Below are 57026 nucleotides of genomic sequence, written 5' to 3' on the forward strand. Positions count from 1 at the left end.
GTGGCGCTCGTTGTCCTACTTGTGTTGATGTCCTTGCTCTTTCGCAAGACGAGAGTCGGTCTGCACATGCGTGCCGTCGCGGACAATGCCGAATCTGCCACTCTCGCCGGAGTTCCGACCAGCCGGATACTCGCAATCGGTTGGGGAGTAGCAGCTGCCATCGGTGCCCTGGCCGGTGTCCTGGTCACTCCGCTCTCGCCGCAACAACTCGGTCTCACGACCATGTTCCCGATCTTCATCGCAGCATCCGCCGCAGCGCTGTTCGGCGGCCTGGACAGTCTCGTCGGCGCCGTGGTCGGCGGGTTGACGATCGGTGTCCTGGAATCGATGCTCAGCGGCTACATTTCGGTCATCGGCGGCTCGCTGCAGCAGACATCCGCCCTGTTGATCATCGTAGTGATCCTCTTCGTCAGACCCAATGGACTGTTCGGTACCAAGAAACTGGAGCGGGTATGACGACGCTTGCCGAGAGAAATGAACCCACCCTCGCCGAAAAGGCAGTCAGGCGACCGCGGGTAGTGGTCGCCGGATCGACGTCGTACCGGATACTCCAGTTGGTTCTGCTGTTGGCTGCCGTGTGTGCGTTGCTTCTCGCGTCACAGAGCGCGCCGTTTCGCGTGGGGCAGTTCACGAGCGTCTTCATCATCGCGATTGCCATTGCGGGACTCAATATCGTCAGCGGATACACCGGACTTCTGTCGATCGGCCATTCTGCCTTCTTCGGCCTGGGCGCGTACACGACCGGCGTTCTGATCGTCGATCGCGGATACTCGCCGTTGACCACGATCCCGATGGCGGTCGTATTGTGTTTTGTACTAGGGCTTCTCGTCGGTCTTCCCTCGTTGCGGATCAAGGGGCTGTATCTCGCTCTCGTGACACTCGCCGTCGCTGTTGCATTTCCCGAGGTGATCCGCAAGACCGGGGATCTGACCGGTGGTGCCGCCGGAATGGTGGTTCGCGCAAATCTGCTCGTTCCGCCGAAATGGACGGGTCTGACCCGAGCCGACACCTACCTCTGGACCTTTTGGGTGTCGGTGGTGACTCTGGCGATCGTCATGCTCCTGATTCGCAATCTCGTCAAGAGTCGATTCGGTCTGGCTATGGTCGCGGTGCGTGACAACGAGATCGCGGCGAGCGCAAATGGCATCAACGTCGCGCGGGTCAAGATTCTCGCTTTCGGGCTTTCCGGCGCGATCACGGGCCTGGCAGGTTCGCTGTTCACGATGTACATCGGCGCGCTCTCACCCGAATCCTTCTCGCTGATGAAGTCGATCGAGTTCATCACCGGACTGGTGTTGGGCGGAATCGCAACCCAATTCGGCCCGATCGTTGGGGCAACGGCAGTGGTGTTCTTGCCGTACTACACCGGAAGCGTCACCGACGGCCCCGTGTCGGGAGTGGTGTTCGGCGCGGTGCTGATCGCGATCGTGTTCTTGATGCCGGACGGAATCGTCGGACGGATCAACAGCGTGCTCCGACGGTTCGTCCTCGTGGTTCCCGCAGATCATCCCAAGTATCGCGAGGGTGAACCTCGCACCTGAGCGCCGTCTCCCTCGCCCACTCTCGTTTCCCTCAACTCACAGCAAGGAACTGGACGATATGAAAAGGCAGACCACGATTCCCGCAGTCATCGCCGCTGCGGCACTACTCCTTTCGGCCTGCGGAGGTAGCTCCGACGCAGAGAGCAACACGTCGACATCGGCCGGAGCAGTATCGGTCGACGACTGCAGTGATCCCAGCGGTGCCGCAGCGCCGATCACCGACAAACTCACGGTGGGATGGAGTGGGCCGACGTCAGGCCCGCTCGCCGATGCCGTCGGCAACGTGATCGAAGGAATGCGAGCACGGTTCGAGGTGGAGAACGCGGCCGGCGGCGTCGGCGGCGTCAAGCTCGACGTCGTGGTCAAGGACGATGCATTCTCCCCGGAGCGCGCCAAAGCCAACGTCGGAGAGTTCATTCAGAAGGACAAGGTCGACGTTCTGGGTACCTTCGGGGCCGGACAGTTGAACGCCATCGCGGACGATCAGACCACTGCCTGCGTGCCGCTGCTCTTCGCGCAGGCAGGCATGCCCGAGTTCCGGGTCATCGAAGACTTCCCGTGGACCACGGAGTATCTACCGGACCCGGGCGTCGAGATGGAGGTAGTGGTCGAGAGCTTGAAGAAGAAGTATCCGAACGGCGCCAAGGTCGCACTGGCCACGAACCAGACCGAGTCCGGACAGGGAATCGCCAACGGCTTCAAGTCCGCGATCGAAGGAACCAACTTCGAGATCGCGGCGGAGGAGGCGCTGACCGACCCCAAGACGGCGGCTTCGACTCTCAAGGCCAGCGGCGCCGAGGTTTTGGTGGTCGCCGGTGTCACTACCGACTGCCTCGCGATCACTCAGGCGATCGGACGTGTCGGATGGAAGCCCGACACCGTGATTCAGCCGTCGAACTGCGTCGACGGCGCGACCCTGTATGCACCCGCCGGTGATGCTGCCGACGGGCAGCAGGTGATGGTGTGGCTCAAGGATCCCAACAACGCTCTCTACAAGGACGACGCGGCGGTGCGCGACTATCTCGCCGGTGCAGCGGCTCACGGTGCAGATTCCCCGACCAACAGCTACACCGTGAACGGCTGGGCCATCGGTGACCTGTTGGTGGACAACTTCACTCGGGCCTCTCAGTCATCCGACGGACTCTCACGTGCCACCATCATGAGTGCCGCGCGAACGCAGGACTACCACCCGCCGATGTTCATCGACGGAATCAAGTTCACGATGACCGCGGACCATGCGTTGGGAATCCTGGCCTTTCAGCCGTTCGAGTGGAATGACGCTACTCAGGCGTTCGAGAAGCAGGGCGACGTGATCGACATTTCCGGCCGTTACGAGAACTGAATCGAGTGCGCGAATGAACAAGACACACAGGGGATTGCATCCTCGCGTCAAGGTGGACGAATACACCTCGAAAGGGTGGTGGTCCGACGAGACGATCGATCACGTGTTCCGGGTGCAGGTGCGGACCCGAGGGGACGAGCTTGCCGTAGTTGATCCGGCGAACCGCAGCGAGTTGTCCGGCGGAGATCCACGACGCCTCAGTTGGAACGAACTGGAGAGCGAAGTCATCTCGCTCGCTGCGCGCTTCACCGAGGCAGGCTTGGGCCGGGGAGACGTTCTGGGCGTTCAGATGCCTAACACCGTCGAACTGGTCGAGGTCTACCTTGCAGCGTGGTCGCTGGGGATCGTGGTCTCACCCTTGCCCATGCAGTACCGCGAACGTGAAGTGGAAGGAATGGCCAACCAGGCGGCGTTTGCAGCATTTGTCACCGTGCCCAGCTTCGGCGACAGATTCCCGGCTACGGAGATCGCTGCAATCAGATCCCGGATTGCCTCTCTGAGATCGGTATTCGTCTACGCTCCCGAATCAGAGCTTCCGGCTGAGCTTCCCACCGGCGTCGTGGGGCTGAGTCCTCGCGCAGCCACCGAATCGCAGCGAAGTGCTCTGGACAGACGAAACACCGAAGATCCGAACGACCCCAACGACGCGATGACGATCTGTTGGACCTCCGGAACCGAAAGCGAGCCGAAGGGGGTCCCACGTTCGCACTACGAGTGGCTGGCCATCTGCTGGGCCACGATCGATGCTCCCGACATCGTCGTCGACGACGTCCTGCTTAACCCGTTCCCGATGGTCAACATGGCCGGAATCAACGGAATGTTCCTGCCCTGGCTCCGCACGGGATGTGTACTGGTACAGCACCACCCGTTCGACCTTCGAGTGTTCCTCGGACAGATCGAGGCCGAGCGGGTGACATACACGGTAGCGCCGCCTGCTCTGTTGTGGATGCTGCTTGCCGACGAGTCGATGCTCGCGGCGGTCGATCTGTCGAGCTTGACGCGGATCGGTTCGGGTTCTGTGCCACTGCAACCTCCGATGGTGCGGGGATGGCAGGAGCGATATGGAATCGGAGTCATCAACTTCTTCGGATCCAACGAAGGCATCAGTCTGCTCTCCTCGCCTGCGGACATGCCGGATCCGGACGACCGCGCACGGTACTTCCCTCGTTTCGGTGTCGAGAACTTTCGCTGGAGCACCAGGATCTCGGACTGGATGGACGTTCGCTTGGTCGACGTGGTCACTGGCGAGGACATCACGGAAGTCGGGCACCCGGGTGAGTTGCGAATCAGCGGACCGACGGTCTTTGCCGGCTATCTCGGCGATCGGCCGTCACCGTTCGACGAACGCGGATTCCTGTGCACCGGAGATATCTTCGAGATTGCCGGTGATCACGGACAATTCCTCCGCTACCTGGATCGAGGCAAGGACCTGGTGATCCGCGGTGGAATGAACATCGCTCCAGCCGAATTGGAGGGGTTGATCGCCGAGCATCCGGCCGTCGCGGACGTGGCCGTCATCGGCGACCCCGACGAAGTGCTCGGTGAGCGCGTCGCAGCAGTGGTGACACTTCGACCCGAGACGGAACTCGAACTCGATGCTCTGGTTGCGTTCCTGAAGGACAAGCGCATCGCGTCGTACAAACTTCCCGAGCGGCTGGAGATTCGGAAAGAACTGCCGCGCAATTCGACCGGAAAGATCCTCAAGCGTGAGCTTCGACAGAAGAGTGTGGCATGAGTGTGATGAACGACAGTGACAAGCTTGCGTTGGCGCGTGAGATGTTCCAGGCGTGGGACGTCATGGACTGGGCACGCGTCGTCGACCTGTTCGCCGAAGACGGTGTGCTCCACAGCGTGATGCAGGAACCGCTTGTCGGCAAGGAGGCTGTAGCGGGCCGAATTGCATTGCTGGCAAGCAAGTGTGAACGGATCACCCTGAAGATCGAGTCGCTCGGCGTGATCGACGGCAGGGTTTTTGTACAGCGAGTGGACGATTTCCACTTCGACGGAACCCACGGCGTCGTTCCTGTTGTCGGAATCCTCAGCATGGCAGACGGGCTGGTCACAGAGTGGCTCGAATACTACGACCGTCCGACACTCTTGAAGGGAATGGGTCTTGTCTCCGATTTCGAATAGCCGACTGCCTACGATCGATATCTCCCTGGGCTTGTGGCAGGACCGTCCGCCGCGGGAGGTGACCACTACTGCACGCCTCGCCGACAAACTGGGGTTCGGCCGAGTGTGGGTGGGGGAGATGGCGACGTACGACGCCTTTGCTCTGGCGACGTCAGTCGGCGCCGGCTTCGAGCACTCCGAGTTGGTGGTCGGCCCGCTCGCGGTGACGGTTCGTGATCCGGCGATGATCGCGATCGGGGCGGCGTCGGTAGCCGACCTGACCGGGCGTCACGTGTCGATAGCGTTGGGCACGTCCAGCACTGTCGTGGTCGAAAAATGGCATGGGCGAAGCAGATCCGGGGCCGCACGTGCACTCGCGGAGTCAGCCTGCGCTGTGCGAGCGCTGATGAACGGCGAGCGGGGCGAAGTCGCCGGAACGGTGATGCGGACCAGTGGATACCGACTGCGACTTCAGCCGCCGGGTGGGCGGCTGATCGTTGCAGCTTTCGGAGACAAGGCCCTTCGCGCCGCGGTGGAGTTGGGCGACGAACTGGTGCTCAATCTGGTCAGCCCGGAGCAAGCGGGGCGCCTGATCGCACGGTGCAAGGAAATCGCGGCTGAAATGGAAACGCCAATGCCCCAGGTGTCGGTTTGGGCGCCGGCGGCCGTGGCAACCGAAGGCCCAACTCAGATGTCGATCGATCAGCTCAGACGTGGGCTTGTGCCGTATCTCGCTGCCCCCGGGTACTCGGACATGTTCGTACGAGCAGGGTTTGCATCCGTGATCGAGGCAGCCAGGGCCGGGACCGCGCCTCGAGAGATCTTGAGTCAGGTCTCGGACGCGATGGTCGCGACAGTGGGAATCGTGGGAACCGCGGCCGATGCGCGCGAGCAACTCGAGGCGTATCGAGCGGTCGGTGTGGACACCGTCGTGGCCGTGCCTTCATCCACTGATTCGGATCCGGCCGGGCAAGTGACGATGGAACTTCTTGCCGAGATGGTATGACGAATCCCCGACGAACTTACTCTCAGGTAAGTTCGTCGGGGATATGTCGAATCGGAGGAGTTGCCGTGAGTGATCGTGTTCGTGTCGAGGTAGTGCAGTCGGTGGCGTACGTGACGATGAACCGGCCGGAGAAACTCAACGGTCTCGATCTGGACATGCTCGACGCGCTGGTGGACGCGGCCCGAACGATCAGAACTGATCGTTCGATCCGGGGCGTGGTTCTGCAAGGCGCGGGCGACGCATTCTCGGCCGGATTGGACTTCGCTTCTGCCGGCAAGCAGCCGAGCCGGATGGCCAAGGCCTTTGCGAAATTTCCCGGTCAGAAGACCAACCTCTTTCAACGTGCGTGCTGGGTGTGGCGCGAATTGCCCGTGCCGGTCATCGCGGTCGTTCACGGCCACTGCTTCGGCGGGGGACTGCAATTGGCGCTCGCCGCAGACTTTCGATTCACCACCCCTGATTGCACGTTCTCGGTGATGGAGGCGAAGTGGGGATTGATCCCCGACATGACCGGAACGGTTACGATGCGCGAACTCGCGGCGATGGACGTCGTGAAACGCCTCGCCATGACTGCTGAACTGTTCGATGGAAATCAGGCTCTCGAGTGGGGGTTCGTGAGCGGAGTAAGTGACAATCCGATCAAACCGGCACAGGAACTGTTGTCGCAGATCATGACTCGCTCGCCGGACGCCGTCGCAGCGACGAAGACGTTGCTGCACAAGACCTGGAACCGATCGCCACGCGGTGCGTTCTGGATCGAATCGCGGATCCAACTGGCGCTGATGAGAGGCAAGAACCACAAGATCGTACGCTCCGCGAATACTGCGAAGACGTTGCCGGAGTTCGCCATTCGAAAGTTCGGCTGACAAACTCCGGCATCGCGTCGCCGTGGGGCGTTCTCATTCAGGCCGATTACACCATCAGATCTCGTCCAGATCGGTCCTTGATGAGCATCGTGGCGACGAACGACACTGCGGCCAACAGGGCGAGATAGATCGAGATGGCAAGAGTGCCACCGGTCTTGCCGAGGAGCCATTGGGCGACGGTGGGAGCAAAGGCGCCGCCGAAAATGGTGCCGACGGCGTAGGAGATCGACGCGCCGCTGTAGCGGATCGAAGCTGGGAACAGTTCGGCGAACAATGCCGGTTGAGGTCCGTACGACAGTCCGAGTCCGACCGAGAACAGGATCATTGCCACGTAGATCCAGCCGAGATTGCCGGTGTCGATGAGGAGGAAGAACGGCACCGCGAAGAGGATCATTGCGAGGTTGCCGACGTTCATCACCGTGGTGCGGCCGCGCCGATCCGACCAGTAAGCGCCGATCATGGTGAAAACGCCCCACGTGACTGCACTTGCGAGCGTGGCAATCAGTAGTTCGGTCTTACCCAGGCCGTAGGTCTTGGTTGCGTACGCGACGATGAATCCGCCGATCACCATGTAGCCGTTGCCGTTTGTGCCGATGAAGGAGAGGGCCGCGAGTACGACCTGCTTCGGGTGTTTCTTGAACAGAGTTCGGATAGGCGTGTTGCTCTCGGTGCGGCGTTCCTTGAGTTCGGCGAACACGGGTGACTCGCTGACCTTGCTTCGAATGTAGAAGCCGACGCCGATCAGCACGACGCTGAGCAGGAACGGCACTCGCCATCCCCAGGTGGTGAACTGTTCGTCCGTGAGGGTGAACGTGCACAGTGCCAAAACGCCGGTGGCGAGCAACATTCCGAGCGGTACGCCCATCTGGACGAACGCTCCGAAGAATCCTCGACGCTTGGTGGGTGCGTGTTCGACGGCAAGAAGAGCAGCCCCACCCCATTCGCCGCCCGTCGAGAATCCCTGCACGATTCTGAGAAGGATCAACAGGATCGGCGCCCAGATCCCGATCGAGGCATACGTCGGCAGCGCGCCGATGAGAACCGTCGCGGCCCCCATCATCGCCAACGTCGCGACCAGGACACGTTTACGGCCGAGTCTGTCGCCGAGATATCCGGCCACGATGGCGCCGAGAGGACGGAAGACAAAGCTGATGCCGACCGTGACGTAGGAGACGATCTGGCCTGCCGAGCCCATCGGCTTGAAGAACAGGTCGGCAAAGATCAGGGCTGCGGCTTGGGCGTAGATGAAGAAGTCGTACCACTCGACGGTGGTGCCGACCATCGACGCCATCGCGGCGCGGTCGTACTCCTTCGCGGCGGGCTTGGTGCCAGTTCTGGTTGTGGTCATCGAGCTACTTTCTGCCAGTCACGTGGTTCACCGGCGCGGTGAACTGCGAAGTCGGAACAGGGGAGAAACGCTGTTCGATCTGCGACGTTGCCGGTGTGCTCGGTGCATGCTTTTGGCTGACTCGGAGCGTTCCTGCGCGATCTCATTGTCGATATTGGCAACCGAATGATCGGTAGGTAATGAATTATGCAGAAGTGTGAGCGTCAACACAAGGGGTGCTGGAAAGGTCTGATTATCTGGTTCAGAGCATGCGAGAAATCAGTTGCTCAGGTGTGGAGCGACGCGGCGATCCGCAGATCGATTTCCCTGGCGCTGAGCAGATGGTCGAGGACGAGAACCGCACAACCGAGGATCCCGGATTGTGCGCCGTGGCTGACCGAAGCGATCTGAAGCTTTCGGGTGGCAAGCGCCGTTGCGTTGCCGTAGACGGACTCCCGAAGTCCGGCGAGGAAGAGCTCGTCTGCCTCGGCCATGTCGCCGCCGATGATCAGGACCTCGGGATTGAGGAGGTTTACCGCGCCGGAAATGACGTCGCCGATAAGTCGGCCGCTGCTTCTGATGAGCCGGCGGGCTTCACTGTCGCCGTCCAGGGCGAGGCGGACAACGTCACGCACGTGCCCGACGCTTCGGCCCTGATCTCGGAGGGCGTGCACGAGAGCCCAACCGCTGGCGACGGTTTCGACGCAGCCGACATCGCCGCAGCGACACTTCATGCCCCGCGCTGCAGCGGTTTTGGTATGCCCGATCTCGCCGGACGCTCCGAGTGAACCGCGTTGGAGGATTCCGCCCATGACGATTCCTGCGCCGAGGCCGGTTGACGCCTTGATCATCAGGAGGTTGGGCGCACTCTCGCGTCGTTCGCTCAATTCGGCCAGGGCCATCACGTTGGCATCGTTGTCGGCGAACAGTGGCGCCGTGGTCACCGATGCCAGATAGGGGGCAAGAGCGACGCCGTCCCATCCCGCCATCATCGGAGAGTCGAGGCTCGCTCCCGCGGCGACGTCGACCGTTCCGGGAATGCTCAGTCCGATTCCGATGACCTCGGTAGGTGCGCGGTGGACCTGGGCCAGTAGTGACGAAAGATGCTCGGCAATTTCGGGCATCAGTTCGTCGGGGCCGACCCCGACCGACTTGTCGATGTCTTCTGCCGCGAGGATCGTGCCCGCCAGGTCGGTGACGGCAAGTTGTGCCCGCGATCGACCGATTGCCACGACGAGAACCACGCCGGACGAGTTCGCGAAGGTGAGAGTGGACGGCGGCCGGCCGCCCGTCGACGGGCCCTCGTCGTCATCGGCGATCAAACCAAGCGATTGAAGTGCTGCAACCCTGGCCGATACCGCCGTCCTGGACAGGCCGGTGAGCTTCCCGATCTCGCTGCGCGTGGTCGCGGAACCGCTGCGTATCAGCGTGAATACCTCTCCCGCGGTAGCCGGAGTCGTGGACGGTCGGGTCATTGTCCTATTCAAGCATTCCTCGTCGGTAACTTCAGCGTGCGAAAGTTGGCATACTTTGTCCACAAAAAGACGTAAGTAGGTCTTGTGAAAAAGCAGAAGTAGGCATAGTCTGTGTCTTGACTCACTGCCACGGGCGTCCGAGGAGACGAGTCGCAGTTTCTGTGAAGCAGGGCGCACAAACAGGGGAGAACCTGATGAGCCGCACCGATACACAAGAGATCGTCGAGTTCGCACGTAAGTGGCAGCAGTTCGACGGTGGACCTGACGAAGAGATCTTTGTAACCTTCGGCCTCGCCCCGGACGAGTATTTCCGCAGGCTGCAGGCAATTCTCGACGACGGCGTCGTAGCGCTGACTCCGCCGGTCACCGGCGAACTCGCAACGGTCTGTGCACATCGACTCGGCCAATCGGCCAGGCGTCGATAAGTCCGACCCGGCGTCAGCCCCGAGTCACCCGAATCCGTTTCACCCGAGTAAGGAATTGAGGTCGCCATCATGCACAAGCACCTTCCGATGCCGTACCCGACCGCCGAAGTGTGGGACTGGCAGCTGCAGGGAGCGTGCCGTGGGCACGATTCCGCGGTCTACTTCCACCCGGACGGCGAGCGTGGACACGCTCGCGAGAACCGTGAACGCAACGCCAAGAAGGTCTGCGCGACGTGCCCTGTACTCCAGCAGTGCCGCGAACACGCACTCTCCGTCCACGAGCCTTACGGCATCTGGGGTGGAATGACGGAGACCGAGCGCGCAGAATATGTGCGATCGCTGCGTAAGCGCAGCAACCGGATGCCCGCGGTCGCCAACGCGAGCTGACGGTCCTTCGGAAAGGACGCCAGTGTGACCCTCGTAGCCGGTATCGATTCGTCTACCCAGTCGTGCAAAGTCATTGTCCGTGATGCCGATTCGGGAGAACTGGTACGAGAAGGGCGGGCGGCCCATCCCGTCGGTACCGAGATAGATCCGACATGCTGGCTCGAGGCGATGGACAATGCAATCGCCGCGGCGGGCGGGCTCGGCGACGTCGCAGCGGTATCCGTCGGAGCTCAACAGCACGGCATGGTGTGTCTGGACAGCGGCGGCGAGGTCGTCAGGCCGGCGCTGCTGTGGAACGACACTCGTTCGGCGAAGGCTGCGACGGATCTGGTCGAAGAACTCGGCGGATCGAAGGCGTGGGCCGACGCGGTTGGCGTAGTTCCGGTCGCCGCGGTCACGGCAAGCAAGCTTCGATGGCTCGCAGATCACGAGCCAGGCAACGCCGATCGCACTGCCGCGGTGTGTCTTCCGCATGACTGGCTGTCCTGGAAATTGGGCGGGTCCGGTTCAATCGAGGAGCTCGCCACAGACGCGGGCGACGCAAGTGGAACCGGCTATTACGCTGCCTCGACGCGCGAATACCGTACCGACTTGCTGGCGTTGGCATTTCGCGATCGCACCCCCCATGTTCCCCGAGTTGCATCGCCGAACGAAAAGATCGGAAACACTGGCTCCGGGGGAATCATCGGACCGGGTACGGGTGACAATGCCGCAGCCGCACTGGGTTTGGGAGCAGTCCCCGGTGACGTGATCATCTCGATCGGAACATCCGGCGTCGTGTCGGCTGTATCGGCCACCCCCACGCACGATCCCAGTGGAAACGTGGCAGGATTCGCGGACGCAACCGGTCTGCACCTGCCGCTCGTGTGCACTCTCAACGGCGCGCGCATTCTTGATGCGACGGCGTCCATTCTCGGTGTCGATCACGCCGAACTGTCCCGGTTGGCGTTGACCGCGCCCCTCGGAAACGACGGACTGGTCATGATTCCGTACTTCGAGGGCGAGCGGACGCCCAACCGCCCCGACGCCACGGGAGCAATGCACGGCTTCCGGCTGCAGAACTCGACGCCGGCGCATTTCGCGCGCGCCGCAGTCGAAGGGCTCCTGTGCGGCTTGGCCGACGGCGTCGACGATCTGGTTCGTCAGGGCGTCGAGGTGAAGCGAGTTCTCCTCGTCGGAGGCGGAGCGAAGTCTCGCGCTCTCTGTGAGATTGCGCCGGCAATTCTCGGAGTTCCGGTCGTAATCCCTGCTCCGGGTGAGTACGTCGCCGAAGGGGCATGCAGGCAAGCAGCATGGGCACTGTCCGGGGACACGCAGCCGCCGGTGTGGCCGAAACCGGAAGAGCGACGATTCGACGCCGAACCAGCTCCCCACGTGCGCGAGCGCTACGCGTCGTTGCGCGAACTCACCGAAGGTGTGTAACCACAGAGCCTGACACCGCTCGCTCGGTTAGGGTGACTCCGTGGACTTGTTGGTAGGTATAGACATGGGGACGGGTAGCAGCAAAGGGGTTCTGGTGACCCCTGACGGTGTGGTCCTGGCGACCGAGCAGATCGATCACCAGATCTCGATGCCCCGCCCTGGGTGGGCCGAGGTGGACGCCGAGAAGATGTGGTGGTCCGAGGTCTGTGAGATATCGAAACGTCTTGTGGCGCAGGTTCCCACGATTGCCAAGGTGGCCGGCGTATGTGTCAGTGGCGTCGGTCCGGCACTGGTGTTGTGCGACAGTGAACTTCGTCCTGTTCGTCCGGCTATCCTCTACGGAATCGACAGTCGAGCCTCGGCAGAAGTGGCCTCGCTGACCGAATTGTTCAGCGAGGAGGCAATACTCGATTGTGGTGGCAAACTCCTGTCGAGTCAGGCCGTCGGACCGAAGATCGAGTGGGTACGCATCCATGAACCGGAAACTTTTGCCGCGGCGACGCGGTGGTACGGCTCGAATTCGTACATCGCCGCAAAGCTGACCGGTGAGTACGTTCAGGATCATCACACGGCCAGTCAGTGTGATCCGCTTTATTCGGTCCGAGACTTCAGCTGGAAATCCGATTGGCTGGATCGCATTCTGGGGCATCTGGAATCGCCTCGTTTGGTATGGCCGAGTGATGTTGTCGGACTGGTACATGCTGATGCGGCCGAGCAGACCGGACTACCTGCCGGGACGCCCGTTGTCGCGGGTACTGTCGACGCCTTTTCCGAGGGGTTCAGTGTGGGGGCCCGCCATCCCGGGGATCTCATGCTCATGTACGGGTCGACGATGTTCCTGGTACAGGTGCTCGACAAGTTTCACAGCAATCCGGCACTGTGGACAACCGCAGGGGTTCAGGAGAATACTCTGGCACTCGCGGCCGGCACTTCCACTGCCGGAAGCCTGACCGGATGGCTTCAAAAGCTCACCGGTGATGCACCATTCGAACAGTTGCTCGCCGAGGCCGAGGCCGTGCCGGCCGGCGCCGAAGGGCTGCTGATCCTGCCGTACTTCGCCGGCGAACGTACCCCCGTGTTCGACCCCAAAGCCAGAGGCGTCGTCGCAGGACTGTCGTTGCGCCACGGCCGGGGGCATCTGTTTCGGGCCGCCTATGAAGGTATCGCCTTCGGAATCCGTCAGATACTCGAAATGTTCGGTGACACAGATGAACCTGTTCGCCGCACGATCGCTGTGGGAGGCGGGGTCAAGAGTCGGGTCTGGACACAGGCGATCAGCGACATCACCGGACACACGCAGTTGGTTCCGGCTCAGACCATCGGCGCCAGCTACGGCGATGCGCTGTTGGCTGCGATCGGGACCGGACTTGTTGCGCCGGATACCGATTGGACGACTCTGTCGCACGAAGTAGTGCCGAACGCAGCCAACAAGGCGATGTACGAGGATTTGTATCAAACGTGGTTGACGCTGTACCCGTCGACGAAAGAACAGATCCACGCCCTCGCCGAGTTCGGCTGAACGGTCCGATGGCTTCGGCCGCTCAGCTTACGAGGTAGCCGCCATCGATGGGAAGGTCGGTTCCGTTCACCATGGCGGCGGCATCCGACGCCAGCCAGACGACGGCTTCGGATACCTCGTCCGGCATGGCAAAGCGCCCAGTCGGGATACGGTTCAACATTGGTGCAGCCTTGTCGTGTTCACCCCATACCGTCTGGCCCATCTCGGTGAGTACAACCGTCGGGCAGACCGAGTTGGCCCGGACGCCGCGGCTACCTAATTCCAAGGCAAGCACTTTGGTGGCCATCACCAACCCGGCCTTTGCGATGCAGTACGAATAGTGCTCGGGCAACGCGCGCAAGGCTGCTGCCGAAGCAACCGTCACGATGGCTCCGCCGCCCGCGTCGGCCATGGCTGAGCCGATCTTCGCGGCTAGCAAGGCCGGCGCACGGAGGTTGACGTTCAGAACCGCGTCGAAGTTGGGTTCGGTGATGTCGGTGACAAATTCGGGATACGAGATTCCAGCGTTGTTGACCAGCACATCCAGGCCACCGAATACCGCGAGAGACTCCTGTGCGACCTGTGTCGGTGCGTCGGGTAATGCGAGATCTGCAACGAGAATCTCGGCGCGGACGGCAAAACTGTCGCGGAGTCGGTCGGCCAGCGTTGTCAGTTCGCAGCGGCTACGACCGGAGACGATTACGTCCGCGCCGGCCTGGGCAAAGGCGTGTGCGATTTGCGCGCCGATGCCTTTCGACGCTCCGGTGACAAGAGCGCGTTTTCCGGCGAGCGGGCGAGCTGACGCAGTAGGCATGGCAAAGCCTTTCGAAGTTACTCGACCGCAAGTATCTGTTGTGCGGTGGTTGGGTCGGTGACAAGTTGATTGAAGTACCGGCTGCGCGCACCGGCAATGATAGGAGCGACTTTCTCGGCGCCGACGGCCACGGCGATGCCCACCGGGATATCTTGCAGTGCAGACAGTTCGAGCGCAATAAGGCGTTCGCTACCGGGGAAGTCGACGGTGTTGCCGTCGCGATCGTAGAATCGAGAGCAGATGTCGCCCACGGCTTCTCGAAGCGATGACGACGTTATCGGGACGAACTGCGGAATGTCGGCGCGCAGTAGAGGTGGAGCGCCGATGCCCATGAGGATAGCCCGAGCCTGTGGCCACAGGCCGAGAACTCGCTGTATGGCCGGATCCTTGGTGAGGGTCGGATACAGATCGGGTCCTGGAAGCGCCGGCGCAAAAAGATAATTCGGACGTCCGCCGATCTTGTTCGAGATCAAGCGGGTGATCTCGTTGGTCTGGTACCACTCTTCCGGTTGGTCGTTGCCACCAACAGTGGGAGCGACGAGGACCCCTGGGATGGGTGTCAGATCATATTGTGCGACTTCGTATACCGTGCGCCCGGAGGACACGAGCAGTACGTCACCTGGCATGAGGCCGGCCCCGGCGAGGGCCTCGGCTGTCGCCGGGGCAAGTACCGAGCCCATGACGTCGACCGTGCCCTTCTGCTGCGCCGGAGTGGGCAGAGGTCCAGACAGGTACACGCGGTGCAGTCCGAGTTTGACGCGCAACCGCTCGGCCAGGCTTCCGTGTGCTTCTTCTTGCGGCGGTACGACCTGGATGCGGACTATGCCCTGCCGTCGCGCCTCGGAAAGCATGCGACTGACAGTGGCACGGCTGGTGCCGAGGGCTTTTGCGACTTCGGCCTGAGTAGCTTCTTCGTCGTAGTAGAGCTTGGCCGCGGTGTAGAGCAACGCGCGCGTGAATGTGCTGTTTGTGCTGGTCGATGTCGAGCCGGCAGGCGTGGATGCGGGTAGTGGCATCGCGTCTGAGCTGCTGATCGGCATGACAGAAAGGTACCGCATGAACAGATGCTCACGCACCTAGTTCAAATGAACAATTGTGCTGGACATATGTAAAAGGATCCGATACTGTGACCGCCGACACATGAAATTGTGTTCATGTGCAGCTACTGGACCAGCGCATTGCGCCCCATCCAGACCTGATCCCAAGAGGAGACAAAGATGTCCGAGACGATGAAGGCGGTCATCTGCCACGGTCCGCGCGACTATCGACTCGAAGAAGTGCCGAAGCCTGTACCGGGCCCCGGTGAAGCGCTGGTTCGGGTCGAAGCAGTCGGAATCTGTGCGAGCGACTTGAAGTGCTACCACGGTGCCGCAAAATTCTGGGGCGACGAAAACCGTCCGGCTTGGGCCGAGACCGAGGTCATTCCGGGGCACGAATTTGTCGGTGAGGTTGTCTCGATCGATGCGGCAGGGTCGAAGCGCTGGGGGATCCAGGTGGGCGACCGTGTGGTCTCCGAACAGATCGTCCCGTGTTGGGAGTGCCGCTACTGCAAGCGCGGGCAGTATCACATGTGCCAGCCGCACAACCTGTACGGATTCAAGCGTGTCACCCCCGGCGCGATGGCCGAATTCATGGTCTACCCAGTGGAAGCTCTGGTGCACAAGGTATCCAAGGATCTGCCGGCAGCGCATGCCGCCTTTGCCGAGCCGCTGTCGTGCTCACTACATGCAGTCGAACGAGCAGGCATTACCTTCGACGACGTTGTTGTGGTTGCGGGCTGCGGGCCGATCGGGCTGGGAATGGTCGCCGGGGCGCGAGCAAAAAGCCCCGCGCACGTGATCGCTCTCGACATGGCACCGGAAAAGCTCGAGCTCGCCAAACTGTGCGGAGCCGACATCGTCATCAACATCGCCGACGAGGACGCCGTGCAGATCGTCAAGGATCTCACCGACGGGTACGGGGCCGATGTCTATCTCGAAGGGACAGGCCATCCGTCCGCAGTTCCCCAGGGCCTCAACATCTTGCGTAAGCTTGGCACCTACGTCGAATACGGGGTGTTCAAAGACGACGTCAGCGTCGACTGGAGCATCATCAGCGACGACAAGGAACTTGATGTCCTCGGGGCGCACCTGGGGCCCGACTGCTGGCCTGCCGCAATCCGGATGATCGAGTCCGGCCTGCTCCCGATGGACAAGATCTGCACGCATCAGCTTCCGCTGGAAGATTTCCAGAAGGGGCTCGATCTGGTCGCCAGTGGCGCCGAGTCCGTGAAGGTCTCACTCATTCCCTGACAGTTCGCACAACCGACCTGTGCCGCAGGTCGTTCGAGATCCCACTCATCCATTCAGCGGAGAATCCACATGAGTCGTTTCACACCCCGCGTCCCTTACAGCGGTGGCCCGCAGCTCTCTCGTCGAGAGATGCTGCGGGCGTTCGGTATCGCGGGAATGGCTGCTGCAAGTGTGCCCATACTTTCCGCCTGTGGTGTCGGCGGTGGTGAGAAGCCGACTAACGGCGCGTCCGAGGTGACCGGCGGATTCAATTGGCGGGCGCTGGAAGGCGCGAGCATCAACATCCTGCAGACTCCGCACCCGTATCAGCAGGCGTTGCAGCCACTCCTTGCTGATTTCACCGAGCTGACCGGAATCACGGTCAAGGCGGATCTGGTGCCGGAGGCGGACTACTTCACCAAACTCAACACCGAACTCGCAGGCGGAACCGGTAAGCACGACGTGTTCATGCTCGGTGCGTACTTCATCTGGCAGTACGGTCCACCGGCTTGGCTGGAGGACCTGAAACCGTGGCTCGAGAACACGTCCGCCACGAGCGACGAATACGACTTCGAAGATATCTACGAGGGGCTGCGAACTTCTACCCGTTGGGATTTCGAACTGGGATCCCCTCTCGGAACAGGGGGACAGTGGGCGTTACCGTTGGGCTTCGAGAACAATGTCGTCACTTACAACAAGAGGGTTTTCGACGACAAGGGAATTACACTCCCTGACACATTCGACGGATTGATCGAACTTGCAACGGATCTCACGGATCGAAGTGAGAACGTCTACGGAATCGCCACGCGAGGGTCGAAGTCCTGGGCGACGATTCACCCCGGATTCATGACGCAGTTCAGCCGCGAGGGTGCCAAGGACTACGAACTCCGCGATGGCGAACTGGTCGCCACCATGGATTCGGACAAGGCGGTGGCCTTCACGCAGAAGTGGATCGACATGATGCACGCTGCCGGACCGACTTCGTGGACAACGTACGACTATCCGCAGGCAACAGGCGATCTCGGTGACGGCAAGGCAATGATGGTGTACGACGCAGACAGTGCGACGTACCCGAAGAACAAGCCCGGAGCGAGTCGGGAAGCCGGGAACCTCGCTTGGTACCCGGGGCCGGCCGGGCCGGACGGCAGCTATGCGACCAACTTGTGGACGTGGTCGCTGGCGATGAATGCGCGTTCCGAGAAAAAGCATGCGGCCTGGCTTTTCCTGCAGTGGGCCACCAGCAAGGGAACACTCAACGACGCCGTCAAATCGGGTATCTTCGCGAACCCTGTACGCAAGTCCGTGTTCGACGAGACTTTCAAACAGGAAGTCGGCGATGGTATGCCGGGCTACCTCGAAACATTCGAGACGGTGATCGGCAGTTCCAAAATCCAGTTCACGCCTCAGAAGAAGTTCTTCGACACCACGGAGGACTGGGCCGTGGCGCTGCAGGACATCTACGGCGGCAAGGATGCGCAGTCGACGCTCTCCTCGCTCGCCAAGACCAACACATCCAAGGTAAACCTCTGATCCGCGGCGGATCACCGGAGCAAGGGAGTAAGGAATAGTGACTACCCAATCCACCCGTCCGCCGTCGGAGGCACCCTCCGCGAAACCGGCAGACGCATCGCCCCGCAACGTCGAACCTCCCGAAGTGCCGATGTGGCGACGCAAGTTGCGACCCTACATCCTCTCGATTCCGGCTGTGGTGATCGTTGTCGGAATTCTCTACCCGTTCGTGATCGGCGCGTACTACTCGTTCCTGAATTACGCAGCGGTGAATCCTGATCCACAGTTCGTGTGGTTCAAGAACTTCGCGAGTGTCCTGGGCGACTCGAGCTTCTGGACCAGCGTGCGCGTGACCGGAGTCTTCGCGATTGTTGCCACAGCGGTCGAAACCGTGATCGGCGTCGGCATCGCGTTGCTGCTCAACCGTTCGAGCTTGATCGGGAAGATCTTCGAGAAGGTGCTGATCCTTCCATTGATGATTGCACCTGTCATCGCCGGTGTGATCTGGAAACTGATGTTCAATCCGCAGTTCGGAATTTTGAATCACGTTCTTGGACTGGGTAACACATTCGACTGGTTGAGCAGTCAGAATGCACTGTGGTCGGTCATTCTGGTGGACCTGTGGATCTTCACTCCCTTCGTGGCGATTCTTGTTCTCGCCGGAATGCGTTCGCTGCCGAAGGAGCCGTTCGAAGCATCCGAGGTGGACGGTGCCAGTTGGTTCTACATGTTCCGCAGGCTCATGCTGCCTATGTTGTGGCCCTACATTCTGGTCGCCGTGATCTTCCGATTCATGGACAACCTCAAAGTGTTCGACGCGGTGTACGTCCTGACTGCGGGTGGACCAGGACTGTCCACCCGAACGCTCCAGATCGGTGCATTCGAGGATTCGATCATCAATCTCGACTATTCCCGCGGCAGCACCTACATGTTCTTGCTGTGGATCATCGTGTTCGTCACCGCGCGCTATCTGGTGAGCGTGTTGGGCAAGGCGCAGCGTCGTGCTGCCGGAGCGGAGTCGTAAAGTCATGGCCAGTGAATTGATGCCAGGCCAGAAGAGATTCACCGTCGGTGCCGTAGCCGCGGACATCGTGTTGGTCGTGTGGTTCGTCTTCTCGCTCTTTCCCATCCTGTGGATGTTTCTGCTGGCGCTGAAGACTCCGGCCGAGCAGACCACCACATACTTCAAGTTCAGTCCCACGTTCGAGAACTTCGGAACCGTGCTGAGTCAGAAGGGCACGGATCTGACGAGTGTCGACTTCAAGTCGGCCCTGCTGACCAGCTTGATCAATTGTGGTGGCGCTGTTCTTGTTTCGTTGGCTGTCGGAATTCCGGCGGCGTATGCTGCCGGGCGTTGGAAGTACAAGGGATCCAACGATTTGATGTTCAACATGCTTTCCTTCCGCTTTGCGCCGGAGCTGATGGTGATCGTCCCGCTGTTCGTCATCTACAACCAGATCGGGTTGTTCGACACCAAACTCGGGATGGTGTGGGTTCTTCAACTGGTGACGATGCCTCTGGTGGTCTGGATCCTGCGCTCGTACTTCGAAGACCTTCCCGAAGACCTCGAGCAAGCAGCATTGTTGGACGGATACACCCGTAAGCGCGCGTTCGTGATGGTGGCACTGCCACTTGTTCGTCCCGGAATCGCTGCGGCAGCTTTGCTTTCGTTCATCTTCGCGTGGAACAACTACGTATTCCCTCTCATCCTGGCCGACAGTAACGCAGGAACCGTCACCGTCGCGGTGACCAAGTTCCTCGGTGGCGGCGGACAGGCCTACTACAACCTGACAGCTGCGGCGGCGGTGATCGCTGCTCTACCACCGCTGATTCTGGCGTTGACGATTCAGCGATACCTTGTCCGCGGACTGTCGTTTGGGGCGGTGAAATCCTGATGGTCGCACTTACTGTCAAAGCATTGACGAAGCACTACGGAAAGACCGTGGGCATCGACGGTATCGACCTCGACGTGGCAGACGGTGAATTCCTGGTCATTCTGGGACCTTCCGGCGCAGGCAAGACCACGACGCTCAAGTCGATAGCCGGACTCGTCGAAGTCGACGACGGTACCGTCGACATCGGTGGAGTGGACATGACTCTCGTCGAGCCATACCACCGTAACGTCGCCATGGCCTTCGAGAGTTACGCCCTCTACCCGCAGAAGACGGTGTCGGAGAATCTGGCGTCACCACTCAAATCCGGTCGAACCGGAAAATACTCGGAGGACGAGCAGAAGCGCCGTATCGACGCGGTCACGAAAACGCTGGGAATCAACCACTTGCTCGAGCGGTTCCCGCGAGAGTTGTCCAATGGACAACGGCAGCGTGTCGCACTCGGTCGTGTGCTGGTGCGGCCGGCTGACGTGTACCTCCTCGACGAGCCGCTCTCACACCTCGACGCCAAACTACGTGCTGCGATGCGTGCAGAATTGCGTCAGCTCGGCCAGATGTCCAATACCACAACGGTGTACGTGACGCACGACTATCAGGAAGCGCTCGCGCTGGGTGATCGAATCGCAATCCTGAGGGAAGGGCGGCTGGTCCAGATCGACACCCCGGCCAACATCTGGCATGCGCCCGCTGACACGTTCGTGGCACGCTCGCTCGGTCAACCCGAGATCAACGTGTTCGACGCAGCGGTCGACGGCGCGGTGCTCCGGGTTCTGGGCACCGAGCTGGAGGTCGCGATTCCGGCCGACATTTCGATTTCGTCGTCGGTCGGCGCTCGAATCGGTATCCGACCGTGTGACATCGAGATTCGCGCAGATTACTCGGGAAACTCCGCCGCGGTGGCCGTACGCGGCCGGATTCAACTGGTAGAGCGGCTTGGCCGCAATGTCGAACTCTCGATAGATCTCGGCGGCGGGGTCACGATGATCGGTCTGTCGTCGGGTGGTTCGCTCGCGGTCGAAGGTGCCGAGATCGTTGTGGAAGTGGCTCGCCAGAACATTCACCTGTTCGAGGGCGCACCAGAAGGAACAGACAGTCGACGACTCGGCAGCGCGATCGTCGGCGCCGGTAGGACCGGCGAAAGTGTAACGACCTACGCAGCACAGGAGGATGGGCGATGACCACTACCGCCGATAGTCGTAGCGGCGCGAAGGTCGCGCAATCACTGACCTTGGACAACCTGGAGAAGACCTACTCTTCGCGTGGGCGGGCAACATTCCACGCGGTCAAAGGAATCGACCTGCACATCGAACCCGGTGAATTGGTTGCGCTACTGGGTCCTTCGGGATGCGGCAAGACGACAACCCTTCGGATGATCGCCGGACTGGAGACCGTCTCGAGCGGGGAGATCTTGATCGGTGACCGGAAGATCAGTCAGCTGGCACCCGGGAAACGAGGCGTCGGGGTTGGATTCGAGAGCTACGCTTTGTATCCGCCGCTCTCGGTGCGCGACAACCTCTCGTACGGATTGAAAGCCCGAAAAGTAGCGGGCGCAGACGAACTGGTGTCCACCATTGCCCGTCGTCTGGAGATGGAGGACCTACTCGACTTGCGTCCGGCAGGATTGTCGAGCGGACAGAAGCAGCGGGTTGCACTCGCTCGGGCGCTTGTGCGCAACCCGCCGGTGCTGCTCCTCGACGAACCGCTCTCGCACCTCGACGCGTCGGCACGGCAACGGGTTCGGCGTGAACTGAAGATGCTGCAACGCGAATTCGGCTACACCACAATCGTGGTCACTCACGACCAGGTCGAAGCGCTGAGCTTGGCCGACCGGCTTGCGGTGATGGACGGTGGCATCATCCAGCAGTACGGCACTCCTGACGAGGTGTTCGACGATCCAGCTAACATCTTCGTGGCGGAGTTCGTGGGCGAACCGCAGATCAACATGTTCGACGGAATTGTGCGCCTCGAGAACGGATCTGCGGTTGTTGCCATAGGCTCGGCTGGTACCTTACCGGTCTCGACACGCAATGTCGTTGAGGGGCAGTCGGTTCGGGTCGGAGTTCGCCCCCAAGACATGACTATGGTGTCGGGGCCTGCCGGGCATCGGCAGATCACGGTGCACGTGAAGCATTTCGAGCACCTGATGGAGTTCGGTTTGGTGCAGGTGAATGCAGCGGGAACCGAGTCGACGGGCTCGGGATCAACGCTGATGGTTCAGACACCGGCCCACGAGAGGTTTGCGGCAGGCGACGAGTGCGCGGCGACTGCTCTTCCTGAACGTGTCTATCTATTCGACCCCGAAACCGGAAATCGACTGCGTTAGAGGTATTTTGTCATGACTCGGCTATTCAACGACCCCGCGACATTTACGGAAGACATGCTCGAGGGTTTCCTCGACGCCAACTCCGACTATGTTGTCGGTGTGCCAGGCGGTGTTGTACGTGCCCAGGAGACTCGACCGGGCAAGGTTGCGGTCGTCGTAGGTGGCGGTTCCGGCCACTATCCCGCGTTCTGTGGTGTTGTCGGGCCGGGGTTCGCCGACGGCGCAGTAGTGGGAAATATCTTCACGTCTCCCTCCGCAGCGGAGGCGACCTCCGTCGCTCGCGCTGTAGACAGCGGTGCCGGCGTGCTTCTGACGACCGGAAATTACGCGGGTGACGTGATGAACTTCTCGCTCGCAGTGCAAGCTTTGGCGCACGAGGGAATCGACGCTCGGTACCTACCGGTCACCGACGATATTGCCAGTGCATCCGCGGAGGACATCACGAAGCGGCGCGGAATCGCCGGTGATTTCACGGTGTTCAAGATCGCATCGGCGGCTGCGGAAGCAGGATACGACCTCGACGAGGTACAGCGAGTAGGACGCGCGGCAAACGACAACACGCGAACACTCGGTGTTGCTTTCGACGGATGTACCATGCCGGGCGCAGATCACCCACTGTTCGCCGTGGAAACCGGAATGATGGATCTGGGGCTGGGCATTCACGGAGAACCGGGTGTGTCCACGCACGAGATGCCAAGTGCCGCAGAACTGGCGAAGCTATTGGTCGACGGTGTGCTTGCCGAACGGCCGGACGGCTCCGGGACCCGCGTCGCAGTGATCCTCAACGGACTCGGGCGTACCAAGTACGAGGAATTGTTCGTGGTCTGGGCTACCGCGGCGAAGCTGTTGCGGGAGGCCGGATACACGGTTGTCTCGCCGGAGGTCGGAGAGTTGGTGACCAGCCTCGACATGGCCGGTTGTTCACTGACGCTCATGTGGCTGGACGAGGAACTCGAATCGTTCTGGACCGCAGCCGCGGACACTCCGGCATTTCGGCGCGGAACATTCGGTGTGGCAACACGATCGGGGGAGCGTCGTACTACCACTTCCGTGCAAGAGACGTCCGGTGTGAGCGCTGCGGGCGACGACCGGGGACGGCTGTGCGGAGAAACTGTGGCTACGGTGATCGATGCTCTCGCTCGGGTGATGGCGGTCAACGAAGAAGAACTGGGTCGCATCGATGCGGTGGCAGGTGATGGAGACCACGGGCGCGGGATGGTTCGCGGAACCGAATACGCGACGCTGGCAGCGCAGGCCGCAGCCGCGCAGGGTGCCGGTCCACAAGGAGTTTTGACTGCAGCGGGTGAAGCCTGGGCAGCAAAGGCGGGCGGGACGTCCGGCGTGCTGTGGGGTGCCGCGCTTACGGCGATGGGGACCAGGTTGGGTGACAAGGGACAGCCAGGCGCCCATGACCTGGCTGACGGTGTACGGGCGGGCTATGACGCGATAGTGGCGCTCGGTGGAGCAAAACTAGGCGACAAAACGATGCTCGATGCTCTGTGGCCGTTCGTGGAAACCTTGAGTGCCGCAGTCGGAAACGGGGTCCTCACGGCGCAAGCGTGGGACGAAGCCGCCGACGTTGCCCAGACCGCAGCCGACGCCACGGCGCAATTGCGCCCGCTGGTGGGTCGGGCACGACCGCTGGCAGAACGGAGCGTCGGGACCCCGGACGCCGGCGCGATATCCATGGCGATGTGTGTCCGTACCGTCGCTGATTTCTTGAACACGAACTCTGAACGCAAGGAGCACGATCATGGCTGAGCGACTTCGTATCGTCGTCGGTTGCGACGATGCCGGCTTGGAGTACAAGCAGGCACTCAAGACCGACCTCGAAGCCGACGACCGCGTGGAGGTCGTGACCGATGTCGGCGTCGGGAACGACGAGCACACTGCGTATCCGCACGTTGCTGTTACTGCCGCGAGGTTGGTGGCCGACGGCAAAGCCGACCGGGCGCTCCTCGTGTGTGGAACAGGATTGGGCGTCGCTATCAGCGCCAACAAGGTCCCGGGGATCCGGGCGGTGACTGCCCACGACAGTTTCTCGGTGGAGAGATCAGTGCTCAGCAACGACGCACAGGTCTTGTGTTTCGGGCAGCGAGTGGTCGGCCTCGAACTCGCCAGACGGCTGGCGAAGGAGTGGTTGGGCTACCACTTCGACGCTCAGAGCGCCTCTGCCGAGAAGGTTGCTGCCATCGGCGAATACGAGACAGTCGGTAAGTCGGGCGACTGCTGAGCGCTCCCTACAGAAGCCCGAACTTCCGCACTGCGTCGAGTAGCGCGTGCGGACGTTCGGTCGTCGGCAGGGGATCGACGAGTGCGAACTGGCAACCGACGTCTCGGGCCGCGCCGTCGGCGACGTCGCTGTCACCGATCATCAGGGTCTGCGCCGCATCCACATCCAGCTGTGCCAGGGCGTATTCGAAGATCGCGGGTTCCGGTTTGACTGCACCCACCTCGAACGACAGGACGAACTCGTCGACCCAGACGTCCCAGCCGCGGTCGACGAACGCCGGACGGATGTCGAAGGCGATGTTGCTCAAGACGGCAGTGCGTACGCCCTTCTCCGACAATGACTTCAGGACCTCACCGGTATCCGGGTACGGCGACCACTGGTCCGGATCGACCAGCAGCGCGTAGAAAGCTTCGGCTCGAACGGGATCGGGCACCCCGGACTTACTCAACACGTCGAGGTAAGCCTGGCGATGCAACTTCGGATCCCGGTCGCGGTTCTCCCACGCGTAGATCCCGGCTTCGTCCATCTCGACGGTTCTGCCCACCGGCGCGGTCATCCGACGCATCAACTCGGCTTGAGCGTGCACGTCGAGCGGATCGCCTTGGTGATCGACGAGGTGCTCGGTCCAATCGTCGCTCTCCTCCAAACGGAAGAGGGTTCCGGAGAAATCGAACAGCGTCGCGGCGATATGTCCGTCTTGATGGGCCGTGCTGTCAGTGTTCACCTCGACAGGTTATCGGCGTCCGCTTTCCGATGCTTGATGTGAGCCAGTGCACGCGTACTTTGAGAGAGCACATTTTCCGAGGTTCCCCCGACGGGCACGATTTCGATGCCCCGGATGAACCGTATGACGAGGGGGATCCTCCGTGTCCGACCACGCGAATACACCAGACCTGACGAAGCCGTCCGGCGAAGACCCCCACCTTTCACGTCAGCTGTCCAACCGGCATATCCAGCTGATCGCGATTGGTGGTGCCATCGGCACCGGACTGTTCATGGGATCGGGCAAGACGATCTCGCTTGCCGGGCCCTCCGTGATCTTCGTGTACATGATCATCGGCTTCATGCTCTTCTTCGTCATGCGGGCGATGGGGGAGTTGCTGCTCTCGAACATGGCGTACAAGTCGTTCTCCGACTTCGCCGCGGATCTGCTGGGCCCCTGGGCGGGGTTCTTCACCGGATGGACCTACTGGTTCTGCTGGATCGTCACCGGCATCGCGGACGTCATCGCGATTTCCGGATACTTCAAATACTGGTGGCCAGGTCTCGCGGCATGGATACCTGCTTTGCTGACGATCGCGGCGCTGCTGCTCCTCAATCTCCCGACCGTTCGCGCCTTCGGTGAAACAGAGTTCTGGTTCGCACTGATCAAGATCGTCGCCATCGTCAGCCTGATCATCGTCGGCCTCGTCATGGTCGTCTCCGGGTTCACGGCGCCGAACGGTGCCACCTCGGGTATCGACAACCTCTGGAACGACGGCGGCATGTTCCCGACCGGATTCATGGGCTTCGTGGCCGGCTTCCAGATCGCCGTGTTCGCCTTCGTGGGCATCGAACTGGTCGGCACCACCGCCGCCGAGGCGAAGGACCCGGAGAAGAACCTGCCGAAGGCCATCAACTCCATCCCCATTCGTGTCCTGCTGTTCTACGTCGTTGCACTGACCGTGATCATCGCGGTGACTCCGTGGCGCGAAATCAGCGCTGACAAGAGTCCGTTCGTCGCCATGTTCACACTCGCCGGCCTCGGCATCGCTGCATCTGTCATCAACTTCGTCGTGCTGACCTCCGCTGCGTCTTCGGCCAACTCGGGTATCTACTCCACCTCGCGCATGGTGTTCGGCCTTGCACAGGAGGGCGACGCACCGCGGGCACTCGGCAAGCTGAACTCGCGCAAGGTCCCCGCGAACGCCCTGATGTTCTCCTGCATCTTCTTGCTGGCGTCGTTGATCCTGCTGTTCTCGGGCGATTCCGTGATCGAGGCCTTCACCGTCGTCACGACCATCTCGGCGCTGCTGTTCATGTTCGTGTGGACGATCATCCTGGCGAGTTACATGGTGTACCGGAAGCGTCGTCCGCACCTGCACGAGGCGTCGAAGTTCAAGATGCCCGGCGGCATCGTGATGTGCTGGGTCGTGCTCGCGTTCTTCGTCTTCATCCTCTGGGCGTTGACAACCAAGGACGACACCCTGCAGGCACTTGTCGTCACACCGATCTGGTTCGTGGTTCTGGGTATCGCGTGGGCGATCATTCGTCGCCGACCCGCTCACCGGGCACGATACGACGCGTTCAAGTCAGAACTGGACGCCAGCCGACAGAACGGCGAGAAATAGTTTTGGTCAAGATCGGGTAACGGTGGCGGCCGCCTTGATCAAACTGTTACATTCTTCGGCAGACAGAGGAGCGGGCTTCATCAGAAGGACGCTGCACGCCGACGACTGACGGAGTACACACTGTGGGAAACCACCACCGCACGGGCAATGACGATGTTGTCTTCGAGATCGATCCCGAGGCAGCAAGCGGCCGCCACCGCACCCCGTCGGCTGGCCCTGGTGCCGGTGTCAAGGCGGGTGTCGTAGCTGCGGCTACCGGTGCACTCCTCGTCGGTGCAGGCCAGATGGGTGCAGGAACCGCTGCTGCGGCGCCGGCAACACAGACCATCGCCGGCATCGAAATCCCGCAGGGTCTGCTCCCCGAGGGCGTTGTCGTTCCGGCTGAATTGGCGGCACTTCCCGCTCTCGACATTCCCGAGCTTCCCGATTTTGCTGCCGATCTCAACACGCAGGCACAGCAGTTCCTCGCGGGGATCAACCCCGGCACCTCTGCTCGCACCGTGCAGCCGGTGTCCGGAACGCTGACCTCCACCTTCGGTTCGCGCTGGGGAGCACACCACGGCGGTCTCGACATCGCGGCTCCGATCGGTACGCCGATTCTGGCTGCAGCAGACGGCCAGGTCATCGACGCCGGCCCGGCGTCAGGTTTCGGCCTCTGGGTTCGCGTCCAGCACGACGACGGCACGGTCACCACGTACGGCCACGTCAACGACTACCAGGTCAACGTCGGCCAGCGCGTCAATGCTGGCCAGCAGATCGCCACAGTGGGTAACCGTGGCCAGTCCACCGGCCCGCACCTGCACTTCGAAGTTGCCGAGAACGGCGCAAAGGTCGATCCCGCAGCGTGGCTGCAGGCTCGCGGCGTGGCTGTCACCTGGGTAGACAACTCGTAAGAGAAACTTTCGGAGAACTGCGGTGGCGTCGGGAAATTCTTCCTGGTGCCACCGCAGTTCTCGTTTGTCGGTGACACCGGCCGGATAGCCTTCAGTGACGTTGATCGTCGAAGGGGGAATGCGCGATGGGTGCAGAAGTCACGGCGCGAGAATTCACGCGGGCGGACCGTAGGCTCTTTCGCAAGAAAGTGCGGTCATGCGTCGACGCCATGAAGCAGATGCTCGACGGTGGTGACTTCCGAGACGCCGTCGACAAGCCGGCGCCGCTGCTGGGCATGGAGATCGAATTCAACCTGGTGAACGGGGACATGGCTCCTGCGATGTCCAACCGTGAAGTGCTCGAATCCATCGACGACGCTGCGGTTTTCCAAACCGAGCTCGGACAGTTCAACGTCGAGATGAACGTCGAACCCGGCCCACTCACCGGTGATGCAACTTTCGAATTGGAAAAGAAACTGCGCGCCTCCCTCGACGTCGCAGACGCGCGAATCCATGCGCACGACGCCGAGATGGTGATGATCGGGATGCTGCCGACCCTGCAACTCGAGCATCTCGATCGAGAGTGGATCACCGCGAACCCGCGCTACGAATTGCTCAACGAGCAAATTTTCACCGCTCGAGGCGAGGACATCGAACTCGACGTCGAAGGTGTCGCGCTACCTGGCAGCGACGTGGAAATTCTTCGGGCCGATACCAATTCGGTAGTCCCGGAGGCGGCATGTACGTCCATGCAGTTGCATCTCCGCGTTGCGCCGGAAGAGTTTGCCGCGCATTGGAATGCCGCGCAGTGTCTGGCCGGCGTACAGGTGGCGTTGGCGGCCAATTCTCCTTTCCTGGCAGGCAAGGCACTCTGGCACGAATCGCGCATCCCGATCTTCGAGCAGGCCACGGACACAAGAACTTTCGAGCTGAAGAACCAAGGTGTGCGGCCGCGGGTGTGGTTCGGTGAGCGGTGGATTCACTCAGTGCTCGACTTGTTCGAAGAGAACTCGCGGTACTTCCCGGCCCTGCTGCCTGACGTGTCGGACATCGATCCACTGGAAGTGCTCGCGGCGGGCGGAGTTCCGGAGTTGAGCGAGCTTCAGATGCACAACGGTACGGTCTATCGCTGGAATCGTCCGGTGTACGACTGCTCGGATGGCAAGCCGCACTTGCGTATCGAGAATCGAGTGCTGCCGGCCGGACCGACTGTCGTCGACATCATGGCCAATGCGGCCTTCTATTACGGCACAGTTCGGGCGCTGGTGAACGCGGAGCGGCCACTGTGGTCGCAGATGTCGTTCCATGCGGCAGAAGAGAACCTGCACATCGGCGCCAAGTACGGACTCGACGCAACTTTGTACTGGCCGGAGATCGGTTGGGTCGGTGCCGACGAGTTGGTCCTGCGAAGGCTGCTGCCATTGGCGGACGAGGGTTTGGCGGATTTCGGATTGTCCGCCGCGGCCCGCGATCGGTATCTCGGCGTCATCGAGGGGCGGTGCCTGAATCGGCAAACCGGTGCCGCCTGGCAACGAGAGCACGTGGCGCGCGCGGAGGCCTCGGGCGCGGACCGCTCGACTGCGCTCACCGGAATGCTCCGCGGTTACGTCGAGAACATGCGGGCGGGAGATCCCGTTCACACCTGGTCCTGATTGCTCTGCTAATTCTCCTATCCGTCAACAGTTTCGGGGACCTAAGTCCCCGAAATGAAGAGGGGGCGACCCCAAAAAAGCCGGACAAGTGGGATGGTTAGAGTGAAAGTGGCTCGGTTACTTCTTCAGGAAGGTGGGCACATGAGTTCACGCGAACATAACAGTGTTGTTGTCGGAGTCGAGGGTTCGGACACTGCGTCCACTGCGCTCCGCGAGGCCGCGAAAATCGCCGCCCAGCGCGAATTGCGACTCGACATCATCCACGCTCTCGACTTCGCGCCTTACGGTTTCGGCGGACCGTACGTCGACGCGGGTGGGGTGTACGAATGGGTCGAAGAGGCGGGAAAAGCGATCTTGGCAGAGGCGGAACAATTCGCCCATGAGATCGATCCGAAACTCGAAGTTCACACCGAAATCGCCATCGGCAGCGCAACTCAGTGGTTGATCGAGAGTTCGGCGCAGGCCAGGCGGGTCGTTGTCGGAGCGTCGGCTTCAGGCAAGGCGGCGACGGCAGTTCTCGGCAATACAGCGGTCGGTGTTGCCAGTCACGGCAAGTGCCCGGTCATCGTCGTGCGGGACCGCGACGGCGCAGTGCCTTCGGAGGGACCCGTCGTGGTCGGCGTCGACGGCAGTGCGCTCAGCGCACAAGCAGTGGGCGCGGCATTCGAGGAAGCAGCGTTCCGCGGCGCCGAGTTGGTGGCGCTGCACGTGTGGAGTGACCTCGGCAGCGCGGCATTCGAAGACCCGAGGGCAGCTGCGCTTGCCCCGCAGTCTCTCGAAGAGGAAGAGCACGCAGTACTCAGCGAGAGCTTGGCCGGTTGGTCCGAGCAGTACCCGGACGTGAAGGTCCGGCGCGAGGTATACCTCGACAACCCACGAGGACGGCTGCTGGACTGGTCGGCAAAAGCGCAGCTTGTTGTAGTCGGCAGCCGTGGCCGTGGTGGATTCCGTGGCATGCTCCTCGGCTCGACCAGCAATACTCTGATCGCTTCGGCCAAGTGCCCCGTCATGGTGGTTCGCCCCGAAGAATCCTGACCTCTCCAGGTTCTCCCGCTACCCCGTTCGTTTCGGTCATCGAATACGAACGGGGTAGTCACATGAATGCGGACTCATGTTCCGTAGTGTTCGATGTGAGTTAAGTGTTCGATGGGAGTACCAAGGCTGTGTGCGCGTCGCACACAGCGGCAATCGTCTGGATTGGGGTTACAACGTGCGTATCGGTATGGGTTTGAACTACAGCGGCGGGTTCGCCGAAACCGTCGAAGAGGTCGGTGACCTGGAGAAGGCGGGCCTGGACATCGCCTTCGTTCCGGAAGCGTATTCCTTCGACGCGGTCAGCCAGCTCGGTTACCTGGCGGCCAAGACGTCCACCATCGAACTCGCTTCGGGGATCTTCCAGATCTACACCCGTACGCCCTCGTTGACCGCCATGACGGCAGCGGGCCTGGACTTCGTCTCCAACGGTCGCTTCGTTATGGGCCTGGGTGCTTCCGGACCGCAGGTGATCGAGGGATTCCACGGCGTCAAGTACGACGCTCCGTTGGGACGCACGCGTGAGGTCGTCGAGATCTGCCGTCAGGTGTGGCGCCGCGAGAAGGTCGAATACCAGGGCAAGTACTACCAGGTTCCGCTCCCTGCCGAGAAGGGCACCGGACTGGGCAAGCCGCTCAAGCTGATCAATCATCCTGTGCGTGAGCGCATCCCGATCCTGATCGCTTCGCTCGGACCCAAGAACGTCGAACTGACGGCTGAGATCGCCGAAGGCTGGGAACCCATCTTCTTCCATCCGGAAAAGGCAGCAAGCGTATGGGGCGAGCCGATTGCGAAGGGCAAGGCCAAGCGCGATCCGAGCCTCGGCGAGCTTCAGGTGTACGCGTCGCCGGCCCTGGCCATCGGTGACGACGTCGACCACATGCTCGACTGGGTACGCCCGAGCCTTGCGCTCTACATCGGCGGTATGGGCGCCAAGGGCAAGAACTTCTACAACGACCTCGCGGTGCGATACGGCTACGAAGAGGCCGCCGAGAAGATTCAGGATCTCTACCTCGCGGGCAAGAAGGACGAGGCCGCAGCAGCGGTCCCGGACGAGCTGGTTCGCGCCGTGTCGTTGATCGGTCCCGAGAGCTACGTCAAGGAACGCGTCGCAGCCTTCGCCGAAGCCGGCGTCACGACGCTCAACGTCACGCCGTTGGCGGCCGATCGCAACGGCCGAGTCCAGCTGATCGAGAAGTTCCGCAAGATTTGTGACTGACCCTGCCGTGCGCCTTTATTAACCGCCGGCGGTTAATAAAGGCGCACAGCAGAGCGGGTGATTCGGGATCTCTTGCGCACGAAACCCGATTTTCGGCGCTTTCATATGGGACTTTTTTCACTTCTGACCGGTCGGGTTCTTCGCCTAACGTGGATCGAGTAGCCAGGGTTTGCGTGCGAATCCGGCACCGGTGGCCTCGTTGACGCCCGAAAGGGATGTTGGCGGGGCCGTTGCCGCAGTCCACCCGAACTCGGAATGTCCGATTCGGGACTCGCGTCGGCTGATGAATCCTTTTTGCCGTCATTGGGCAATAGTGTGAGGGCGAAGAGATTCTCTGGTCGATCGTGGAGGGACGAACATGAGTGCAACCAAACCCGTAGTCGTAGCAGTGGACGGCTCGGAATCGGCGTCGTCGGCTGTCGTCTGGGCCGCTCGAACGGCGGTGGCGCTCGGTCGTCCGCTGCACATCGCGACGGTGGTGCACATCCCCGCTTTCTACTACTCCGAGCCGTACCTCGCCGAGAGCTTCAAGGACGAACTTCGCCGCACTGCCACCGCTCGTCTGGACAGCGCGCAGATCCTCGCGCGGCAAAGCATCGACGACGACCTCCAGATCGTCACCGAACTACTCGACGGCAGCGTCTCCGATCGCCTGATCGAATTGTCCAAGGGCGCGTACATCATTGCGCTCGGGCCCCGCGGGCATGGTGAATTCACCGGATTGGTCGTCGGTTCCGCGACGGTGTCGGTCGTCTCGCACGGCGAATCTCCGGTGGCGGTAGTCCGGGGCCGGACGCTTGATGGTCGACCGCCGACCGAAGGTCCTGTCGTCGTCGGCGTCGATGGATCCGAAAGCAGCATCGAGGCAGTCGAGCATGCTTTCGAACAGGCATCCGCTCGGGGTGCAACATTGATCGCCGTCAACGTGTGGAGCGATGTGAGCGTGCAGCCCTCCCTCGGCGCCACCCCCGACGATCCACTGTGGAGCAGCATCCAGACAGGTGAGGAAGTTGTTCTTGCCGAGCAATTGGCTGGTTTCACCGAGCGTTACCCAGACGTCGTCGTCGAGAGAGTCGTCGCGCGTGACCGTCCGGTCCGAGTGCTGAGCGAATACGCGGAGACGGCGCAATTGATCGTCGTCGGCAGCCGTGGGCGCGGCGGATTCGCGGGAATGCTCCTCGGATCGACCAGTCGGGCACTGCTCCATACTGCGGATTGCCCGGTTCTCATCGTCCGGCACGTCAACAAGTGAAGAGAATGCATTCAATGACTTTTGAGTCCACCATCTCCGGTACCGTTCGACGTGAGATGTCTTTTGGAGGGGTTCGATGACAACGCGGATATTCCTGGTCGACGATCACGAGATCGTCAGACGCGGATTGTTCGACCTACTCGGCGGGGTCGAAGACTTCGTGGTGGTGGGTGAGGCCGCATCCGTGGGAGAAGCATTGGCTGCGGTACCGCAGAGCAATGCCGACGTCGCGGTTCTGGACGTACGGCTGCCGGACGGCAACGGCGTCGAACTGTGCCGCGAACTGCGCTCGATGCTGCCCAACCTGCGCTGCCTGATGCTCACGTCGTACGCGGACGACGAGGCACTACTCGACGCGATCATGGCGGGCGCTTCGGGATTTGTCCTCAAACAGATTCTCGGAACCGATCTGGTCGCTGCGGTCCGCACAGTCGGGCGCGGCGGTTCACTGCTCGACAGTCGGGCGACGGAGGCGCTGATGCAGCGGATCCGTAGCGACCGCACCGCTGATCCGTTGGCCGAACTTTCCGATCAGGAGCGAGCAGTCTTCGACCTCATCGGAGAGGGACTCACCAACCGGGAGATCGGCGCGCGATTGTTCCTCGCGGAGAAGACAGTCAAGAACTACGTGACGCGTCTGCTCTCGAAGCTGGGCATGCAGCGTCGTACTCAGGCTGCGGTGCTGGCCACCGAAATCCGCAGCGGCAGTCGGTAGGTCTACCGACCGGACTTCGGTCGATTCGAGTTGGTGCGCCCGAGCGGTACTCGCCAGAGCAGGCGTGCACCGCTCGGATCGTGGTTGACGATCGTGCACGTACCGCCGCAATGTTCGGCACGGCGCTCGAGATTGTGAAGTCCACTCTTGTGGAAGTCGGAGGGGAGTCCGACGCCGTCGTCTTCGATCGTGATCGCAAATTCGACGTCCGCGGTGACTGCGATGGTGATGTGGTGTGCGTGTGCATGCCGAAGGACGTTGCTCAGCCCCTCACGCAGCACAGCTTCGGCGTGCTGGTGGATCCCGGGATTCACCAGAGTGTCGATGGCGCCGGAGAATTGGACGCTGGGGGTCACGGCGGACTGTGCGGTGGCGTCGCCGATGACATCGAGGAGGCGTCGGCGCAGGCTCGACGAATCGGTGGCTGTGGGAGTCTGCAGATCGAAGATGGTTGTCCGAATCTCGCGGACTGTCTTGTCGAGCTGTTCGAGGGATCGTTTGACAATCGCGCGCGCCGACTCCGGGAGGGTCTCGTCCGGAAGCGTGCTCTGCAGGCTCATTCCGCTCGCGAACAGTCGCTGGATGACGTTGTCGTGCAGGTCTCGTGCGATGCGGTCGCGGTCCGCGAGAACCGATAACAGGCGTTGCGCCTTTTGTTTCTCGTCGAACTCGATTGCAACGGAGCCGAGTTCGGCCATCGACTCGATCCGGGTCAGTTCGTCGTGATCCCAGTGCGTGTTGGTCGAGTTCGACGCCACGATGACCGCGCCGACTACACCCGAGGCGACGCACATCGGTGCCACGACCGCACTTCCGGCCGACGGCACCAGTTCGGTGAGTGCACCTAAAGTGGTGAGTACCTGTAGCTTTCGAGTGCTCCGCACCACGTCGAACGGATAGGTCGTCGCTGGAATTCTGACTCCACGTGACGTGGTTCTGGCGCTGGCTGCAGCGTGAACCTGTGCGTATCCGTTCTCGCAGATCACCACGATCACGTCGTCGACGCCGGTCAGGTCCCGAACGCGACTGGCAAGAAGTTGCAGGCCGTCCTCGAGCGAGTCACCGGCCAGCAATCGCGAGCGAATGGCAGATGTTGCGGTGAGCCATCTTTCACGAGTTCGTGACTGCTCGAACAGTCGAGCATTTTCCACAGCGATGCCGGCTGCGATGGCGAGGGCCTCGAGAATGACCTCGTCTTCTTGGGTGAACTCGGCTTTTCCGCGCTTCTCAGTCAGGTAGATGCTTCCGAACACCTTTCCTCGCATCATGATCGGCGCCCCGAGGAAACTCTCCATCGGCGGATGATTTGCGGGGAATCCCACCGATTCGGGATGGTCGCCGAGATGCGCCACACGCAAAGTCTGCGGGTGATTCATCAGAACACCCAGAACGCCATGACCTTCGGGGAAATGTCCCATGGTCGCGCGTTGGGACCCGGAGATTCCCTCGTACACGAATTCCGAGAGTCCGCCCCCCCGGCGCCGCAACCCCCAGGGCGCCGTAGCGGCAATCCAGAACCGTTGTCGCAGAGGTGATGATCCGTTGGAGAGTCAGGTCGAGATCCAGACCTGAACCGACCACCAGGACCGCCTCGAGCAGACGGTGGAGTGTCGGTATGTCTGCATTGGAATCGCCCAGGCGGTCGAGCAACTCGCCGAACGTGCGTGCCGGACTGTGACCCGATGCTTCGACCATGGTCGAAGCATATCGCCTCGCGGAACGTCAGCCCTCCTGACGGCGACCTTCCCACCACGACGACCAGTGATGCTTGATTTCGTCGAACTCGTCATCGCTCAGGTCGTAGGTGGTCAGCAGGATGGACATGCCTCCGTCTGGCCGCTGCGGAGTCACCGACTGGGTCGCGACAGAGAGTAGACCAGGGCCGAGATCTTCGACTGTCAACCCGAATTGGTGATCGGTGACGTAGTCGACGACGCCTTCGAAATAGTCGCCGGGAGCGATTGTCGCCGCGTACCGACTTCCCGCTTCCAAACCGATTTCGGTGAGCCCGAGGACGGTTGCCGCATTCTCGCCAGGGAGCAGCAGGCCGTCGAGATAGATGGTTCTTCGCTCAGCGAGTCCGTGGCGCTCCACTGCGAATCTGAGCAACTGGAGGAACGTCGTCCATCCCTCGGTGATGTCGTCGTACCAGTCGTCGTCGGCAGATTTGGCCGGCCGATCGATGCGGACGACCGTCTTGCCGTCTTGTTCGAGAAGTGAGAAGCGGTCACCGTTTCCGAGTTTCAGCGCCAGTGCTTCGGGATCGGCCTCAGCGGTGGAGTAGATCTGGGTGATTTCGTCGTCGAGACCGTCGTACTCCCAGCCGAACCAACGACGAATCAGCGACGGGTCGCGCAGGGCGGGCCACAAAACGGACGGGGCTGCGACGATGGACACTTCGATCACGGTTTCGCTCACCCGGAAGACGGTACCGACTTCAACCCTTCATAGCGACGGTGAGCAGAAATGCAACGTCTTCGAGCGCTTCGACGCTGTGGCGGTCGGCCGGCACGGTGAGGAAATCACCGGTGGATCCTTTCCACTGGTCGCTCCCACACACAAGATTCAGCTTCCCGCTCAGGACCAACAGTGTGGCTTCGCCCGGACTGTCGTGTTCGGCGAGGCTCTTGCCGGCGCTCAGGGCGATCACCGTCTGTCGCAGGCTGCGCTGGTGGCCGCCGTAGACGGTTTGTGAACTGCGACCGCTGGTCGCCGAGCCCGCCAGTTTCAACTGTTGGCGAGCGAGAGCGGTCAGTGACTTCTTGTCCATCGAAGACCTCTCGGAAGCGGTGAATGTCGTTCTTGGAGTATGACCGACTCACTCGCGAGGTGCCTCGTTATCGGCGGAAGTCGGTCAGCGCGTGTATTCCAGCCAGCGGAAGCGCAGCCCGCTCTTCTCCGAGGTCTGCCAGGGCTCGTCGGACTTCAGGTTCCATTCGGGGCCGATCTCGGGAGCAAAGGCATCACCGGCGATGTCGAGGTCGACCTCGGTCACCAGGAGATGCGTCGCGAATGGCAGTGCAGCCGAATAAATTTGCCCGCCTCCGACGACGAATACGGCACCGTCCGGCAGCGCCAGGGCGTCGTCCAGCTTGTGGACTACCTCGGCGCCTTCGGCTTGCCATTGCGGATCGCGCGTGACGACGATGTTCCGACGCCCGCTGAACGGCCGGAACTTCAGTGGAATGGAGTCCCAGGTGCGCCGTCCCATGATCACCGGATGTCCCATGGTGACGCGTTTGAAGTAAGCCATGTCCTCGGACACGCGCCACGGGATCGTGTTGTCGACGCCGATGACGCCGTCGTGGGCCTGCGCCCAGATGAGGGTGACTGTGCGATCGGTCATCGTCAGACCGCTACCGGCGCTTTGATCGCGGGGTGGTGCTGATAATCGACGATCTCGACGTCCTCGAAGGTGTAGTCGAAAATGGAGTCGCGTTTGTTCAGCTTCAGGGTCGGCAACGGAAGGGGCTCGCGACCGAGCTGCTCGGTGACCTGGTCGACGTGGTTGTCGTAGATGTGGCAGTCACCGCCGGTCCAGACGAACTCGCCGACGTCGAGTCCGGCCTGCTGGGCCATCATGTGGGTGAGCAGCGCGTAGCTGGCGATGTTGAACGGAACGCCGAGGAACATGTCGGCGCTGCGCTGGTACAGCTGGCAGGAGAGCTTGCCGTCGGCGACGTAGAACTGGAAGAACGCGTGGCATGGAGCCAGCGCCATCTGCGGAATGTCGGCGACGTTCCACGCCGAGACGATGATTCGCCGCGAATCGGGGTTGGAGCGCAGGGTCTCGACGGTCTGCGTGATCTGGTCGATGTGCTCGCCCGAAGGGGTGGGCCAGCTACGCCACTGGACGCCGTAGACGGGGCCGAGTTCGCCGTTCTCGTCGGCCCACTCGTCCCAGATGGAGACGCCGTGCTCGTGCAGCCACGCCACATTGGAGTCGCCGCGCAGGAACCACAGGAGCTCGTTGACGATCGACTTGAGGTGGACCTTCTTGGTGGTGACGAGCGGAAAGCCGTCGGCAAGATCGAAACGCATCTGGTGACCGAAGATGCTGCGGGTGCCGGTTCCGGTTCGATCGGATTTGGCGGTACCCGTCTCCATGACGAGCCGGAGGAGGTCTTCGTACGCAGTGGAGACAGTCACGGGAATCAGTCTAGGGCCTGCCTTGCCGTGCGCCTTTATTAACCTCCCGCGGTTAATAAAGGCGCACGGCAATATAGCCTCGGCACATGCGCGAACTCTTGGTGATCGGTATCGGTGCGGGTGATCCCGACCAGGTGACGGTTCAGGCGATCAAGGCTATGAACAGGGCCGATACGTTCTTCATCATCGGAAAGGGTGACGAGAAGCAGGCTCTGGTCGACTTGCGAACCGGCATCCTCGACGAGCACGTTCACCTCGACTACAAGGTGGTCGAGATCACGGACCCGCCGCGGGACCGAACCCCGACCGATTACGAGGGGGTTGTCGAGGACTGGCACGAGCGTCGGGCCGCGAAATTCGAAGCGGAATTCGCGGCCGAACCTGGCGTCGGAGCGATTCTCGTCTGGGGTGATCCCTCCCTCTACGACAGCACTCTGCGGATCGTCGAGCGCGTGCTCGCTCGCGGGAAAGTGACGTTCGACTACTCCGTCATCCCGGGAATCACCAGCGTGCAGTCGTTGGCTGCACAGCACCGAATCGTCCTCAACCGAATCGGCGAACCCATCCACATCACGACCGGCCGCAAACTGGCCGAGGGATTGCCCGACGGCGTGGACAACGCCGTCGTCATGCTCGACGCGCATTGCACCTTCACTCAGGTGGCCGAAGCCCATGCCGAAATCTGGTGGGGGGCATACCTCGGAACCGCGGACGAGGAGTTGATTTCCGGCAACCTGCGCGACGTCGAAGATCGGATCGTCGCGCGCCGGGCGGAGCTGCGCGAGAAGCACGGTTGGATCATGGACACGTACCTCGTTCGGCGCTGACACCGACCGCGGATTCGCGGCCTCGATCCTGCGCTCTTGATCCCGAACGACGGTCTGCGCACCTATGATCTGCGCATGACATCGTTCGGGCAGGACCGACTGCAGTCGATTCTGCCCGCTCCGCGTGGCCGTGAAAAATCAGCTGTGAAGTCGGCTTTCGACCTTCTCGTTCAGTGGTATCGGCGTCCTGATCAATTCGACAGTTTCAATCGATACCTCGCCACGAAGGGCCTGGAGCTAGCCGTCCGATTGCTGGTCATCGGTTCCCTGACGACGGTCATCGTTGCGATGACTCTGCTGCGCTTCAGCGACGCGGGCGTGCACAACCACGTCACCAGCGTCGTCAACGCCGTCATCATCGGAGTCACGGTCGCGGTGATCGTGCTCTTCTGCCTTCTGCCCGAAATCACGCGTCGGTGGTCGTACTTTTTTGTCGCCTACTGCGAGGTCGGCGTATTTGTCGGTGTGTTCTTGAACAGCGACCCCTTCATCGGGTTGATCCAGTGCGTGCTCTTGATACTGATCGGTGGTTACATCGCGTATTTTCACAACGCGAGACTCCAGGCGATTCACATCGCCCTGTCCATCGTGGTTCTGGCAGTGGTCGGCCGAAAGGTCGCGGTCTACGCGGATCCTGCGTTGGCCACCGCACTGTGTCTGATCATCGCCACCGGGATCGTGGTCATCCCGTTCGCCTGCCAGTTCGTCCTCTCACTTCTCGGCTCCGACGCGGACAGTTCGGATGTGGATCCGTTGACCGGCCTTCTGAATCGGCGCGGGCTGCAGCGAGCTGTTGTCGAAATGGGGGCAACGGGGCATGCGTCGAGCAAGTCGTCGTATGTCGTCGCGATCGTCGATGTCGATTCGTTCAAGAGCGTCAACGACTCGCGGGGGCACGAAGAAGGCGATCTCGTACTTCGTCAGATTGCTGATCGACTGCGGTGGTGCGGCGGTGAGAAGGCGCTCTTCGCCAGATTCGGTGGGGACGAGTTCGTCTTGGTGGACACGATCGACGTCGGTGCAGCGCCCGCATTCGAGGACAATCTGCGAAGGCACCTGCGAATCGACGATCGTGATCCGGCGGTGACGACCAGCGTCGGAGTCGCGATCACCTCTGCCGAATGGTCTTCGATCATTTCCGACGAGGAGTTGACGGAACTGTTTCGAGTAGCAGACGCCTCGATGTACCGCGCGAAGGCCGCCGGCGGCGATCGGGTTGTGATGTGGGATGGCAAAGAGTGAGAATTGTCTGATTGCGGGGAGTTGACTGGATTACCCTGACCTTATGGAATCTACCGAGAGTGTGGAGCGTTCGGACGCCGTCGCGTCTCAACGGCCGCTCTCGGGTCCCGCTTTCCGGCTGATCTCTTCTCAACTTGTCGATTGGTATCGGCGTCCGGACCAATTCGACACCTTCAATCGCTATCTCGCGGACAAAGGGTTGACCGTCGCCTCGCGGTTTCTTGTCGTCTGCTCGTTGGTGCTGGTCACCGTGATCATGTTCTTGACTCGCTTCAGTCCACAGGGACCGACCACTCCGCACGCGCGCACCGCGAACGCAGTCATCATCGTCATAACCGTGATGATGGCTGTCGCCCTCTCGACGAGGCGCAACCTCTCCCGTTCCTGGTCATACGCCTTTGTGCTCTATTCGGAAGTGGGAATAGCGGCCGCAATGCTGTTGTATTCCAATCCACTTGCGGCACTGGCACATGCCGTGATGTTCTCGGTGATCGGCGGATACATCGCGTTCTTCCACAATGCTCGAATACAGAGCCTGCACATGTTGTGGGTATTCGTCGTAGTCATCGGCATTGTGACGCGCATTTCCGTTGTCGAGAACTATTCGGATGTTCCGGTTCTGGTCGCTTTGACAGTTCTCGTCGGCGCGGCGATCTACGTGATCCCCTTTGCCTGTCAGTTCATCTTCTCCATTCTCGGCACCGATGCGTTGAATTCGCAGTTGGACCCACTGACCGGACTTCTCAACCGGAGGGGACTGGCCGACGAGGTGCGACTGTTACTGGAGCGGTCGTACGCGAATTCGGCGCTTGTCGTTGTCGCCGCTGTCGACATCGATCGATTCAAGACCATCAACGACGAGTACGGGCACACAGTCGGGGACGCTGTGATCGAGAAGGTCGGATCGAGACTGGTCGAATGCGCCGGCCCGGCGGCCTTGATCGCACGGATCGGCGGTGACGAGTTCATCATCGTCGATTCGGGCGATCAACGCTCGGTCGATCGACTCGAACAAGAACTTCAGCGATCAACGGTCACTGCTCCCGGCCATTCCGAGGTGGCCCTGAGCGTCGGAATCGCGAAGGTCGCAGGTCCTTTCGAATCGCCGGACGATGCACTCATCGCCTATCCCACTTTGCTGCGACGTGCAGATCGCGCGATGTACGCAGCGAAGGCGCGCGGTGGACACTCGGTGGTTCTGCTGACCGAAACGGACTGAGCACACGGTGAGTGTCCGTGGTCGGCGTTAGTCTGATGCCATGCCTGAACTACCCGAGGTGGAAGCGCTGGCAGGGTTCCTTCGTCAGCACGCGGTCGGCGCAGTAGTGGGACGCGTCGATATCGCTGCATTGAGTGTGCTCAAGACCTTCGATCCGCCGATCACGGCTTTGCAAGGGCGTGACGTCACGGGCGCCGCCCGCTTCGGGAAACATCTGGCTCTGGATTGCGACGGGTTGTGGTTGGTCACGCATCTCTCCCGCGCCGGTTGGATGCGGTGGCTCGATAATCCGTCGCCAACGCCGCCGAAGCCGGGGAAGGGGCCGTTGGCGCTGCGCGTTCATTTCTTCACACCTGAAGGGTTGACGCCAGCATTCGATCTCACCGAAGCCGGCACCAAGAAACGTCTCGCCGTGTGGGTGGTGAACGATCCGCAGGAGGTTCCGGGCATCGCCCGGTTGGGGCCGGACGCGATGGCTGTGACAGAAGCTGAGTTCGCAGAGATTCTGGGCGGGACGTCGGCGCGGATCAAGAACTCGATAGTCGATCAGTCGCTGATCGCCGGCATCGGGAACGCCTACTCGGACGAGATCCTCCATACCGCGAAACTATCGCCCTTCGCGACCTCGTCGAGGCTGACGCCGGAGCAGATTTCGACGCTGTATGCCGTGATGCGGTCCACGCTGGCCGACGCGATCGAGCGTTCGGAAGGTCAAGACGCGGCGCGGCTCAAAGGTGAGAAACGCTCGGGGATGCGAGTACATGCTCGCACCGGACTTCCCTGTCCGGTGTGCGGTGACGTCGTACGCGAGGTGTCGTTCGCGGAGCGTTCTTTTCAATACTGTGCGACGTGCCAGACAGGCGGTAAGCCGTTGGCGGACAGGCGAATGTCGAAACTGCTCAAGTAGCGAACTGCGCCGCGAGTAGTTCGACGAATTCGCGGGCCAGCGCCGACGAATGGGTGGGTTCGGTAATTGCGTGGACGATCCGATGCGGGGCATCGGTGATCGGAATACAGACCAGTTCGGGATGTAGGGCGCTCATGGACTGGGGGAGCAAACCGACACCCAGGCCGTTGGCGGTCAGTGAACAGATCAGGTCCACCGAGTTGGCTTCGAGCGTTTTTCCGCGTGGGACCTGTGATTCGGCGAAGGCTTGGTCGGTTTGGACACGGGCCTCGCTGCCGGAGGCGAAGTCCACGAGAGTGTGATCCCGTAGGTCTTCGAGTCTGATCGACGAGGCCTGGGCAAAGGGATGGTCGGGAGCAACAAACGCTGCGGTGGGTTCACTCCACAACGGTGCGGCGGCAAAGCTCTTGGGTAAGCGGCCTGCGGCCAATCCGACGATGCCGACGTCGATTGCGCCGGACCGGACTCCTTCGATAACTACTTCACTGCCGTACGGTCGCGCGGTGATGTTGATTGCAGGGTGGCGGTGTGTGAGATCTGCCAGCGCACGGCCGACGTCGACGCGCCCCGCCGAGGTGATGGTGCCGACCGTCAGCCGCACTTGCTCGTTGCTCCGTGCCGAGACATCACTGACCAGTCTCGACACGGCGCCGAGCACCTCACGGGAGCGGGCGACGAAAACCTCCCCGGCAGCAGTCAGGCCGACGTTTCGACTGTTGCGGTTGAACAATTCGACTCCCAGTTCCTTTTCGAGGTCTCTGATCTGGGCACTCAACGCGGACTGTGAAACGTGCAACCGCGCGGCAGCACGGCTGAAGTGTCTGTCTTCCGCGACTGCCAGGGCGTAGCGGATGTGACGTAGTTCCATTGCACCAATCTATCGCTTCTGGAGATAGATCATGCATATCTATCTATTGGACGCGCGTCGGTGTGGGCGGTCATGCTTGACGACATGATTTCAAGCGACGCGCGTCCGAGGCTCGGACTACCGATAGTGCTGCTGATGGCTGCAGCGACGGGTCTGTGCGCGGGCGGTAACTACTTCAATCAGCCACTTCTCGATTCCATCTCGGATCACTTGAACGTCTCGGCCTCCGCAGCGGCCGCGACGGTGACCATTGCACAGGTCGCGTATGCACTCGGATTGATACTTCTGGTTCCGGTAGGCGACATGGTCGACCGACGCAAGCTGACGGTAGGGCTCATGCTGCTGGCGGCTACCGGTCAAGCGGTCAGCGGATTTGCGCCCAACTTTGCCACGCTTGCCGTGGGAATCGCAGTGGCAGGGGTCTTTTCGGTTGCTGCACAGGTGCTGATTCCGTTTGCCGCCTCACTGGCCGAACCTGAGCGGTCCGGCCGGGTGGTCGGAACGATCATGAGTGGACTGCTGATCGGAATCCTGTTGGCGCGCAGTGTTGCCGGCGTGCTCTCCGGACTGGGAGGTTGGTCGACGGTCTACAAGGTTGCGGCGGTTCTGATGGTGGTGATGGCCGTGGCATTGTGGCGATCTCTGCCTTCCGATTCCGCCGATCGACCGAAGGCAAGCTACGGCGCAACGCTCGTGTCGGTAGGGAAGTTGGCTGCGACCTTGCCGCGCCTGAGAACTCGATCGGCCATGGGCGGGCTGGCTTTTGCTGCCGTCAGCACAGTCTTCACGACAATGGCCTTTCTTCTCTCCGGCGAATTCGGCTACAGCGATACTCAAATCGGCCTGGTCGGACTACTCGGCGTGGCGGGAGCGTTGATGGCGACCGTGGCGGGCAGGCTGGCCGATCGGGGACTGGGTCAGGTGGCGACGGGCGGAGCTATCGCGATTCTGTTGGTCTCGTGGCTTCCGTTTGCCTCCGGTGCCACGCATATAGTGTGGTTTCTTGTTGCCATCGTTCTTGCCGACCTCGCGCTGCAGGGAGTGCACGTCAGCAACCAGAACGTGATCTACGCCCTTGTCCCCGAAGCGCGTTCGCGTGTGAACTCGGTGTACATGACCACCTACTTCGTGGGTGCCGCCGTGGGCTCGGCTGTGGGGTCGATGGTGTGGAAGTCGTACGGCTGGAACGGAGTATGCATCGCCGGGTTGGTCTTCTCGGTTGCAACGGCGTTGGTGTGGATGCACGATCGCCGGCTGGAAAAGACTGAACTGCGAATCCCGGAATCCCTTGTCTCGGTGGGATAGGCACCCGCACCTTCTCGGATCCCCGCACCTGTCAGATTTCGGCGCCTGTCAGATTTCGGTACCGTCCACCAGGATCTTGCCGACGCGTTCGGGATAGAACGACACGTGGTTGTCGATCCCGGACGCTTCGGCGGTGGTGAACGGATAGAACCACGCCAGATCCTCGATCGGTGCGAGTTCGGTTGTGCCGGTGAAGGACAGATACGACGCAGTGCCCTTGTACGGGCAGGCCGTGGTGGTCGGGGACGGCACAAAGTACTCGCTGCGAACGTCGATTCTCGGAATGTAGTACCGCGTGGGCAGTCCGGTTTCGAACAGCAGTCTGGGTCGCGTCGTCTCGGCGACCAGTACGTCGCCGACAAAAACTTGGACGTGTCGGGACGAGGGGAGTGCGTCGATACGTACGTATGGATCGCGGGCGTGGACAAAGACCTGTTGATCCTCCTCGTACCAGGCGTCCATGCGATCCCAATAGAACGCGGCGTACTCACTCAGGTCCAGGGAACCGTCGAACTGTTCAGGGTAGGACCAGACGGCGTCCTCGGCCCGGCGATCCCCGATCTCGATCGTCCAATAGGTGGCGTCGCCTTTCCAGGGGCAATGGGTGGTCGTCGACGTCGGGACGAGGAATTCGGTGCGAACGTCCGCGCGAGGGATGTAGTACATCGGCAGGCGGCCGCGTTCGAAAAGGTACACCGAACGAGTGGTGTCCGCGACGGCGTGACCAGCGAAGAATGCTCGAATGCGGCGGGGGTTCGGCTCCAGTGCGATCCGCCCGTTGGAAGCTGTGATCTGTGTGTCTTCTGCGTGAGTCAGTGCTGTGGACATTCGCGAATGCTCCTGAGATCGGCAGGGTGGTCCTTCCCATCCTGCGCTCGCCAGCAGCTATTTGACAGGTTGGAGTCGAAATACGCGGATCTGGCGCCCGAATGCTCGATCGGCGTAGGTTTCGTACGGTGGCCACGTGGTGGTCGCGAGCTTCCACAACTTCTTACGCGTGGCGCCCTCCGCCAGACTCGCACCGACCGGTATTTCGACGCCCTTCACTGTCACGATTGCGGTGGGATTTGCCATCAAATTGAGTGTCCACGCTGGATGCGTATCCTGCCCCCAGTTGGATCCGACGACGACAAACGCATCGCCGTCGGGTGCGTACAGGAGTGGTGTGGTGCGAGAACGGCCGGTCTTGCGGCCAGTGGTGGTGAGCAGTAGCTGGGTCACCGTGTTCTCGCCGACGAGTGAGAGCTTGCCGCCCGACACTCTCTGCACTGCTCGATCGAGCGGAACCAGATCCTTGCCGAGATCCGAGAACCATTGTGTATGGCCGACATTGCGCATCAATGACCGGTAGATATTGCGCATAGGACCCCTCGGTTTCTCGGCACTGTTTCGAGGCTGGTGCACCTCGACTCGAAAGAGTCTGCCACGTCAGGTCACAGATACCTGCGTCCCAAGGTCCCGAAAGGAATGAAGCGGTCAGCCGAATTCGGTTATGGTGGAGTGGAATTGGGGCATACCTCCGAAACCGTTCGTGTGCGCGCGTTGGATGGCCATTGGAAGGTCAAGCCTCCGAGGTCAAGCCTCCGTGGTCAAGCCCCCGAGGTCAAGCCTCCGAGGTCAAGTCTCTGTGGTCAAGACATCGGGCTCTAGCCATTCGACGCCGAGCAGTTCGGACAGCGACCGCAGACCGGATCGATCACCGCCTTTCAGACCTGTGACCGAATTGAGATTGCGCAACATGACCGTGGCGACGTCCTCTTCCTTGGTGCCCACGCCGAAGGGTATGACCCATGGACACGTCTGGTAGTCGCGGTGTGACCGACCGAATGTCTGTTCTGCCGCGATCCCTGAGTATCGCGGTTGATGAAAGATTCCCGTCCGTGGCAACGAGGACGCGTGAGTGCCGTCGGGGAGTGCTTCGTTGGCGTGGAGCGAGATCGAGGTCGTGACATTGAAGACGATGACCGGTGCATCCCCGCGTTGAAACCGCAGACGTTGACCCTCCTTGTCCGGCACCGCGCCGAACAGTTTTGCCACCGAGATCCCGGCGTCTTCGATCATCTCGACCAGTGGATCGCCTGCCGTGGAGACGAATTCGACGGCCACCAACACCTGTTTGCCTGCCTTGACCTGCGCCTGCGCCCACTGGGCCGTCGATTCGGCGCGGATCATGCCCGCCTTCTGTCGATAGCGCAGAACAAGCGCACGGCCCCGCGCGATGTTGCGGCTCTTGCGGGCCAATCCCATTTCGTAGGCGTACTCGGCCCACTCGGTCTCGTACTCGGCACGCTGGGCATGCGTGAGGTCGATCGGCATACCGTCGAGCGGAACGGGTCCCCACGGAGTCGGTCGATGAATCATCAAGGGCGGTTTGCTGTTCGACATCCATCCACGCACGGTCTCGAGCGCCTGGGATTGCAGGGTCGCTGATTCCTTCGCCTCTGCGCTCCACGTCCACTTCCCGTAGGACTTGTCCAGCGGAATGCCGGACTCGACAAGCCTGGCACCCAGGTCGGACCAGTACTCCGAAGGTTCTGAATGCAGCTGCGCAAAAAGCGGCGCCAGGTAACGCTGATCTGCCGGCGTATGTCCCGGTGTTGCTGTCACGGACAGGACGAACGGCGCTTGCTCGTGTGAATTGGAAAAGCGCGCAACCTTCTCGAAGGCAGCTGTGCGCTGTGTGTCGTTGCTGTACAGCTGGGCCTCGTCCGCGATCACCACACCGAAGGTGTACTTGGGACGGCCGTTCCGCGCGATCAGCTTCTTCAATTGGTCAGGCGACATGATCAGCCAGCGGAATCCGCCGTCGCCCACCGAGGCGATGGAATAGCGCCAATGCGGAATGGTGATCTGGGCGGGTCGATCGACGAGGACGAGGATGTTGGTTTCGCCGCGTTCCTCGGCAATCGTCTTGGCCGACATCACTGCGATCAGCGTCTTACCCAGGCCGGCATTGTCTGCCAACAGAAATCCGCGTTTGCCGGCCCGAGCAGCGTCGACGACGGCCGCAGCCCCCGAAACCTGCTCGGGCCGAGGAATTTTGGGTGCAGCAACCGGGCGTTCGCCGGTGCTGTCATTGATGTCGTCCTCGACCCACTGCTGATATGAGAAGGGGAGTGCCTTGAACGGAGCGAGTTCTACAGGCAACTCCGTGCCGACCCACGCGTAGCTCTTCCATTTCTTGACGAACTGCGCACCAGGCGCCGGCGTCCGAAAGGGTACGTCGAGAAGCCAGACTCGTTCGCCCGGAGCAGCTGTCGGAACGTCGGGCATCACAGCGCGTGATCGTTTCTTTGCGACAGTCTTCTTTGCGGCGGTCTTTTTGGTTGCACTCTTATTGGGAGCAGCCTTCTTCGGTGCAGCCTTCTTTGCGGCAGCCTTGCGTGCCGTGGTTGCTTTGCGTGGTGGCATCAGGCGGTTTCTGCTGTGAGGAATTCACGCAGCGTGAGCGCAGGCCGGCCGACAAGGTCCTCCACGGTGCTCGTGATCATCGCCAATTCACCCTGCGCGATTGCGGTGTACGTCGACACCCAAGCATCGAGCTCCCAATCGGGTGCGTTGTACGACGCCCGCGACTCGTAGGCTTCCTCGAGCGTTTCCTCGACGTACGTGGTCCGCTTGCCGGTGACCTCGGTGATGATGCTCGCGGCCTCGGAGAGCGTCAGTGCCTCGCGTCCGGTCAGGTTGTACGTCTGTCCGACATGAGAATCCAGATCCTGCAGAACCGACACGGCGACGGCAGCAATGTCGGACCGCGCTACCGCGCCGACAAGACCGTCACCTGCGGGTCCGCGGATCACACCGTCTTCACCGGCGAGAGCGGGTAGGAAATCGAGGTAGAAGCTGTCGCGCAGGAAGGTGAATGCGAGTCCGGAAGCGCGGATATGTTCTTCGGTGATCCAGTGATCGCGAGCGAGCGTGAACGTCGCGTCCGGAGCGGCACCGAGGAAAGACGTGTAGACGATGTGCCTGACCCCGGCCTCCGCTGCGGCGTCGATGAAGGTGCGGTGCTGATCCAGGCGATCTGCGCTTTCGGCCGCCGAGACCATGAAGAGGGTGTCGATTCCGGCCAGAGCCGCGAGAGCGCTCCCCTGATCCCCGTACGTGGTCTGGGCCGAATCGGCACCGGGGAGCTGCGGTAATCGGTTGACCGAACGCGCGATCAGTCGCTGCGGGACACCGGCGTCGGCCAACGACCGGGCCACCAGTCCGCCGATATGACCGGTAGCGCCGGTGACGGCGATCCTTGCAGACCGTGAATCTACGGACATGGTGCCCCTCCTTCGGTCGGTGTGCATCCCATCTTGCCGGAACCCGCTCCCACGTCAGGTCACGACGCGACGATTACACCGCGAGCCACCGACAGAGCGTCGGACAAAGCTGTCCTGGTGTTGTCGTCTAGGGGCAGCAGGGGCCGGCGGGGAAGGCCGGCGTCGACGCCGAGAAATTCCAACCCGGCTTTGACCGTCGACGGCAGTCCGCGACTGACGAGGACCTTCAGTAGTGGCTCGATCTGTTCGAACACAGCGGCGGCACCCGACCGATCACCGGATTCGAGTAGACGCCAGAAGTGCACCACCTGTTCGGGGGCCAGACACGGTGCTGCCGTGCACCATCCGCTTGCACCGGCAGAGAAAGATTGCAGTGCAAGAGGATTGCTGCCGTTGAAGAAGGGGATCGTGCCACCGCTCAGTTCGTTGATGCGGTTCATCCGGGTGATGTCGCCGGTGGATTCCTTGATCATCGTGATGCCGTCGACGGTGGAGACGAGGTCGACGAGAAACTCCGGCGACATGTCGATCCCTGTGGTCGCGGGATTGTTGTAGATCATCGTGGGAATGTCGACGGAATCGGCGACCGCACTGACGTGTTCACGAATCTCCTGCTCACCCAGATGCCAGTACGACGTGGGGAGGATCATCATCGCGTCGGCACCGGCGTCTGCTGCGATCGATGCTCGGCGGAGTGCTCCCGCCGTCGTCAGATCCGACACTCCGACGACGGTGGGGACTCGTCGGTCGACGTAGTCGACAGTTTCCCGGGCGACCGACTCCCATTCGGCGTCGTCGAGATAGGCGCTCTCGCCGGTGCTGCCGAGTGGGGCTATCGCGTCGACACCACTGCTGATCATGCTGTCGAGGAGCGTGTGTAGCGGCTTGGGATCGAATGCTCCGGTGTCCCGGTCGAACGGGGTGATGGGGTAGGCGACGATTCCCTTGATTGTGCTGCTCATGGGGTTCTCTGTTCTGTTGGTGGGAAACGAAATTCAGTTGGTCAGTGCGTCGGGATGATTGCGGAGAGCCCGACGGGCGTAGTACGCGAAGTTCGCCTCGCTGCGCCGAGGGGTCAGTGTCCAATCGTGAGCCTCCTTCGCCAGGCGAGGCGGTAGCGGCTTGATGTCGCCGGCAGCCATTGCCAGCAACTGCAGCCGCGCGGCCCGCTCGATCAGATGCCCGAGGGAGCATGCTTCTTCGACCGTGTTGCCGACGACGAGTTGGCCGTGGTGGGCGAGCAGAATTGCCCGCTTGTCGCCGAGCGCAGCCGAAATGATCTCGCCCTCTTCGTTTCCCACGGGAACTCCGGGCCAGTCGGCGAGAAATGCGCAGTCGTCGTAGAGGGGCGCGATGTCCATTTGGGAGACGACGAGGGGAATCTCGAGCATCGACAACGCCGTCGCGTGCAGTGGGTGTGTGTGGACGATGCAGTTGACGTCGGGTCGGGCGCGGTAGATCCAACTGTGGAACCTGTTGGCGGGGTTCGGCATGCCCTCCCCGTCGAGGACTTCGAGGTCCTCGTTGACGAGCAGGAGGTTGTCCTCGGTGATCTCGTCGAACCCGAGGCCGAGTCGCTGGGTGACAAACGTGCCAGGCTGCTCACCGCGGGCGGAGATCTGGCCGGCGAGACCGGAATCGTGGCCGGCGTCCGACAGTGCGCGGCAGGTCAGTGCGATCTTCTGTCGAAGTGTCCAACTGCCTGTGGTTACTTCGGTGAGCATTTTCGTCTCGGCGGTGGCCATGAGTTCTTGCTTGCTCGCATGCATCGTGTCGGTCATGGGGTGTGCCTTTCTCGGGGCCCGGAATCAATGACATTCAGTCACCTATAGGACACAAAGTGTCATATAGGACGGAAATGTGCAACCCTTAGGACGAGCGTCGCTGATCGTCGCAGGTCAATGTGTTGGTAGGGTGATGACACAAAGTCTCGTGAGGGGAATCGAATGGTAGCGTTTTTGCGAACACATCGGCGTCGCGCCGGTCTGACGCTCGAGGGCCTGGCCGAGCAGACCGGTCTGACGAAGAGCTATCTCTCGAAGGTCGAGCGGGGTATCAGTACCCCGTCGATCGCGGTGGCGCTCAAAATTGCACGGGTGCTCGATGCCGATGTGGGACAACTGTTCTCGGACAGTATGGAGGGCAATGCCATGACGATCGTGCGCGCCAAGGACCGCGTGATCGACCCGGCTTCCTCCGTGCAGTCTTCCGTCTACGATCCGATCGCGCCCTCCATGGTCGGAAAGGCCATGCAGCCGTTCGTGGTTCATCCGGCGTCGGTGATGGGTCCCAAGTTCATGGACCACACGGGAGAGGAGTTCGTGTTCGTGCACTCCGGATCCGTAGAATTCGAAATCCCCGGACAGACGATGCACCTCGACGCCGGCGACAGCCTGTATTTCGACGCGAATACGCCACACCGGATGCGATCGGTGTCGGCAGATCGTGCGGTGGTGCTGGTTGTCGTCTACGACAAGCCTTCGACTGGATCACCCAGCGGTGACTCACTGGAAGCGCACTGCGGGGTGAGCAGATGACCCTGGGGATCGACACGACACTGACGCTGCTCGCGGCCGGTCTGATCTTCCTTCTCTCCCTGTGCCTGGGAATCTGGAAGTACCGACAGATGGCCACCTCGGATAATCACCTCGCCCATCCGTATGTCGACATCGCCCACCGCGCAGCCCTGATGTACTCGTTTGCGACGCTGCTGATCGCGGTGTTCGTCGAACTCAGTGCGTGGCCGACGTGGATCAACCTGACCAGTGCCGCAGTGGTCGTGTTCTTCTTTCTCGCAGCGATTTTCAGCTACATCGCTCACGGTGCGATGAAGGACACCGACAATCAGTTCGAGTCCGCCGGTCCGCCCCTGCACCTCGGAATGTTCCTGCTGATTCTCGGTGAGGTGGGCGGATTCGCGGTCCTGCTCGCAGGTTTCGTGAAAGGCCAGTTCTTCTGACCGGGCTTCAGCGTCGGTGCTCGTAGCCGATCCAGGCGCGTCGACGCTCACCCATCGGGTCGTTCTCCACTCTGGACGTCTCGTCGAAGATCATCGTTTGCCGCTCCGGGACGGAGTAGGCGGGCCAATCCTGGTCCGGCACTCCGTGTCGGGCGAAATGGATCCAGTGGCGCTGCACGGTGGAGGTCACCGCGGCCAGTCCGCGACGTCCACCGACCGCGGTCAAGGCCGCGGTGAGTGCATCCGAACGGCCGAAGACCGCAAGCAATTCGTTGGCATGGGTAGCGCCCATGCCGATGAGTCTGAGCAGGCGAGGCGCAAAATCGTAGCGGTAACTGTAGGTAGGAGCTACCTGGCAATGGCCCTGTGCGCACAGTATTGCCGGTTCCCAGAAGGTGATGTCGCCGCCGAGATCGGCGGCAGCGAAACGATGCGGATACGTGGGATACGCCGCGAGCGCACGTGCTTTCACTTCAGGGGTGGTGTGGGAGAACATCTTCTCGATCCGAACCGGGTTGGTAGGCAAGATGTCGAGAACGCGCGGAAAGATCCGCCCCTCATGGAGATTCGAACCGACGAGCAGCGGAACGGGGTGGGCCCGTCCGGCGGCGAACACGTCGAGCGGGTGTTCGGGAAGAATGTCGTCACCCACTACAGGGGCGAATGCCCGTGTTCCGGGTTCTTCGTCCGCGCCGCGTCGCGCAAGTTCTTCGCCGGCGTCGACCAGTTCCTTCACCGAAGCGGAGCGCAGCCACGAGGCAGGATCGGTTTCCGGTGCGTCTGCGATCTCGAGGAACTCGCGCGCCCATCGCTGCGCTCGATCCTTTCCGTATGCCGAAGCAGCCGGCGGACTTTGAGCAATGGCCCGAGCGAACAACCCTCGGGCCGCGGGCGTTGCCATCAGAGTGGTGACAGCGTTGGCGCCGGACGATTCACCGAAGACGGTGACGGCGTTCGGGTCGCCACCGAAGGAGGCGATGTTGCGCTGGACCCACGTCAGCGCGGCGATCTGATCGCGCAATCCGAGGTTCGTGTCGAATGATTGTTCAGCAGTGGAATACTCACTGAAATCGAGGTAGCCCAACGCGCCGAGACGATATTGGATCGAGACGTAGACGATGTCGCCACGTTCGACCAGGCTCGTTCCGCGGTACATGGGCGTCGACGGATTCCCGCCGTTGTACGCGCCGCCGTGAATGAAGACCATGACCGGTCGCAACGAATCCGACGGTACCTGCGGGGCCACGACATTGACGAAGAGTGAGTTCTCGTCGAAGTTGCTCTTGCGCTGCGGAGACGGAGAGCCGAATGCTTCCGCCGGGCGGACACCATTCCAAGCCTCGACCGGCTGTGGTGCGCGAAATCTCGAGCGGCCGGTCGGGGCCGCTGCGTAGGGGATTGCTCGCCAGGTGCGCAGTCCTCGATCGAGGCGCCCGCGTACGACCCCGGAATCGAGAGTGATCTCGAGGGGGCTCGTCACGGTAGGGAGATGTCGGTGCCGTGGCTACGGTAACCGCTGTATCCCGACCAGGCCAAGCGTTGTTCACGTCTGGGATCGTTCTCGACGCGGACGATCTCGTCGAAGATCATGGTCCTACGCTCCTGCGCGTCGTAACGCGGCCACGACCCACGCGGCGAGCCGTGCTTGGCGAAGTGAAGCCAGTGTCCCTGAACAGATTCGGTGACTGCGCGCAGTCCGCGCCGACCGCCGGGAAGGGTGAGGCCGCGCCCGACAAGGGTGTCGCCGATACCGAAGACCGCGAACATCTCGAAACCGTGAGTGGCGTCGAGGCCGAGCCAACGCATCATCGTCGGCGCAAAGTCGAATCGGTAGGCGTACGTCGGCGCCGATTGTGCGTGAGCCTGCATCAACTCCACTGAAGGGTGCCAGAACGTGACGTCTCCACCGACGTCGATCGCGGACTGCTCGTCGGGATAGCCGGGATAGGTTGCGAGGATGCGCTTTCCGGCCTCGGGATCGGTGAGAGCGAACATGGTGTCGATGCGCGACGGGTTGGTCGGGAGTGCGTCGAGCACCTTCGGGAACAGCGTTCCCTCCCGTCTGTTGGTGCCGATGATCATCGGAACCTGGTGTGCCGATCCTTCATTGAATGCGTCCAAGGGGGAGCGCGGCAGGAAGTCGCCGTCGACGACCGGACCGAAGGGATGTAGTCCAGGCGTGTTCGCCAGTACCTCGGCACCGAGTCTGCTGCCTGCTCGGCCCAATTCGACGGCAGTCGCCGAGGTCAAAGCCTTCGCGGGCGGTAGACCGGAATTGAGGATCTCGACGAAACGCGCGCCCCAGGCGTGCGATCGCTGCGTGCTCGAGACCAGATCAGGAGCCGAACTCTCGGCGATCGCACCAGCGAACAGTCCCTTGGCAGCCGGAGTAGCCATCAAGGTGGTGACGGCAGTGGCTCCGGCGGATTCACCGAAGATCGTGACTTTTTCAGGATCCCCACCGAAGGCAGCGATATTGCGCTGCACCCATTGCAGGGCCGCGACCTGATCGCGCAGTCCGAGGTTGGAATCGAATGCCCGCTCGGCCGTGGAGAAGGGTGTGAAATCGAGGTACCCCAGAGCACCGAGGCGGTAGTTGATCGAGACGTAGACGATGTCGCCGCGTTCGACGAGGGACACACCGGAGTACAAGCCGGTAGCCGAGGTCCCGATGGTGTTTGCCCCACCGTGGATGAAGACCATGACCGGAAGCGGGGTGTTACCGGCGTTCGCTGGAGCGAGCACGTTGAGTGTCAGACAGTCCTCGCTGCTCGGCTGGTACTTCCCGGGCGAAAGCAGCAGCCCCTTCTTGTGCTGGACCGAGGCGTCGCCGAACCTGGTCGCGTCTCGTTCTCCGGTCCATGGTGTGACCGGCTGTGGCCGCGTCAGACGCAGTGTTCCGACCGGCGGCCGGGCGTAGGGAATTCCGCGCCAGGCACGAAGTTTTCCCACCCGGCGGCCGCGTAGGGTGCCGTCGGCCGTGGTCACAAGTATGTCGGACGCCATGTCGCGACTATACGTACTTCGGGATCGCGTCAGCGGCGAGCCTCCAGCAATCGAAGCCAGACCTCACTGACCGTCGGATACGAGGGCACCGCATGCCAGAGAGTTTCGAGTGGGACGGCGCCGACGACCGCGATTGTCGCCGCGTGCACCAGTTCGGATACTTCGGGCCCGGCAAAAGTAGCGCCGAGGATCACCTCGGTGGCCTTGTCGATGACTAACTTCGCGCGCCCGGAGTAGTCGTCGCGCAACAGCGAGGATCCTGCGACGGCCAATTCGATCTCCACGACTTCGACGTCGTAGCCGTCGTCGCGAGCTTTCTTCTCGGTGCGTCCCACCCAGGCGATCTCGGGTGAGGTGAACACCACCTGGGGGACCTGTCCGTTGTCCGCCGACGCCGTGTACCGAGGTCCCCTGAGTCCGCGGCTCTCGGCCCGCGCGGCGATGACGTCTCCGCAGACTCTCGCCTGATACTTGCCCATGTGGGTGAGGGGAGAGCGACCGTTGATGTCGCCGACGGCGTAAAGCCACTCACCTTGGGCACAGAGGTGATCGTCAGTGGTGACGTACTTGCCGTCCTCGAGGCCGATGACGGACAAGCCGAGATCGGCAGATGTCGGCCCGCGGCCCGCCGCGACGATGACCTCGTCGACCTCGATCACACCGGAAGAGGTCTCGATGCTGACGGGTCCACCGTGGATGTGGCCCTCACCGGTGTCCTTGGCGTCGGGTCGCGACACCGAGTTGACGGCGGTGCTCAGTCGAACGTCGACGCCGCGGGCGCCGAGTGCTTCGGCAACCATCGTCCCGGCAAACGGTTCTGCCGATTTCAACAGAGCATCGCCTCTCACGAGCAGTGTCACGTGAGCGCCGAACGACGACAACCACGTTGCGCACTCCGTTGCGACGACTCCGCCGCCGATGACCGCCACCCGCGACGGAACCTCGTGGAGATTGGTCGCATCGCGCGACGTCCACGGGAGTGCTTCACGCAACCCCGGCGTCTTCGGGACAGTGGCAGTTGTGCCCGTGGCGAGTACAACGGCTTGGCGGGCGCGGAGCTTACGGGTCCCGTCGACGGTCACAGCGCGCTCGCCGTCGATCACCCCGTGGCCTTTGATCACGGTGATTCCCACGGAGGTGGCCCAGTCGACCTGGGACGAATCGTCGTGGTTGTGGGTGAACGAGTCGCGCCGTTTCAGAACGGCGTCGACGTCCAGCGGTCCGGCCGGGATCCCGGGCAAGGCGTCGGCCGCCTCGAGGACCTGCCCCGGGCGCAGTAGCGCCTTGCTGGGCATACAGGCCCAATACGAGCATTCACCGCCGACCAGTTCGTGTTCCACGATTGCGGCGGTGCGATTACTTCCGGCGATGGCGTACGCGGCGGCGTTCTCGCCGGCGGGCCCACCGCCGATCACGATGACATCGAATTCGTCGGTCATGGCTCCACGGTATGTCGGATCGGTCCGAGTTCGCTCGGTTACCGCCGGGTACGAGAACTCGAAGATGGTTACAGTTGCACCCATGACGCGGCAGAAGATTTTGATCACCGGTGCCAGTTCTGGTCTTGGTGAGGAGATGGCCAGGAGATTCGCCGCGGCCGGTCGCGACCTCGCGTTGTGTGCCCGGCGGACGGATCGTCTCGACACGCTGCGTGGGGAGCTGGTGGCGCAGTACCCGTCGATCAGCGTCGCAGTGCGCGAACTCGATGTGACCGAACACGATTCCGTCGTCCGGGTTTTCGGTGAGCTGCGCGACGAGTTGGGTGGCCTGGACCGGGTGATCGTGAACGCCGGGCTCGGCAAGGGCGCCAAGATCGGAACCGGAAAAGCGCACGCGAATCTTGCAACAGCGCGGACGAATTTTGTCGGCGCGCTGTCGCAGTGTGAAGCTGCGCTCGAGATCTTCCGCGCGCAGGACTCCGGACACCTCGTTCTCGTGTCCTCGATCAGCGCGGATCGGGGGCTACCAGGGCCAAAAGCGGCCTATTCGGCAAGCAAGGCCGGGGTAGCGGCTCTGGGTGAGGCGCTCAGTATCGAGTTGGCGCGCACACCTATTCGCGTCACCACCCTGCTGCCGGGCTTCATCAAGACCGACATGTCCGCCGGCGCCGGCGACGACGCAGCGCTCATGGCCAGTTTGGACGAAGGCGTCAGTGCCATGGTCGACGCCATCGAGAAGGAAACCACCCGAGCGGCGCTACCCGGCCTCAAGTGGCAAGGGATAGATGCGGCCCTACGATTCCTGCCCAACTCCGTGACAGCGAGGTTTGTCTGATGAGCATCCACATCTCGAACGGTAAGCCCCGCGTAGTGATCGTCGGTGGCGGCTTCGGTGGACTGTACGCAGCGAGACGACTCAAGAAGGCCGACGTCGAGGTGGTTCTTATCGACCGAGGGACCAGCCACGTCTTCCAGCCCCTGCTCTACCAGTGCGCCACGGGTCTGCTCTCCGAAGGGCAGATCGCAAGTCCGCTGCGACATCTGCTCGAGGACAACAAGAACACGAACGTCGTTCTGGGCGAGGCCAAGTCGGTGGACGCCGACGCCGGGATACTGACTGCCAGTCGCTTCGACGGGTCGACCTTCGAATTGCCGTACGACTACCTGATCGTGGCGGCTGGAATGCGCCAGTCGTACCACGGCCAGGACGAGTTCATCAAATGGGCGCCCGGCATGAAAACCCTCGACGACGCTTTGGCGATCAGACGCAGTCTCATTGCTGCGTTCGAGATGGCCGAATCGCTCCCGACAGCGGAAGAA

Annotated in this window: 55 protein-coding genes (2 of these 55 cut by a window edge); 35 read left to right on the forward strand and 20 right to left on the reverse strand. The window is 61.7% G+C overall.

The window, feature by feature from the left end; genetic code table 11:
• From QMA15_RS01945 to QMA15_RS01975, 7 genes are all read left to right on the forward strand, one after another.
• Nucleotides 1–456, forward strand: the 3' portion of a protein-coding gene (locus tag QMA15_RS01945) for a branched-chain amino acid ABC transporter permease (RefSeq protein WP_019744803.1). It extends 441 nt beyond the left edge of the window; 456 of the gene's 897 nt are visible here — the last part of the coding sequence; the start codon falls outside the window, past its left edge; it ends in the stop codon at nucleotides 454–456.
• Nucleotides 453–1541 carry a branched-chain amino acid ABC transporter permease gene (locus QMA15_RS01950; protein ID WP_290283607.1) on the forward strand — a complete coding sequence of 363 codons (1089 nt, stop codon included), beginning with the start codon at nucleotides 453–455 and terminating at the stop codon, nucleotides 1539–1541. The genes QMA15_RS01945 and QMA15_RS01950 overlap by 4 nt, the downstream gene beginning before the upstream one ends.
• Before the next feature lie 58 nt (nucleotides 1542–1599).
• Nucleotides 1600–2883 (forward strand): ABC transporter substrate-binding protein, encoded by a 1284-nt coding sequence (locus QMA15_RS01955; RefSeq protein WP_290283608.1) that lies wholly within the window; start codon nucleotides 1600–1602, stop codon nucleotides 2881–2883.
• A 13-nt stretch (nucleotides 2884–2896) separates the two neighbouring features.
• Entirely contained in the window at nucleotides 2897–4618 is a 1722-nt protein-coding gene (locus QMA15_RS01960; protein WP_020908682.1) for a class I adenylate-forming enzyme family protein, read from the forward strand.
• The gene (locus QMA15_RS01965; protein ID WP_019744799.1) at nucleotides 4615–5016 is read left to right on the forward strand and encodes a nuclear transport factor 2 family protein; all 402 of its coding nucleotides are present in this window, start codon (nucleotides 4615–4617) and stop codon (nucleotides 5014–5016) included. The genes QMA15_RS01960 and QMA15_RS01965 overlap by 4 nt, the downstream gene beginning before the upstream one ends.
• 31 nt (nucleotides 5017–5047) lie before the next feature.
• Entirely contained in the window at nucleotides 5048–6001 is a 954-nt protein-coding gene (locus QMA15_RS01970; protein WP_228118022.1) for an LLM class F420-dependent oxidoreductase, read from the forward strand.
• Nucleotides 6002–6066: 65 nt separating this feature from the next.
• Nucleotides 6067–6867: a crotonase/enoyl-CoA hydratase family protein gene (locus QMA15_RS01975; protein WP_290283609.1), complete on the forward strand. Its 801-nt coding sequence runs from the start codon at nucleotides 6067–6069 to the stop codon at nucleotides 6865–6867.
• A 46-nt stretch (nucleotides 6868–6913) separates the two neighbouring features.
• On the opposite strand, the gene QMA15_RS01980 is transcribed toward QMA15_RS01975, so the two are convergent.
• Together QMA15_RS01980 and QMA15_RS01985 are read right to left on the reverse strand one after the other, a co-directional pair.
• Complete coding sequence (locus QMA15_RS01980) at nucleotides 6914–8215, reverse strand: MFS transporter (protein ID WP_019744796.1); 1302 nt, start codon at nucleotides 8213–8215, stop codon at nucleotides 6914–6916.
• Between the two features lie 266 nt (nucleotides 8216–8481).
• A complete protein-coding gene (locus QMA15_RS01985) occupies nucleotides 8482–9669 on the reverse strand; it encodes an ROK family transcriptional regulator (protein WP_151531472.1) in 1188 nt (395 codons plus the stop codon).
• A 194-nt stretch (nucleotides 9670–9863) separates the two neighbouring features.
• Between QMA15_RS01985 and QMA15_RS01990 the strand changes: the two genes are divergently transcribed.
• The 4 genes from QMA15_RS01990 (at nucleotide 9864) to QMA15_RS02005 (ending at nucleotide 13422) form a co-directional block, all read left to right on the forward strand.
• On the forward strand, nucleotides 9864–10094 hold the full coding sequence (locus QMA15_RS01990; protein ID WP_020970382.1) for a DUF3263 domain-containing protein: 231 nt from the start codon (nucleotides 9864–9866) through the stop codon (nucleotides 10092–10094).
• A 69-nt stretch (nucleotides 10095–10163) separates the two neighbouring features.
• A complete protein-coding gene (locus QMA15_RS01995; protein WP_003946343.1) occupies nucleotides 10164–10481 on the forward strand; it encodes a WhiB family transcriptional regulator in 318 nt (105 codons plus the stop codon).
• Nucleotides 10482–10505: 24 nt separating this feature from the next.
• Nucleotides 10506–11903, forward strand: coding sequence for a xylulokinase (gene xylB / locus QMA15_RS02000; protein WP_290283610.1), 1398 nt, complete (start codon nucleotides 10506–10508; stop codon nucleotides 11901–11903).
• A 40-nt stretch (nucleotides 11904–11943) separates the two neighbouring features.
• Nucleotides 11944–13422: an FGGY-family carbohydrate kinase gene (locus tag QMA15_RS02005; protein ID WP_031333752.1), complete on the forward strand. Its 1479-nt coding sequence runs from the start codon at nucleotides 11944–11946 to the stop codon at nucleotides 13420–13422.
• 22 nt (nucleotides 13423–13444) lie between these two features.
• On the opposite strand, the gene QMA15_RS02010 is transcribed toward QMA15_RS02005, so the two are convergent.
• Both QMA15_RS02010 and QMA15_RS02015 read right to left on the reverse strand, forming a co-directional pair.
• Nucleotides 13445–14215: a glucose 1-dehydrogenase gene (locus QMA15_RS02010; RefSeq protein ID WP_021345206.1), complete on the reverse strand. Its 771-nt coding sequence runs from the start codon at nucleotides 14213–14215 to the stop codon at nucleotides 13445–13447.
• A gap of 17 nt (nucleotides 14216–14232) precedes the next feature.
• The gene (locus QMA15_RS02015; RefSeq protein ID WP_151531546.1) at nucleotides 14233–15231 is read right to left on the reverse strand and encodes a sugar-binding domain-containing protein; all 999 of its coding nucleotides are present in this window, start codon (nucleotides 15229–15231) and stop codon (nucleotides 14233–14235) included.
• A 201-nt stretch (nucleotides 15232–15432) separates the two neighbouring features.
• Between QMA15_RS02015 and eltD the strand changes: the two genes are divergently transcribed.
• From eltD to QMA15_RS02055, 8 genes are all read left to right on the forward strand, one after another.
• Nucleotides 15433–16506: an erythritol/L-threitol dehyrogenase gene (eltD, locus tag QMA15_RS02020; protein WP_037249529.1), complete on the forward strand. Its 1074-nt coding sequence runs from the start codon at nucleotides 15433–15435 to the stop codon at nucleotides 16504–16506.
• Between the two features lie 129 nt (nucleotides 16507–16635).
• Entirely contained in the window at nucleotides 16636–18015 is a 1380-nt protein-coding gene (locus tag QMA15_RS02025; RefSeq protein ID WP_172933106.1) for an extracellular solute-binding protein, read from the forward strand.
• A 130-nt stretch (nucleotides 18016–18145) separates the two neighbouring features.
• Nucleotides 18146–19018, forward strand: coding sequence for a sugar ABC transporter permease (locus QMA15_RS02030; RefSeq protein WP_021345202.1), 873 nt, complete (start codon nucleotides 18146–18148; stop codon nucleotides 19016–19018).
• A 4-nt stretch (nucleotides 19019–19022) separates the two neighbouring features.
• Complete coding sequence (locus QMA15_RS02035) at nucleotides 19023–19889, forward strand: carbohydrate ABC transporter permease (RefSeq protein ID WP_290283611.1); 867 nt, start codon at nucleotides 19023–19025, stop codon at nucleotides 19887–19889.
• Nucleotides 19889–21064, forward strand: a complete 1176-nt coding sequence (locus tag QMA15_RS02040) for an ABC transporter ATP-binding protein (protein ID WP_290283612.1) — start codon at nucleotides 19889–19891, stop codon at nucleotides 21062–21064. Before QMA15_RS02035 ends, QMA15_RS02040 begins: the two co-directional genes overlap by 1 nt.
• Nucleotides 21061–22209, forward strand: a complete 1149-nt coding sequence (locus QMA15_RS02045) for an ABC transporter ATP-binding protein (protein WP_021345199.1) — start codon at nucleotides 21061–21063, stop codon at nucleotides 22207–22209. Before QMA15_RS02040 ends, QMA15_RS02045 begins: the two co-directional genes overlap by 4 nt.
• A 12-nt stretch (nucleotides 22210–22221) precedes the next feature.
• Nucleotides 22222–23970, forward strand: coding sequence for a dihydroxyacetone kinase family protein (locus QMA15_RS02050; protein WP_021345198.1), 1749 nt, complete (start codon nucleotides 22222–22224; stop codon nucleotides 23968–23970).
• Nucleotides 23963–24442, forward strand: coding sequence for a ribose-5-phosphate isomerase (locus tag QMA15_RS02055; RefSeq protein ID WP_290283613.1), 480 nt, complete (start codon nucleotides 23963–23965; stop codon nucleotides 24440–24442). Before QMA15_RS02050 ends, QMA15_RS02055 begins: the two co-directional genes overlap by 8 nt.
• Before the next feature lie 7 nt (nucleotides 24443–24449).
• On the opposite strand, the gene QMA15_RS02060 is transcribed toward QMA15_RS02055, so the two are convergent.
• Nucleotides 24450–25166: an HAD-IA family hydrolase gene (locus QMA15_RS02060; protein WP_020908678.1), complete on the reverse strand. Its 717-nt coding sequence runs from the start codon at nucleotides 25164–25166 to the stop codon at nucleotides 24450–24452.
• A 142-nt stretch (nucleotides 25167–25308) separates the two neighbouring features.
• Between QMA15_RS02060 and cycA the strand changes: the two genes are divergently transcribed.
• The 7 genes from cycA to QMA15_RS02095 all read left to right on the forward strand — a co-directional run bounded on the left by cycA (nucleotide 25309) and on the right by QMA15_RS02095 (nucleotide 33514).
• Nucleotides 25309–26772 (forward strand): D-serine/D-alanine/glycine transporter, encoded by a 1464-nt coding sequence (gene cycA, locus QMA15_RS02065; protein ID WP_290283614.1) that lies wholly within the window; start codon nucleotides 25309–25311, stop codon nucleotides 26770–26772.
• Nucleotides 26773–26894: 122 nt separating this feature from the next.
• Complete coding sequence (locus QMA15_RS02070; RefSeq protein ID WP_003946431.1) at nucleotides 26895–27665, forward strand: M23 family metallopeptidase; 771 nt, start codon at nucleotides 26895–26897, stop codon at nucleotides 27663–27665.
• 125 nt (nucleotides 27666–27790) lie between these two features.
• Nucleotides 27791–29296: a glutamate-cysteine ligase family protein gene (locus tag QMA15_RS02075; RefSeq protein WP_290283615.1), complete on the forward strand. Its 1506-nt coding sequence runs from the start codon at nucleotides 27791–27793 to the stop codon at nucleotides 29294–29296.
• A 141-nt stretch (nucleotides 29297–29437) separates the two neighbouring features.
• Entirely contained in the window at nucleotides 29438–30331 is an 894-nt protein-coding gene (locus QMA15_RS02080) for a universal stress protein (protein ID WP_019744789.1), read from the forward strand.
• A 175-nt stretch (nucleotides 30332–30506) separates the two neighbouring features.
• Nucleotides 30507–31547 carry an LLM class F420-dependent oxidoreductase gene (locus QMA15_RS02085; RefSeq protein ID WP_007727670.1) on the forward strand — a complete coding sequence of 347 codons (1041 nt, stop codon included), beginning with the start codon at nucleotides 30507–30509 and terminating at the stop codon, nucleotides 31545–31547.
• Between the two features lie 358 nt (nucleotides 31548–31905).
• The gene (locus QMA15_RS02090) at nucleotides 31906–32799 is read left to right on the forward strand and encodes a universal stress protein (protein WP_029255952.1); all 894 of its coding nucleotides are present in this window, start codon (nucleotides 31906–31908) and stop codon (nucleotides 32797–32799) included.
• A gap of 76 nt (nucleotides 32800–32875) precedes the next feature.
• Nucleotides 32876–33514, forward strand: coding sequence for a response regulator transcription factor (locus QMA15_RS02095; protein WP_019744786.1), 639 nt, complete (start codon nucleotides 32876–32878; stop codon nucleotides 33512–33514).
• A 2-nt stretch (nucleotides 33515–33516) separates the two neighbouring features.
• Here QMA15_RS02095 and QMA15_RS02100 read toward each other — a convergent pair whose 3' ends face one another.
• The 5 genes from QMA15_RS02100 to QMA15_RS02120 all read right to left on the reverse strand — a co-directional run bounded on the left by QMA15_RS02100 (nucleotide 33517) and on the right by QMA15_RS02120 (nucleotide 37663).
• A complete protein-coding gene (locus QMA15_RS02100) occupies nucleotides 33517–34968 on the reverse strand; it encodes a GAF domain-containing protein (protein WP_290283617.1) in 1452 nt (483 codons plus the stop codon).
• A gap of 268 nt (nucleotides 34969–35236) precedes the next feature.
• A complete protein-coding gene (locus QMA15_RS02105; protein WP_290283618.1) occupies nucleotides 35237–35932 on the reverse strand; it encodes a hypothetical protein in 696 nt (231 codons plus the stop codon).
• A gap of 19 nt (nucleotides 35933–35951) precedes the next feature.
• On the reverse strand, nucleotides 35952–36284 hold the full coding sequence (locus tag QMA15_RS02110) for a cupin domain-containing protein (protein WP_003946336.1): 333 nt from the start codon (nucleotides 36282–36284) through the stop codon (nucleotides 35952–35954).
• An 84-nt stretch (nucleotides 36285–36368) separates the two neighbouring features.
• Nucleotides 36369–36860, reverse strand: coding sequence for a dihydrofolate reductase (locus QMA15_RS02115; RefSeq protein WP_290283619.1), 492 nt, complete (start codon nucleotides 36858–36860; stop codon nucleotides 36369–36371).
• Nucleotides 36861–36862: 2 nt separating this feature from the next.
• Nucleotides 36863–37663, reverse strand: a complete 801-nt coding sequence (locus QMA15_RS02120) for a thymidylate synthase (RefSeq protein ID WP_003946427.1) — start codon at nucleotides 37661–37663, stop codon at nucleotides 36863–36865.
• Nucleotides 37664–37749: 86 nt separating this feature from the next.
• Here QMA15_RS02120 and cobF point away from each other — a divergent pair, with 86 nt between their 5' ends.
• The 4 genes from cobF to QMA15_RS02140 all read left to right on the forward strand — a co-directional run bounded on the left by cobF (nucleotide 37750) and on the right by QMA15_RS02140 (nucleotide 41858).
• Nucleotides 37750–38490: a precorrin-6A synthase (deacetylating) gene (cobF, locus tag QMA15_RS02125; RefSeq protein ID WP_060938206.1), complete on the forward strand. Its 741-nt coding sequence runs from the start codon at nucleotides 37750–37752 to the stop codon at nucleotides 38488–38490.
• Between the two features lie 75 nt (nucleotides 38491–38565).
• On the forward strand, nucleotides 38566–39732 hold the full coding sequence (locus QMA15_RS02130) for a GGDEF domain-containing protein (protein WP_256063349.1): 1167 nt from the start codon (nucleotides 38566–38568) through the stop codon (nucleotides 39730–39732).
• A gap of 43 nt (nucleotides 39733–39775) precedes the next feature.
• Nucleotides 39776–40951, forward strand: coding sequence for a GGDEF domain-containing protein (locus QMA15_RS02135; RefSeq protein WP_290283620.1), 1176 nt, complete (start codon nucleotides 39776–39778; stop codon nucleotides 40949–40951).
• A gap of 40 nt (nucleotides 40952–40991) precedes the next feature.
• Nucleotides 40992–41858, forward strand: coding sequence for a DNA-formamidopyrimidine glycosylase family protein (locus QMA15_RS02140; protein WP_019744780.1), 867 nt, complete (start codon nucleotides 40992–40994; stop codon nucleotides 41856–41858).
• Here QMA15_RS02140 and QMA15_RS02145 read toward each other — a convergent pair.
• Nucleotides 41851–42726 carry a LysR family transcriptional regulator gene (locus tag QMA15_RS02145; protein ID WP_259121308.1) on the reverse strand — a complete coding sequence of 292 codons (876 nt, stop codon included), beginning with the start codon at nucleotides 42724–42726 and terminating at the stop codon, nucleotides 41851–41853. The two genes, QMA15_RS02140 and QMA15_RS02145, sit on opposite strands and share 8 nt — an antisense overlap.
• A gap of 72 nt (nucleotides 42727–42798) precedes the next feature.
• On the opposite strand from QMA15_RS02145, the gene QMA15_RS02150 reads away from it, so the two are divergent.
• On the forward strand, nucleotides 42799–44031 hold the full coding sequence (locus tag QMA15_RS02150; RefSeq protein ID WP_021332286.1) for an MFS transporter: 1233 nt from the start codon (nucleotides 42799–42801) through the stop codon (nucleotides 44029–44031).
• 48 nt (nucleotides 44032–44079) lie between these two features.
• Here QMA15_RS02150 and QMA15_RS02155 read toward each other — a convergent pair whose 3' ends face one another.
• The 6 genes from QMA15_RS02155 to QMA15_RS02180 all read right to left on the reverse strand — a co-directional run bounded on the left by QMA15_RS02155 (nucleotide 44080) and on the right by QMA15_RS02180 (nucleotide 50083).
• Complete coding sequence (locus QMA15_RS02155) at nucleotides 44080–44859, reverse strand: DUF427 domain-containing protein (protein ID WP_019744777.1); 780 nt, start codon at nucleotides 44857–44859, stop codon at nucleotides 44080–44082.
• Nucleotides 44860–44916: 57 nt separating this feature from the next.
• Complete coding sequence (locus QMA15_RS02160; protein ID WP_019744776.1) at nucleotides 44917–45393, reverse strand: nitroreductase/quinone reductase family protein; 477 nt, start codon at nucleotides 45391–45393, stop codon at nucleotides 44917–44919.
• A gap of 255 nt (nucleotides 45394–45648) precedes the next feature.
• Nucleotides 45649–47442 (reverse strand): DEAD/DEAH box helicase family protein, encoded by a 1794-nt coding sequence (locus QMA15_RS02165; protein ID WP_021332287.1) that lies wholly within the window; start codon nucleotides 47440–47442, stop codon nucleotides 45649–45651.
• On the reverse strand, nucleotides 47442–48302 hold the full coding sequence (locus tag QMA15_RS02170) for an SDR family oxidoreductase (protein WP_021332288.1): 861 nt from the start codon (nucleotides 48300–48302) through the stop codon (nucleotides 47442–47444). The genes QMA15_RS02165 and QMA15_RS02170 overlap by 1 nt, the downstream gene beginning before the upstream one ends.
• A 59-nt stretch (nucleotides 48303–48361) precedes the next feature.
• The gene (locus QMA15_RS02175; RefSeq protein ID WP_019744773.1) at nucleotides 48362–49264 is read right to left on the reverse strand and encodes a dihydrodipicolinate synthase family protein; all 903 of its coding nucleotides are present in this window, start codon (nucleotides 49262–49264) and stop codon (nucleotides 48362–48364) included.
• 33 nt (nucleotides 49265–49297) lie between these two features.
• Nucleotides 49298–50083: an aldolase gene (locus QMA15_RS02180; protein WP_019744772.1), complete on the reverse strand. Its 786-nt coding sequence runs from the start codon at nucleotides 50081–50083 to the stop codon at nucleotides 49298–49300.
• Between the two features lie 165 nt (nucleotides 50084–50248).
• On the opposite strand from QMA15_RS02180, the gene QMA15_RS02185 reads away from it, so the two are divergent.
• The gene (locus QMA15_RS02185; protein WP_290283623.1) at nucleotides 50249–50839 is read left to right on the forward strand and encodes an XRE family transcriptional regulator; all 591 of its coding nucleotides are present in this window, start codon (nucleotides 50249–50251) and stop codon (nucleotides 50837–50839) included.
• On the forward strand, nucleotides 50836–51261 hold the full coding sequence (locus QMA15_RS02190; protein ID WP_003946354.1) for a hypothetical protein: 426 nt from the start codon (nucleotides 50836–50838) through the stop codon (nucleotides 51259–51261). Before QMA15_RS02185 ends, QMA15_RS02190 begins: the two co-directional genes overlap by 4 nt.
• 7 nt (nucleotides 51262–51268) lie before the next feature.
• Here the strand turns inward: QMA15_RS02190 and QMA15_RS02195 are convergent, their stop codons facing one another.
• From QMA15_RS02195 to QMA15_RS02205, 3 genes are read right to left on the reverse strand one after another with little or no spacing between them, the layout of a single operon-like run.
• Nucleotides 51269–52741 (reverse strand): carboxylesterase/lipase family protein, encoded by a 1473-nt coding sequence (locus QMA15_RS02195; RefSeq protein WP_290283624.1) that lies wholly within the window; start codon nucleotides 52739–52741, stop codon nucleotides 51269–51271.
• Entirely contained in the window at nucleotides 52738–54267 is a 1530-nt protein-coding gene (locus tag QMA15_RS02200; RefSeq protein ID WP_021332290.1) for a carboxylesterase/lipase family protein, read from the reverse strand. Before QMA15_RS02200 ends, QMA15_RS02195 begins: the two co-directional genes overlap by 4 nt.
• 29 nt (nucleotides 54268–54296) lie before the next feature.
• Nucleotides 54297–55706: an NAD(P)/FAD-dependent oxidoreductase gene (locus QMA15_RS02205; protein WP_031330891.1), complete on the reverse strand. Its 1410-nt coding sequence runs from the start codon at nucleotides 55704–55706 to the stop codon at nucleotides 54297–54299.
• Nucleotides 55707–55788: 82 nt separating this feature from the next.
• Between QMA15_RS02205 and QMA15_RS02210 the strand changes: the two genes are divergently transcribed.
• Both QMA15_RS02210 and QMA15_RS02215 read left to right on the forward strand, forming a co-directional pair.
• Nucleotides 55789–56541, forward strand: coding sequence for an SDR family oxidoreductase (locus QMA15_RS02210; protein ID WP_021332292.1), 753 nt, complete (start codon nucleotides 55789–55791; stop codon nucleotides 56539–56541).
• On the forward strand, nucleotides 56541–57026 hold the start of the coding sequence (locus QMA15_RS02215) for an NAD(P)/FAD-dependent oxidoreductase (RefSeq protein ID WP_003946361.1). 837 nt of this gene lie beyond the right edge of the window; the window shows 486 of its 1323 coding nt (coding positions 1–486); it begins with the start codon at nucleotides 56541–56543; the stop codon falls past the right edge of the window. The genes QMA15_RS02210 and QMA15_RS02215 overlap by 1 nt, the downstream gene beginning before the upstream one ends.

The sequence above is a fragment of the Rhodococcus sp. APC 3903 genome (assembly GCF_030407755.1).
In the GTDB taxonomy this organism is placed as follows: Bacteria; Actinomycetota; Actinomycetes; order Mycobacteriales; family Mycobacteriaceae; genus Rhodococcus_F; species Rhodococcus_F erythropolis.

Excerpts from the sequence above, each read along its gene's own strand:
- QMA15_RS01950 (WP_290283607.1), top strand. The coding sequence starts at position 453 with ATGACGACGCTTGCCGAGAGAAATGAACCCACCCTCGCCGAAAAGGCA.
- QMA15_RS01955 (WP_290283608.1), top strand. The coding sequence starts at position 1,600 with ATGAAAAGGCAGACCACGATTCCCGCAGTCATCGCCGCTGCGGCACTA.
- QMA15_RS01960 (WP_020908682.1), top strand. The coding sequence starts at position 2,897 with ATGAACAAGACACACAGGGGATTGCATCCTCGCGTCAAGGTGGACGAA.
- QMA15_RS01965 (WP_019744799.1), top strand. The coding sequence starts at position 4,615 with ATGAGTGTGATGAACGACAGTGACAAGCTTGCGTTGGCGCGTGAGATG.
- QMA15_RS01980 (WP_019744796.1), bottom strand. The coding sequence starts at position 8,215 with ATGACCACAACCAGAACTGGCACCAAGCCCGCCGCGAAGGAGTACGAC.
- QMA15_RS01985 (WP_151531472.1), bottom strand. The coding sequence starts at position 9,669 with ATGACCCGACCGTCCACGACTCCGGCTACCGCGGGAGAGGTATTCACG.
- QMA15_RS01990 (WP_020970382.1), top strand. The coding sequence starts at position 9,864 with ATGAGCCGCACCGATACACAAGAGATCGTCGAGTTCGCACGTAAGTGG.
- QMA15_RS01995 (WP_003946343.1), top strand. The coding sequence starts at position 10,164 with ATGCACAAGCACCTTCCGATGCCGTACCCGACCGCCGAAGTGTGGGAC.
- QMA15_RS02010 (WP_021345206.1), bottom strand. The coding sequence starts at position 14,215 with ATGCCTACTGCGTCAGCTCGCCCGCTCGCCGGAAAACGCGCTCTTGTC.
- QMA15_RS02015 (WP_151531546.1), bottom strand. The coding sequence starts at position 15,231 with ATGCCACTACCCGCATCCACGCCTGCCGGCTCGACATCGACCAGCACA.
- eltD (WP_037249529.1), top strand. The coding sequence starts at position 15,433 with ATGTCCGAGACGATGAAGGCGGTCATCTGCCACGGTCCGCGCGACTAT.
- QMA15_RS02025 (WP_172933106.1), top strand. The coding sequence starts at position 16,636 with ATGCTGCGGGCGTTCGGTATCGCGGGAATGGCTGCTGCAAGTGTGCCC.
- QMA15_RS02030 (WP_021345202.1), top strand. The coding sequence starts at position 18,146 with ATGTGGCGACGCAAGTTGCGACCCTACATCCTCTCGATTCCGGCTGTG.
- QMA15_RS02035 (WP_290283611.1), top strand. The coding sequence starts at position 19,023 with ATGGCCAGTGAATTGATGCCAGGCCAGAAGAGATTCACCGTCGGTGCC.
- QMA15_RS02040 (WP_290283612.1), top strand. The coding sequence starts at position 19,889 with ATGGTCGCACTTACTGTCAAAGCATTGACGAAGCACTACGGAAAGACC.
- QMA15_RS02045 (WP_021345199.1), top strand. The coding sequence starts at position 21,061 with ATGACCACTACCGCCGATAGTCGTAGCGGCGCGAAGGTCGCGCAATCA.
- QMA15_RS02050 (WP_021345198.1), top strand. The coding sequence starts at position 22,222 with ATGACTCGGCTATTCAACGACCCCGCGACATTTACGGAAGACATGCTC.
- QMA15_RS02055 (WP_290283613.1), top strand. The coding sequence starts at position 23,963 with ATGGCTGAGCGACTTCGTATCGTCGTCGGTTGCGACGATGCCGGCTTG.
- QMA15_RS02075 (WP_290283615.1), top strand. The coding sequence starts at position 27,791 with ATGGGTGCAGAAGTCACGGCGCGAGAATTCACGCGGGCGGACCGTAGG.
- QMA15_RS02080 (WP_019744789.1), top strand. The coding sequence starts at position 29,438 with ATGAGTTCACGCGAACATAACAGTGTTGTTGTCGGAGTCGAGGGTTCG.
- QMA15_RS02090 (WP_029255952.1), top strand. The coding sequence starts at position 31,906 with ATGAGTGCAACCAAACCCGTAGTCGTAGCAGTGGACGGCTCGGAATCG.
- QMA15_RS02095 (WP_019744786.1), top strand. The coding sequence starts at position 32,876 with ATGACAACGCGGATATTCCTGGTCGACGATCACGAGATCGTCAGACGC.
- QMA15_RS02110 (WP_003946336.1), bottom strand. The coding sequence starts at position 36,284 with ATGGACAAGAAGTCACTGACCGCTCTCGCTCGCCAACAGTTGAAACTG.
- QMA15_RS02115 (WP_290283619.1), bottom strand. The coding sequence starts at position 36,860 with ATGACCGATCGCACAGTCACCCTCATCTGGGCGCAGGCCCACGACGGC.
- cobF (WP_060938206.1), top strand. The coding sequence starts at position 37,750 with ATGCGCGAACTCTTGGTGATCGGTATCGGTGCGGGTGATCCCGACCAG.
- QMA15_RS02130 (WP_256063349.1), top strand. The coding sequence starts at position 38,566 with ATGACATCGTTCGGGCAGGACCGACTGCAGTCGATTCTGCCCGCTCCG.
- QMA15_RS02135 (WP_290283620.1), top strand. The coding sequence starts at position 39,776 with ATGGAATCTACCGAGAGTGTGGAGCGTTCGGACGCCGTCGCGTCTCAA.
- QMA15_RS02140 (WP_019744780.1), top strand. The coding sequence starts at position 40,992 with ATGCCTGAACTACCCGAGGTGGAAGCGCTGGCAGGGTTCCTTCGTCAG.
- QMA15_RS02145 (WP_259121308.1), bottom strand. The coding sequence starts at position 42,726 with ATGGAACTACGTCACATCCGCTACGCCCTGGCAGTCGCGGAAGACAGA.
- QMA15_RS02150 (WP_021332286.1), top strand. The coding sequence starts at position 42,799 with ATGCTTGACGACATGATTTCAAGCGACGCGCGTCCGAGGCTCGGACTA.
- QMA15_RS02155 (WP_019744777.1), bottom strand. The coding sequence starts at position 44,859 with ATGTCCACAGCACTGACTCACGCAGAAGACACACAGATCACAGCTTCC.
- QMA15_RS02160 (WP_019744776.1), bottom strand. The coding sequence starts at position 45,393 with ATGCGCAATATCTACCGGTCATTGATGCGCAATGTCGGCCATACACAA.
- QMA15_RS02165 (WP_021332287.1), bottom strand. The coding sequence starts at position 47,442 with ATGCCACCACGCAAAGCAACCACGGCACGCAAGGCTGCCGCAAAGAAG.
- QMA15_RS02170 (WP_021332288.1), bottom strand. The coding sequence starts at position 48,302 with ATGTCCGTAGATTCACGGTCTGCAAGGATCGCCGTCACCGGCGCTACC.
- QMA15_RS02175 (WP_019744773.1), bottom strand. The coding sequence starts at position 49,264 with ATGAGCAGCACAATCAAGGGAATCGTCGCCTACCCCATCACCCCGTTC.
- QMA15_RS02180 (WP_019744772.1), bottom strand. The coding sequence starts at position 50,083 with ATGACCGACACGATGCATGCGAGCAAGCAAGAACTCATGGCCACCGCC.
- QMA15_RS02185 (WP_290283623.1), top strand. The coding sequence starts at position 50,249 with ATGGTAGCGTTTTTGCGAACACATCGGCGTCGCGCCGGTCTGACGCTC.
- QMA15_RS02190 (WP_003946354.1), top strand. The coding sequence starts at position 50,836 with ATGACCCTGGGGATCGACACGACACTGACGCTGCTCGCGGCCGGTCTG.
- QMA15_RS02200 (WP_021332290.1), bottom strand. The coding sequence starts at position 54,267 with ATGGCGTCCGACATACTTGTGACCACGGCCGACGGCACCCTACGCGGC.
- QMA15_RS02205 (WP_031330891.1), bottom strand. The coding sequence starts at position 55,706 with ATGACCGACGAATTCGATGTCATCGTGATCGGCGGTGGGCCCGCCGGC.
- QMA15_RS02210 (WP_021332292.1), top strand. The coding sequence starts at position 55,789 with ATGACGCGGCAGAAGATTTTGATCACCGGTGCCAGTTCTGGTCTTGGT.